Here is a 55,386-nt window from a genome sequence, read left to right as displayed (position 1 = left end):
ATTCACGACGCGATCGCGGACCGCCGCCACCACGGAGCGATCAAGCTGGGCCGCGCCCTCGTGGTCGCCGAGCGGAGCCTTTCCGAGGCCGCGTGATCGATAAGGGTGCCGAGCGGCAGGCTCCCTCACGCCGGCCGTCACGGCGCAACCTCTCGCTCGAAGCATGCGACGGCCCGACGCCGGAGATCCCGGAACGGTGCATCGACCCGACCGGGCTCCGCGACGTGTGGCGATACCCGGCGAGGCTACTTCATGGAGCCTCGTTAAATTGGCCTATGAGCGAGGTTGACGCTGTCCTCCACCGAAGCGCCGGCGCGGCGCAGGCCCGCACCGGGCCAGAGCCCTGCTGATATCGCCCCTTCGCTGATCCCCACCCATCGATGGGACGAGAGAGCCGGATCGCCGATTGGGAGCCATCTCCCGCCCCGCCCCGCCACCATCCGCCCCATGCCCGTTTTGACCGATTCGAGCGCTCTGGCACGCGCCGTGCTTTGTGGTTTTTGACCACTTTGACGGATACGTGGCTTTGGGAGTTTCAGGATGGCCGACGGGATGGATCGCAGGCGGTTTCTGCAAGGCAGTGCGGCACTGGCCGGTGTCAGCCAGATCAATCCGGACTTCCTGATCTCCTCCGCTTTCGCGCAAGGGGGAAAGCCGCTGGTGTTCCTGTCCGCCGAAAACATCACCGGCAACTGGGATCCGACCGCTCACACCACGCTCTCGCAGAAGAACATTGAGGGATTCGTGATGGGCTTCCTCACCCGCACGCCGATGACGCTCGATGACCCGAGCAAGGTGGTCTACGAGCTCGCCACCGATATCCAGCTGATCGAGCCCACCCGCCTGCAGATCAAGCTGCGCAAGGGCATCCACTTCCACGACGGCAAACCGTTCAAGGCCGAGGACGTCAAGGCCACCTTGGAATACGGCTCGGGCAAGGACCGGCCGGCGCAATGGTATCCCGGCCCGACCGACACGCTGACCATCACGACGCCCGACGACGAGACCGTCATCGTCGACACGTCGAAGGGCGGCTATCCCGCCCATCTCTTCATCTTCCTGGCGTCGTTCCTGCCGATCATGTCGGCCAAGGACATCGCGGAAGGGCCGGGCGGCGCCCTGACCCGCCGGCTCAACGGCACGGGTCCGTTCCGCTTCGTCGAACAGCGCGGCAACAGCACCGTCCTCGCCGCCTTCGACGGCTACTTCAAGGGCAAGCCGGCGATCCCGGGCATCGACTTCACCTTCACCGGCGACTCGACCACCCGGATGCTCTCGCTGATGAACGGGCAGGCCTCGATCGTCGAACGGCTCGAGCCCGAGCAGGTCGAGACCGTGAAGGCCAACCCGAAGATCGCGATCAATCAGGTCGTCTCCGTCGAGAACAAGTATCTCTGGTTCCGCTGCTCCAAACCGCCCTTCAACGACGTGCGCATCCGGATGGCGGCCTGCCACTCCATCGACCGGGCGATGATCGTCGAGCTTCTGGGGGCGGCCGGCCACGCATCCGCGAACTACGTCTCGCCCGTGAAATTCGGCTACGTCGATCTCGAGAACTATCCGGCCTACGACCCCGCCAAGGCGCAGGCGCTGCTGGCCGAGGCCGGCTTCCCGAAGGGGAAGGGGCTGCCGCCGCTCGAATACATCACGTCGGTGGGTTTCTACCCGAAGACCAAGGAATACGGCGAGGTCATCACCGCGATGCTCAACGAGCAGGGGTTCCCGGTGAGCCTCACCGTCCTGGAACCGGCGGCATGGAACGAGCGCCTCTACCATCGCCCCGGCGGCGGCCCGGGCCACATGGTCGATTGCGGCTGGTCCACGGGCTCGCCGGAGCCGGATCTGGTGCTGCGCACCCATTTCCACTCGTCCTCGCACCGGATCACCGGCATCGAGGACGCCGCGATCGACGCGAGCCTCGACAAGGAGCGGGCCGCGCCCACGCTGGAAGCACGCAAGGCGATCCTTCAAGACGAGACCATGCCGCTCCTCGCGGCGAAAGTGCCGGCTTTGTCGCTGTTCACCTCCGTGATGATCCACGCGATGCAGAAGGAGCTGCAGGGTCTCTATGTCTACCCCGACGGCTCCATCGACGCCTCCAAGACGGTCTGAGCAACCAGCCCGATCCCATGCGCGTCGGGCGCGCGACACGGTCCGCTCCGGCGGGAGACGTGTCGCGCCCTGCCGAACCCGTCACCGGACCTGCACCCGATGTTCGTTCTCAGTTTCCTCGCCCGGCGCCTCGCGCAGGGTGCGGTCATCATCTTCCTGGTCTCGCTGCTGATCTTCACGCTGCTTCGGGTCGTGCCGGGCGATCCCGTGCGGCTCATGGCCGGCGGCATGGCGCCCGAAGCCCTGATCGAGCAGATCGCCACCCAGATGGGTCTGCGCGATCCCATCCCGGTCCAGTTCGGACGCTACATCGTGCGCGTCGTCCAGGGCGATCTCGGCCAGAGCTTCGTGCGGCCGGCCAACGGCGCGTCGACCGGCGGCGCGACCTTCAACGACACCACCCGCGGCGAGCGTGCGAAGGTCCTGGACCTCATTTTCGATGCCCTGCCGATGACCCTGCAACTGGCGGCATTGGCCCTGCTCTTCGCCCTCGTTTTCTCCAGCCTTCTCGGGATCGCGGCGGGCCTGCACCCGGGCGGCATCGCCGATAAGCTGGCTTTCACCGTCTCGTCGGTCTTCGTCTCACTGCCGAATTTCTGGCTCGGTATCGTCCTGGCGCTGTTGTTGTCGGTGAAGCTCGGCTGGCTGCCGGCGATCGGCTATGGCGGCTTCTCCTACACCGTGCTGCCGGCCCTGGTGCTCGCGGTGGAACTGTCGCCGGTGCTGATCCGGACCCTGTCGGGGGCCGTCGCCGCGCAGATGAGCGAATCCTACGTCGCCGTCGGCCATGTCCGCGGATTGTCGCCGAGCCGGATCGTCGCCGCTCATGCCCTGCGCAACGCCTCCGTCCCGTTGCTCAACCTGCTCGGGGTGCAGTTCTCCAGCCTGCTCGGCGGCGTGATCATCGTCGAATACATCTTCGATTATCCCGGTCTGGGGCTGCTCACCATCAATGCGGTGCTGCAGCGCGACTTCCCGCTGATCCAGGGCATCGCGATCGTCACCAGCGCGATCTTCGTCCTCATCAACATCCTCGTAGATCTCGCCGCCACCTCCATCGATCCGAGGCTCGAATACTGATGAGCGCCCTCGACGCCACCCTGGTCGCCCAGCCATTGCGGGTCGACGTCGCCGCCTCCCGCTCGATCGGCCGGCGCATCCTCTCGCATGCCGGCCGCTCCACCGAGTTCCGCATCGGCTTCGCGCTGTTCACGCTCCTCGCCCTCGCCGCTGCCTTCTACCCCGAGCTCAGCGGCATCGATCCCTTGAAGATGAACGTGCGCGCGCGCCTGCTGCCGCCGCTGTTCGTCGGTGAGACCTGGAGCTGGGCCCACCCGCTCGGCACCGACCAGATCGGCCGCGACATGCTGGTGCGCAGCCTCGTCGGCCTGCGCTACTCCTTCCTGATCGGCGTTGCCGCGGTCGCCGTCACTCTCCTGATCGGTTGTGCCCTCGGCACGATCGCGGGTTATTTCGGCGGTCGCACGGATACGGTGGTGATGCGCATCACCGACGCGCAACTCTCGATCCCGATGATCATCTTGGCCATCGCGGTGCTCGGCGTCTCGCGTCCGACGATCCCGGCAATCATCCTGGTACTCGGCCTGTCGAACTGGCCAGTCTATGCCCGGGTGATGCGGTCGATGGTCATGGCCGAGCGGGGCCGTGAATACGTGCGGGCCGCGCAGGTCTCCGGGGCGACGCACCCGCGCATCATCCTCACCCTGCTGGTGCCCCTACTGGTGCCGCCGCTGCTCTTCACCTCGGTGCTCGACGTCGCCCGGATGATGATCTTCGAGTCGACGCTCGGATTCCTCGGTCTCGGCGTGCAACCGCCGACACCGACCTTCGGCAACATCATCGCCGATGGCCGCAAGTACCTCCTCAATGCCTGGTGGATCGCCACCATGCCGGGAGTCTTCCTGTGCCTGACGCTGACCAGCATCAACCTGATCGGCGCTGCCTTCGAGCGCGCGCGCAACACGATTCACGGAGGCGCCTGATGGGCCCCGTCCTCTCCGTCCGCGATCTGCGGATCGACCTGAACCTTCCGGGTCGCGAGCGCCGTATCCTCGACGGCATCTCGTTCGACGTCGCGCCGCGTGAGATCGTCGGCGTGGTCGGCGCTTCCGGCGCCGGCAAGACGGTGCTGTCCCGGGCGGTGGTCAACTGGATCGCCCCGCCCCTGGTCATCGGCGGCGGCGAGGTTCGGTTCCGCGACCGCAACCTTCTCACGCTGCCCGCGCGCGCGATGCGGCGGCTACGCCGCGACATCGCCTATGTCGGCGCCAATCCCATGGGTGCCCTCGATCCGACCCTCCCGGTCGGGCGCCAGATCGTGGAGAAGATCCGGGCGGTGGCGCCGGAGGTGAATGCGGCCGAAGCACAGGACCGCGTGATCGCGATGCTCGACGCGGTGCGCATTCCCTCGGCGAGCGCGCGCTTTCACGATTACCCGTCGCAATTCTCCGGCGGAATGATGCAGCGGGCCCTGATCGTCGACGCCATGATCTCGAACCCGGCGCTTCTGGTCGCCGACAACGTGACCCAGCCCCTCGACGTCACCGTCGCCGCCCAGGTGATCCGCCTGATGCGCGAGCTGACCGAGGGGTTCGACACCGCGATCCTGTTCGTCTCGTCCTCGCTCCCCGTCGCCCGCGAGGCGGCGAGCCGTATCCTCGTCATCGATGAGGGCAGGCTGGTGGAGGAGCAGCCGACCGAAGCGCTGATCGCCGCGCCCCGCCATCCCTATACCCGCGAACTCGTGGCGCAGATCCCCGCGATCTGGAGCGCGCGGCCGACGGTGCCGGCCGTCCCGCGGAAGGGCGCAATACCGGGCTCCGCCATCGTCAGCCTGCGGGACGTGTCGCAGACCTACCGGGTGAAGAAGCGCGGCAGCTTTGCCGGGACGAGCGCGCTGCGCGCGGTTCGCCATGTCACCTTCGACATCCACAAGGGCGACAGCTTCGCGGTGGTCGGCGAATCCGGCTGCGGCAAGTCCACCCTGATGCGCCTGCTCAGCCGCCTGGAACGGCCCAGCAGCGGCGAGGTTCTGTGTGAGGGGAGGGACATTGCAGGGCTTTCCGGGTCCGAGCTTCTCGCCTTCCGGCGCAAGCTTCAGCTCGTGCTCCAGGATCCGTTCGACTCGCTGCCTCCGCGCACGGGCATCGGTGCGATGCTCGAAGCGCCCCTGCGCACTCATGGCTGGCGCGACGCCCGGCGTATCCGCGACAAGGTACGGGACGTCATGAACGATGTGGGGTTGCCCGTCTCGCTCTACGACCAGTTGCCGCTCGGGCTTTCCGCCGGGCAGCGCCAGCGCATCAACGTCGCCCGCGCCATGGTGCTCGACCCGGAGATCCTGCTCATGGACGAGACCCTCTCGGCCCTCGACCAGACGGAACAGTTCAAATTGCTGGCCTTGTTCGACACGCTCCAGCGCGCGCACGGCCTCACCTACATCTACATCAGTCACGACCTCGCCATGGTGCGCAAAGCCTGCAACCGTATCGCCGTGATGTATCTCGGCGAGGTCGTGGAACTCGCCGATAACGAGCGCCTCTTCTTCGATCCCGGCCATCCCTATACGCGGACCCTGCTGTCGGCGATGCCGACCCTGGAGGAGCGGCGCTACCGGCCGGAGGATTGTCTCCTCGAGGGCGAGCCCCCGAGCCCGATCGACCTGCCGACCGGCTGCTCGTTCCGGTCACGCTGCCCGCAGGCATTCGAGACCTGTGTGACCCTGAGCCCGCACCTCGGCGTGCGCGGATCGCGCGATCTCGCCGCCTGCCATCTCGTGACGGATCCCGCCCCGAACCGTGTCGCCGGACTCGTCTGATGCACGGCTTGTTCCTTCGGCGGGCCCATCTCCCGGTCGGCGTCGGGACCGGGGCACATGGCCCCGGATCGGCGGCAAAGGAGGGAATGCCTGCGATGGGGATTACCGGGCGTCGCCTCGATCTCGTCCTCGATGCGCTCGAACGCGACGGGCGGGTAACCGTGAAGGACCTCGCGACCCGGCTCGCCATTAGCACCGAGACCGTGCGGCGCGACCTGCGCGACCTCGAACTGCGTGGCCATGCGCGGCGGGTCTATGGCGGGGCCGTCCTCGACCGGAGAGAGAGCGACAGGCCCTTCGACGAACGTGTCCGGGTCGGCGCCCGGGAGAAGGCGCGGATCGCAGAGGCCGCCCTGCCACTCGTCGAGGACGGCATGACGGTCTTCATCGATGCGGGCACCACGACACTGGCCTTCGCCCGCAAGTTGCTGGGCCGGCGCATCCGGGTTCACACCAACTCCATCGACATCGCAGCGCTTCTGGCGGGCGATCCCCAGGCGCAGGTCACCGTGCTGGGCGGAGACATGAAGCCGGACTACAGGGCCCTGTTCGGCCATCGCACGCACGCCGTCCTGCGCGAGCACATCTACGACGTGGCGATCATGGGCATCGTCACCGTGCATCACGCGCATGGGTTCATGGATCTGGGCGAGGACGAGGCGGTCCTGCGCCGTCTCGCCGTGGAGCGCACGCGCCACTCCGTCATCCTGGCCGATTCCTCCAAGTTCGGCCGGCTCGGCACGATCCGCACCTTCGGCCTCGACGCCGTCGACACCCTCGTTACCAACGCCCCTCTCACGCGCGATATCGCGCGGGCCTTTCAGCGCACACAAGTGGATGTGATCCATGCCTGAGACGACCTCACCCTCTTCTGTACGGATCGACCCCGCGCGCCTCCAGGCCATGATGGAGGCTGTCTCCGTTTTCGGCGGCGGAGCGGACGGCTCCATGACCCGCCTGACCCTCTCGCCCAAAGACGGACAGGCGCGCGACTGGCTCGCCACGTGGTTCCGCAAGAACGGCTTCACGAGGAAGGTCGATCCTATCGGCAATCAGTTCGGTCGCCTCGATCTGGCCGGCGCCAACGCCCCCGTGGTGATGGTCGGCTCCCATATCGACAGCCAGCCCAATGGCGGCCGTTTCGACGGCGCACTCGGTGTGATCTCCGCCTGCGAGGCCATCCTGGCGGTCCGCGAGAGCCTGGAAAAGAGCGGCGGCCGGTCCGCCTGCAACTTCGTGGTCGCCAACTGGACCAACGAGGAAGGGGCTCGCTTCCAGCCGAGTCTCCTCGGCAGCAGCGTCTTCACGGGAGCGGCGGACCTGGCCTGGGCCCTCGACCGGCGGGACGGGGCGGGGATCTCGGTCGGCGAAGCTTTGGAGAGCATCGGCTATGCCGGGACCGATACCGTCCCGATTCCAGACGCCTATCTCGAGTTGCACATCGAAGGCGAGTCGGTCCTCGAGCGGGAAGGGCTGCGGTTCGGTGCCTTCACGCGGTTCTGGGGAGCCGTGAAGTATCGCCTCGCCTTCCTTGGGCGGCAGGCCCATACCGGGCCGACCCCGATGGCAGCGCGCCACGACGCCCTCCTGGCCGGGGCCTATGTCATCACCGACCTCAAGGCGCTGGCCGGGGAATTCGGGCTCGACCTGCACACCTCCGTCGGCCGGATGGAGGTGTATCCGAACTCGCCCAACACCGTTCCGAGCGAGGCCGTGCTGTTCATCGAGCTCCGTTCCGCATCGCAGGCGATCCTGGCCGAGGCGGAGACGCGGCTGCTGGCGAGCATCGAGGCGGCCGCCGCACGGGCCGAAGTCGGGCATGAGATCCGCTCCATCGACCGCCGCGCGGCCGGACGGATGTCGCCCGGTCTCGTCCACCTCGCCGAGCGCGCGAGCGACGCCAACGGCGCCCCGGCCCGATCCCTCGACACGATCGGCGGCCATGATGCGATCAGCCTCGCGGCGGTGTGCCCCTCCATCGTGCTGGCCGTCCCCAGTGTCGGCGGCGTGATCCACCACCCGACCGAGTTCACCACGCCGGAGGATCATGCCTTCGGCACGCAAGTCCTGGCGGATATGCTCCTTATCCTCGCCAACGAGGGCCTGTCGGTCCTCGAAGTGGAGAAGGAGCGTCGGTGAAAGCGCTCGGCATGCCGGCGGATACGCAGGAACGCCTCGCCGAAGCGGCCCTTGCCGCCGCGCCCATGCTGGCGGGGAGGGCGCTCCATTATCGGGAGGCCGTGCCGGGGGTCGCCTCACCGTCCTATCACGGCGTCGAATCGACCTCGTACCACGTCGGCGAGGCCGCGGATGCGGCACCTCGCTACTTCCTGAAGGTGGGGGAGCGCGCGGCCGCGGCCTTGCTCGATCCCTCCGCTGCCTTCCGGGCAGCGCAACGGATCGCCTCCCTGGGTCTTGCGCCTCGCCCCCTCCACTTGGCCGAGGCGGAGGGCGCGATCCTGTTCGAGTCTCTGGGCCCCGAATGGCGTCCCGCCACCCTCGACGCGTTGCGCCGGCCCGAGCGCATGGTCACGGTCTTCGAGGCCTTCCGGCGCATCGGTGCCGGCGAACCGTTCGAACGTCGCTGGAGCGTCTTCGAGGCGATCCGCGGGCTTCGCGCATTCCTCGGCGAGGAAGCCGACACCCTGCCGCAGGATTCCTGGTTCCTGTTCGATTGGGTCGACGCCATCGAGGCGGCGCTGACAGCCGCCGGAACCGAGATCCGTCCGGCCCATGCCGACCCCCATGCCTCGAACCTGCTGTTCTCCCCGGACGGCGCGCTCCAGCTCGTGGATTTCGACATGGCCTGTGACACCGACCCCCATTACCAGCTCGGCGCCTTTCTCAACGAGGCCTGCCAGTTCGACGCCCAGATGAAGCCTGCGATCGAGATGGCGGAAGGGGCTTACCGCGACGCCATCTTCCACCGTTGCCGGGCCTATGCCGCCGCCGACGATCTCCATTGGGGCCTCCGGGCCCTGGCGATGGACCGCCTGTCACCCCGCCGCGCCCTGGAATTCCGCAAATATGCGGCCTGGCGCTTCCTGCGGTGCCGGATGCGGGTCGGTGGACCGGGTTTCGAGGAAAGCCTGAGATCCCTGTGACGAGGCGAGCATGATATCCCTGGGCGGCGGCACCACCGATACCGAACGCGCCTTCGAGGCCATTCTCCGCTCGGTCGCGCCATGGCAGGGACGCCCCATGCGCTATCGCCCGGTCCTGGGCGGCATCAGCAACATGAATTGGCGCGTCGAGATCGATGGCGAACCGCATGCCTATTTCGTGAAGATGCCCGGTCGCGGAACGGAAATGTTCATCGATCGCGCCGCCGCCCGCGCCGCCAGCCGGCAGGCCGAAGCGATCGGACTCGGGCCCCGTACCTTCGATCATCTCGACGCACGGGACATCGAGATCGCCGAGTTCGTCGATGGCCGACGTCCCTCGACCCACCGCGACTTCGCCGACCCCGCCCTGCGGGCCGAGGCGATGGGCGTCTATCGCCGATTCCACGCGGCGCCGCTGCTGCCCCTCACCAAGACCGTGTTCGACATGATCGCCGAACATGACCGGCAGGTGGCCGAACTCCGGGCACCGATGCCGCCCGACCATGTGTGGCTGACGCGCCAGACGCGCTTGGCGCAGTCGGCGCTCGAAGCCTCCGGTCTCGATCTCGTACCCTGTTTCAACGATCCGATGCCGGGCAACTTCCTCATTGGCGAGGATGGCTCCATCCTGCTGATCGACTTCGAATACGCCTCCAACAACGATCGCCTCTACGACCTCGCGATCTGGAGCGGAGAGATGTTCTTCCCCGAGAGCGTCGATCGCGAGCTGATCGAGGCGTATTTCGGGCGCTACGACAAGGCATCGTTCGCCCGCCTAATGGTGCACAAAGCACTCGCCGACGTGAAATGGTCGACCTGGGCGATGGTGCAGAACACCATCTCCACCCTCGATTTCGACTTCTACAAATACGGAATCTGGAAACACATGCGGGCGCGCTCGATCATGAACGATCCGCGCTGGCCGATCTTTCTGAAGGCGCTCTGATCACTGGGCTTCATCGCCGCGGCGCCGAGACGATCGTCTCGGCGAGCGAGCCCGGCGATGCCATGCTCCCTCTCGCGGATCCCGGTCACGATGGCCGGCCCGCGACCTCATCCGTCGGATTCGATCCGTACCTGGATATCGCCCCCGTTCCTGCGGGTCGGGTAGGTGCGGAGGTCGCGAAAGAACCATCCCGGCGAGACGGCACCGTCCGTCAGCGCGAACCATGCCGCGTGCCTTGGGCAGAACAGGCGTCCCCCGGAGCAATGGCCGAGGGCGAGATCCGCCCCTTCATGCGGGCAGGCCCGTTCCGCCGCGAAGATGCCGTCACCGTCCCGCACGAGCACGAGATGGCGCCCGGCGACGAAGACGGGGAGAATGGCCCGGCCGTCCAGGGCCCCGATCCGGCAGGCATGGATCCAGGCCCCGCCTTCAACCGCCGAGATAGGCTTGGCGCACATGCGGGTCCGCGATCAGCGTAGAGCCCGGCCCCGCCAGTACGATGCGGCCAGTCTCCAGCAGGTAGGCGTAGTCGCAGAGTTCGAGGGCCGCGAAGGCGTTCTGCTCCACGAGGAGGACCGTGGTGCCGGCGTCGCAGATCGCCCGGATGACGGCGAACATGCGCTCGACGATATTAGGGGCGAGCCCCAGCGAAGGCTCGTCGAACAGGACGAGCCGGGGGCGGGACATCAGCGCACGGCCGATGGCCAGCATCTGCTGCTCGCCCCCCGAAAGGGTGCCGGCAGCCTGGTGCTTGCGCTCGGCGAGGCGCGGGAACTCGCCATAGATGCGCGCGAGATCGGCGGACACCCCGGGCGGATCGCGCCGCAGGTAGGCGCCCATGGCGAGGTTCTCCGCGACGCTCATCTGCGGGAACACCCGCCGCCCCTCCGGGCAATGGGCGATGCCCTGGGCCAGCACCTTGCGCGGGTCGGTGCCGGTGATGTCCCGGCCGGCGAAGTGAATGCTACCCGAGCGCGCCGGGATGAGTCCCGAGACGGCCCGAAGCGTCGTCGACTTGCCGGCGCCGTTGGCGCCGACCAACGCCACGAGCTGTCCCTCCTCGACCTTGAGCGAGAGCCCCTTCAGGGCCGTCACCGTGCCATAGCCGCAGACGAGATCGCGGATCTCAAGCATCGATCGTCTCCCTGGCGGCCTGTGCGGCTTCGCGCGCGGCACTTCCCTGGCCGAGATAGGCTTCGATCACGGCCGGATCGGCACGGATCGCCGCCGGCGGCCCCTCGGCGATGAGGCGGCCGTAATTCAGGACCACGATCCGGTCGGACACTTCCATGACCATCGGCATGTCGTGCTCGACGAGGAGGATGGTGACGCCGCGCTCGCGGATCGAGCGGATCAGACGCACGAAGACCTGGGTCTCGGAGGCGTTCATGCCGGAGACCGGCTCGTCGAGCAGCAGCATGGCAGGCTCGGTGGCCAGGGCCAGCGCGACCCCGACGAGGCGCTGTTCGCCATAGGCCAGGGACCCGGCTTTCTCCTGGGCCCGGCCGGAGAGCCCGACCCAGTCGAGGAGTTCACGGGCCCGGTCTCGCAGAGCCGCCTCGCCGGTGCGGTCCCGCCCGAGCAGCGTGTCGACCAGCCGCGCGCGGCCCCGCCGATGCAGGCCGATCATCACATTGTCGAACACGGTGTCGTCGGGGAACACGCTGGTGCGCTGGAACGTCCGACTCAGGCCTAGACGGACGATCTCATGTGGCTGCAACCCCTGGAGGCTGGTGCCGCGGAACCGGACCTGACCCTGGCTGGGCTTCAGGAAGCCCGTCACCACGTTGAAGGCCGTCGTCTTGCCGGCCCCGTTCGGGCCGATCAGGCTGACGATCTCGCCGGGATGGACGTCGAAATGCAGGTCGGCGATGGCGACGAGGCCGCCGAAGCGCACGCCGACATGGTCCACCGACAGGATGGGAGCGCGGATCTCGCTCATGGCCTGGCCTCCACGGGCATCCGGGCGGGTGCACCACCGGGCGCGTGACGGCGCGTGGCGAGACGGGCGAGGCCCGGCACGATGCCCCGGGGCATGACGAACTGGATCACGATCAGCACGAGGCCGAACACCATCCATTGCGCCTCCGGCACCATGACCGGCCGCAGGGCGACGGGAAGCAGGCCGAAGATCAGGCCGCCGACGACGGGGCCGAGCAGCGTGCCCTTGCCGCCGCCCACCACCATGATGACCATGGTCACCGTGGTGGAGAACAGGAACACGTCGGGATCGATGATGCGCAGGTAATGGGCGTAGAGGCTGCCGGCCGCCCCCGCCATCGCCGCCGAGATCACCGCCGCGAGGGTCAGGGTCCGGGTGGCGTTGATGCCGACCGAGAGGGCCAGGGACTCGTTCTCCTTCAGGCCCCGCATGGCCCGTCCGAAGCGCGAACGCACGAGGCGGGCGATGAGGGCGTAGCAGAGCGTGCCGACCACGAGGACGAGGTAGTAGTTCTGCAGCTTCGTCCGCAGAGTGACGGAGCCGAGGCCGGGCAGGCCGAGGCTGAAGGGTGGGATGCCCGTCAGCGCCAGGGGGCCCTGCGTCAGCTCCACCCAGTTGAGGGCGACGAGCCGCACCACCTCGGCGAAGGAGATCGTCACGATGACGAAATAGGCACCCCGCACCCGGAAGGAGAGGCGGCCGACGAGGTAGCCGCAGGCGGCCGTCGCCAGCACGGCGAGGCCGAAGCCCACCATAGGCGGCCACGGCTCGTGTACGATGCGAAGGCCCCAGAGCAGCTCCACGTCGAAGCCGAGGCTCGTAAGGGCGCTGACATAGGCGCCGATGCCGAAGAAGGCGATGTGCCCGAGGCTGAGCTGCCCGGTGAAGCCGAGCAGCAGGTTCAGGCTCATGGCCGCGATGGTGACGATGCCCGTCGTGATCAGCGCGTTCAGCAGGTAGGGGTTGTGGCCCAGCGCGAAGGGCAGGGCGGCCAGCGCCGCCAGGAGGGCGAGAGCGGGGAGGTGCCGGGTCATCCGATACGCTCCGCCTTGGCGAAGAGGCCGGTCGGCTTGAAGATCAGCACCGCGATGATGATCAGGAAGCCCATGGCGTCCCGGTAGCCCGACGAGATGTAGCCGGCGCCCAGCTCCTCGGCCAGCGCCAGGATGAAGCCGCCGATGGCCGCCCCGGTGATGTTGCCGAGCCCGCCGAGAATCACGATGGCGAAGGCCTTCAGCTCGGCCATGCCGCCCATCTGCGGGAAGACCACGTAGACCGGCCCGAGGAGCGCGCCGGCCGCTGCCGCGAGGCTGGAGCCGACGGCGAAGGTCGCCGTGTAGATGAGCCGCACGTTGACCCCCATCAGCGAGGCCGTGTCATGGTCCTGGAAGGTGGCCCGCATGGCGAGGCCGAGGCGGGTCCGGTTGATGAGCCAGTAGGTCAGGCCGATCAGCGCGAGGGCCGCGCCCAGCACGAACAGCCGCAGCCACGACACCGAAACGGGTCCGAGCTGGAGCGGCGCATCCGGGAAAGGGGTCGGAATCAATTTCGCGACGCCGCCGAACAGCCAGAGGGTGCCCGATTGCAGGACGATGCCGGCCCCGATCATCACCAGCATGGTCGTGTCCATGTCCGCGCCGCGCAACGGACGCAGCAGCACGAGGTCGAGGATTGCGCCGAGCAGGAGGCCGCCGAGGATCGCGGTCGGCAGAGCGGCGAAGAAGCCGAGCCCGAGGGCGGTGACGGCGAGGTACATGATGTAGGCGCCCACCGTGTAGAGGGCGCCGTGGGTGAAGTTCACCACGTTCATGATCCCGAAGATCAGGGTCAGCCCGATGCCCAGCAGGGCATAGGTTCCCCCCAGGACCAGGGTGTTGAGAAGGTGCTGCAGGAATTCGGTCATCGAGGCCTCGCCTGTAAGCAGGTGATACGGTCGTCGGCTGGGCGTCAGTGCAGAGTCAGCGAGCTTGGCGCGGGTCCCTGTCCGTCAGCGTGACGGCAATTGCGCGGGATGGGCGGCCCTCCTCCCCCTTGTGGGGAGGAGTTGGAGGTGGGGGTGGTTGAGCGACCCTCAGCTTGCGGGGGCAAGCGGAGCCACCCCCACTCCTAACCTCTCCCCACAAGGGGGAGAGGGACGCACTCTGCCTGCAAAAACAGATGGGGGAATCCAGTAGCCCTAAGGAAAAGAGCCTGTTCCGCATGTGATACCCGAGGGGTGCGAGCCGGGAGGCATGCGCCCGGCTAAAGCGTCGGCACCACGACCTTCCCGCCGTCGATCTTGACGAGATAGACGTCCGGCTTGCTCTGGCCGCTCTCGGACCCGGCGGGGCCGGCCTTGGCGAAGCGGATCTGTCCGTTGAGGCCGGTGAAATCGACCGACCAGAACCCCTTCTTGATCGAGGCCGCATCGGCGGCGCCGCCCTTTTCGATGGCCGCCGCGATGGCGCGGATGCCGTCGTAGCCCCGGAAGCTCTCGGTGACGCCGGCGAACTCGAAGCCGCGCTTCTTCCACTCGCCGATGAAATAGGCGGTAGCCGCCGGGTTCGGGGTCTTCTCCGGGTACCAGGGCAGGAAGGTGGTGAGATGCATCGTTCCCTCGGCGGCGTTGCCCGCCTGGGCGATGATCTGGTCGGGGTTCTGGGAGCCGCCGGTGGTGATGATCCGCTTCTTGAGGCCGAGCGCCGCCCTCTGCTTGAACAGGAGCGTCAGCTGATCGACGGCAGCCGTGATCATGATCGTGTCGGCATCCGAGCCCTTCAACTTGGAGAGCTGAGCGCTCATGTCCTGCGCGCCCTGGTCCATGGTCTCCACGAGGCCGACCGTGACGCCCTTGCCCTTGAGCATCTTGCCGAAATCGGCCGCCGCCCCCCGGCCCCAGTCGTTGTTGATGGCGAGGAAATCGACCTTCTTCAGCCCGAGCTTCTCCACCATCGGCGCGAAAGCCTCAGCTTCCAGGGCCGAGGGCGGCGAGATGCGGAAGACGTAGGGGTTGCCCGAAGTGGTGATCTTGCCCGACGACGAGGTCTCCACCAGCATCGCGGTCTCGTAATCGGCGAGCTTGGGCATCACCGCGAGCGTCAGGCTGGAACCCCAGGCGCCCATGAGCACCGGGGTCTTGTCGCTGGTGATCAATTTCTCGGCCACCGCCGCCGCCTCGGTGGGGTTGCTCTTGTTGTCCTCGACGACGAGTTCGAGCTTCTTTCCCAAGACACCGCCCTTGGCGTTGATCTCGTCGGCGGCGATCCGGGCGCCGTTGACCACGTAGGTGCCCGATGCCGCGAACGGACCGGTGAGGGGCTCGTTGACGCCGATCCGGATCGCCTGCGCGTGGGCCACCCCCGCCGACAGGACGAAGGCGAGGGTCAAGGCGGGAATCGTGTGGCTGCGCGTCATGGTGGTCTCCGGTCTTGAGCAGGATCGCGGGCAGAATCGCGGGGAGGAGGCGATGGTCAGGGACGGCGGCCCCATGCGGCGAGGCGCCGGCGCAGGGAAGTCCTCAGCATCGTGAGGAGCAGGCGCAGGGGGTTGAGGCCCGTGGCAGCCGGGGCCGGCGCACCGGAGAGGCGGGCTTCGAGGTTCGCGGCGAAGTCGGCCCCGAGGCGTCCGGCGAGGTCGCGCACGAGCCCCGGCCGCCCGAACTGCGCCAGCGGCCCCTTGAGGGTGTAGCCGACGGTAAGATCAATCCGGGCGGTTCCGGGGGGCTCGCCCGGCCCGACGCGGTAGCGGATCTCGCCCTGCGTGGCGGAGCGTCCGCCCGCGTCGCTGCCGGCACCGAGGATGCGTCCCGTGCGGGCCGCCTCATCGCGAAAGATCCGGGCGCGGCCGCGAAAGCGCGCGGCGATCGGCCCGATCCGCACCTGAAGCGCGCCCTCGACCGCGTCCGAGTTCGGCTGGCCCGTCAGCATGGCGCCGGGCAGGCAGGCAGCCACGGCCTCGACGTCGCCGAACAGAGCGAAGACGGTGTCGGGCGGGTGCGCCACGGTGAAGGACTGGTCGAACCGGTGGGCCGGCACGAAATCGCCGTCGAGATCGGCGATCGACGGCGCGGCCTCGGCCTGTGCAACGGGGCGCAGGGGCGTGCGGGCCGCATCCGATGCAGTGCCGGACGACGTGCCGAGGCGCGCGCCGACGGGGCCGAGGCCGCGCTGTCCGCCGGTCGTCGGCGCGATGCCGCGGGCGCGACGCTCGGCGATGACGCTGCGCACCGCTCGGACGATGCCGACATAACCGGTGCAGCGGCACAGGTTGCCCGAGAGGCCGGCGCGGATGCGGCGCTCGTCGGCGTCGGGCAGGCGCAGGACGAGGTCGCGGGCGGCGATGAGCATGCCGGGCGTGCAGTAGCCGCACTGGAGGGCATGCTCGCGGTTGAACGCCGCCCGCAACTCACCGGCGACCGGGTCGTCGTCGAGCCCTTCGATAGTGGTCACCTCGGCGCCAGCGCAGGCGCCGGAGAAGGTCAGGCAGGCGCGGGCCGGCTCGCCGTCGAGCAGCACCGTGCAGGCCCCGCAGATTCCGTGCTCGCAGCCGAGATGGGTCCCGGTCAGGTCGAGGGTGTCGCGCAGGACGTCGCCGAGATGCGTGCGCGGCTCGGCCCGCAGGCTGCGCGCACGACCGTTCACGGTGAAGTTTAGCGGCAGGCGGTCGTCGCGAAGGGCGGACGCGGCGGTGCTCATGCGGCCTCGCTGACAGTAGGTGTGAGGGAGGGCGGCGCGGCGGCCGCCTGCGCGATGGCGCGGCCCAGCACGGTGACGTGGACGTGACGGTCGACGGCGTCGGTCATCCCGGCCCCACGCAGGCGCGCATCGGCGGCCCGGGCATCGAAGCGTTCGGCGAAGTCAGGCCCGATCCGGCCGCCGAACAGGTCGGATGCGTCCGGGATCACGAGGGGCGCACGCTCGATGGCGCCGATCACCACACGGCCGCGCCCGGCATGGGGCTCGATCCGCACGGCCCCGATGGCGTGGGCGAACTCGCCGATCTTGGAGCAATGCTTGACGTAGCCCCAGGCAGTGCCGGGAGGGAGGGCGGGAATCCGCACGGCGACCAGCATTTCACCGGGCGCCAGGGCCACGTCGAGGGCGCCGGTGACGAAGTCCTCCAGGGCCAGCCGGCGGCGACCGGATGTCGAGGCCAGTTCGACTTCGGCGCCGAGCGCGATCAGCGACGTGACCCAGTCGGCGGCCGGATCGGCATGGACGAGGGAGCCGCCGATCGTGCCGCGATTGCGCACCGGCCGGTAGGCGATAGCCATCGCTACCCGCGCCATGGCGCCGCCCGTGAGGTCGGGCACGCGCCCGTCCTCGATATCCGCGTGGGTGACGCAGGCACCAAGCACCAGGGTCTCGCCTTCGACGGACGCCCGGCGCAGTTCGGGGATGCCCGTGATGTCGAGGACGAGCTCGGGTTCGACGAGGCGCAGGTTCAGCATCGGTCCGAGGGATTGCCCCCCGGCCATCAGCTTCACGCTGCCCTCGGCGGTGGCGAGCCGGGCGAGCAGGGCGGACAGATCGCCGGGGCGCTCATAGGCGAAGCGGGCGGGTTTCATGCGGCCTCCCGGCTGCGGGCAGAGGCCGCGTCACGGGCCTCCAGCACGGCCTCGACGATGCGGTGCTGGCTCACCGGCGCATGCAGCATCGCCACACCGAGGGGACGCAGGGCGTCGTTGATGGCGTTGGCGAGCGCAGCCGGGGGCGCGATGGCCCCGCCCTCGCCGATCCCCTTCACGCCGAACTGCGTGTAGGGGGAGGGGGTCTCCATGTGGTCGATGCGGGGTTCGGGCACCTCCGCCGGCCCCGGCAGGAGGTAGTCGGCGAAGGTGGAGGCCAGCGGCTGGCCCCGGGAATCGAAGCGCATCTCCTCGTAGAGGGCCGTACCGATCCCCTGCGCGAGGCCGCCATAGATCTGGCCGTCCACCACCAGCGGGTTCACCAGGGTGCCGCCATCCTCGACGATGACGTAGTCGAGGATTTCCACCGCCCCGAGATCGGGGTCCACGGCGACGAGGGCCGCATGGGCCGCGTACGAGAAGGTGCCGGAATCGCGTTGCGGCTTGTAACCGGCGGTGACTTCGAGGCCGCCCGGATTCACGTCCAGGCTCAAATCCTGCGGGCGCCGGTACCAGGTGTGGGCGATCTGCGCAAGGCCGACATCGCCCAAGGGACCGATGACGCGGCCCGCCTCGAAACGGCAGTCCGCCGGGTCGGCCTGGAGCAGGTGCGCCCCGATGCGGAGCGCCCGCAAGCTGAGTTCGCGGCAGGCCGCCGCCACGGCGCCACCGGCCATCACCATGACGCGCGAGCCCCAGGAGCCCGTGGAATACGGCGTCATCGCGGTGTCGCCATGGACAAGGCGCGTCCGCGCCACCGGCACACCGAGGATCTCGTGCGCCACTTGGGCCAGGGTCGTCTCCAATCCCTGCCCGTGGGAATGGGCACCGATCCGGAGTTCGAGCCCGCCATCGGGGGTGAGGCGCGCACCCGCCTGCTCGTGGCCCGGCACCATGGGGATGCCCCAGCCGGAATAGACCGAGGTGCCGTGCGCCGCCTGCTCGCAGTAGATCGAAAGCCCGAGGCCGATGCGGCGCCCGTCGGGCTCGGGAATCCGCTGGCGCGCCCGTACGGCGTCGACGTCGATGGCTTTCAGGGCGCGTCTCAGCGCCTGCGGATAGTCGCCGCTGTCGAAATGCTTGGCGGTGATGTTGTCGAAGGGCATCTGCTCGGCCCGCACGAGGTTCTTCTCGCGCACCGTCCAGGGCTCGAGGCCGGCCTCGGCCGCCACCGCATCAAGGATCAGTTCCATGGCAAAGCAGACGCCGGTCCGGGCGACCCCGCGATAGGGCAGGATCGGGCACTTGTTGGTGGCGACCGACCAGGTCCGGCAGCGATAGGCCGGGAAGTCGTAAGGGCCGGGCAGGATGCTCGCCACCTGCGCGGCCTCGAGGCAGGCGGAGAACGGGTAGGCCGAATAGGCCCCGGAATCGACGGTGGCCTCGCAATCGATGCCCCGGAGGGTGCCGTCCCGCTCCGCATAGGCGGTGATGCGGTAATGGTGCTCGCGGCAATTGGCGTTTGCGGTGAGGTGTTCGCGCCGGTCTTCCAGCCAGCGCACGGGGTGGCCGACGCGGAGCGCCAGCCAGGCGAGGCAGACATCCTCGGCGAGCAGGATCGCCTTGTAGCCGAAGCCGCCGCCGACATCGGGCGAGACGATGCGCAGGCGCCCCTGCTCGATCCCGAGACATTCGGAGAGGCCGTTGCGCACGATATGCGGCATCTGGCTCGCCGTGTGGACCACGAGCTGATCCATGCGGTGGTCGAGATGCACCACCGTGCCCCGCCCCTCGATGGGCGCCATGCACTGGCGTCCGGTGGAGATGGTCCGCGAGACCTTGATCGGGGCATCGAGCGCCGAAGCGAAGTTCACGTCGACCAGGGTCTCCAGGAAGACGTTGTCGCCCCAATGCTCGTTGACCAGGGCGGAGCCGGGCTCGCGGGCGGCGAGCATGTCGTGCACGGCCGGAAGCTCTTCGAGATCGAGGACGATGGCGGCGGCGATGTCCTCGGCTTGCGCTCGCGTCGGCGCGAGGCAGATCGCCAGCAATTCGCCGACCTGCCGGACCTTGTCCTTGGCGAGGACCGGCTGCTCGGAGACCTTGAAGCCGGCGAGCCCCGAGACGGCCCGGATCGGCTGCACGTCCGCGAGGTCGGCCGCCGTGAACACTTGGTGGCGAAACGCCTCCGGTACGTGGATCGACCGGATGCGGGCATGCGCCAGGGGGCTGCGGACGAAGGCGACGTCCTGCAGGCCGGGTAGGCGCAGGTCGCCGACATAGTGTCCGCGCCCGCGCATCAGGCGGTCGTCTTCCTTGCGGGGCAGGCGGGCGCCGACGCCCTCGGTGAGCAGGATCGCGTCGCTCATGCGTGTCTCCCCTCGATGAGATCGATCGCGGCGCGCACCAGCACGCCGCCGGGACGACGCAGTTCGCTCAAGATCGAGAAGTGTTCGGCCCCCGCGACGGGAAGGAGCGGCCCCGGCGCGTGGTGGGCGCTGCGCAGGGCGTGGAAGTCGCGGGCGTCGTGCACGAGGGCCGGGCGCTCGGCTGTGCCGTAGGCGATGGCCAGGGGTTTCCCCACCACCGGCAGGCGCAGGGGCGACAAGGCCGCAACCTCCGCGTCGGTGAGGAAGAGGGCCTGGTTCAGCCCGGTGTCGCGGATCGGTCCGAGTTCGTAGACGCCCGAGATCGCGAGCCCCGCCACCACGGCTGGGTGATGCAGCTGCATCGCCGCGAGATGCGCCCCCGCCGACCAGCCGGCGAGGACCAGTGGGCCACCGAGGCCGTGCGCCGGCCCGTGCTCGGCCAGCCAATCGAGGGCCAGGCCGATCTCCTCGACGATTTGCGTCAGGCTCGCCTCGGGGGCGAGGGTGTGGCCGGGCATCGCCACGGACCAGCCAGCAGCGGCGGGGCCTTCGGCGAAGCAGGCGAACAGGTCACGAGAATTGCGCTGCCAATAGCCGCCATGGATGAAGACGAGGCAGGGCGCCGCCGGGTTTGCCGCCGGATAGAGGTCGAGGGCCGTGCGGGGCGCCGACGCATAGGGGATGTCGAGGGCGCCCGGATGCGCAGCGCGGTAGGCGGCGGAGGCCGCGTTGCGCGCCGCGGCCTGGGCGGCGGCATCGGGCACCGCCGCGTTGTTGTCGTAGGCGGCATCGCGCGCTGCCCGGTCGAGGCAGGACCAATCGTGCCGGGGGTCGGGCGGCAGCGGGGACGGATCGGCCCTCATGCGGTCGTCTCCTTGGGTGCCAGGGTCAGGCCGCGATGGCGCTGGGCAGGATCGGCGAGTCGGCGTCGAAGCGACGGCCGGCGCGCAGGCAGAAGGCCGGCTGCAGCAGGCGCTGGGCGATGACCTGGGTGTCCTCGTTGTCGCGCAGGAGGAAGCGGCCGCGATGGTCGTGCAGCACCGAGACGTCGGCGGCGAAGCCCGGCGTCAGGGCACCGATCCGGTCGGACAGGCCCAGCATCTCCGCCGGATGCTTCGTTACCATGGGGACGACCTGTTCGAGGCTGAGGCCCAAAGCCATCATCGAACTCATGGCCTGGGTCAGGCTGAAGCGGGCTTGGCCCAGGAAGGGATGGTTCTCGTCGTCGTGGTGCTCGTCGGGCGTGCCCGCCGGCCGAGGCACCTCGGTGTTGTAGCCGTGCATGTCGGCGCCCAGCGTGTAGGGCACGACGCCCGCCGGCAGGGAGGCGCGGGCGACCCGATAGGAGAAGTGGCTGCCATGCCCGACATCGACCCGGAGGCCCGCATCCATCGCCGCCCGGATGATCGGGTGGACGACGCCCTCCTCATTGATGAAGCCGCCGGGATGCCGGGTGAACGGGTGGGCGAGGAAATCCCCGGGACGCAGCAGCGGGATCACCCGCTCCATGATGGTGTTGGCGTCCTCGCCATTGGCGCCGTTCTCGGGCAGGCCCCAGAGCTGGCCGAAATGCACGTAGAGCGGCAGGTCGGCCCGGCGGCTGATCTCGGCCGCCATCTCCATCACCTTGATGCCCCAGCGGGCGAAGCCCCCGATCTCCGCATGACCCTTGATGCCGCGCACGAGGTCGCGGTTCTCCACGGCCGACTTCACCGTGGCGTCGATGTCGACCCCGTCCGGGCTGTAGAGGTTCGGGTAGAAGTGACCTTCGAGGCCCCCGACCAGATAGGCGGAAAGGAACGCGTAGATCCGGGTTTCGGCCTTCTCCGCGATGAAGTGGCGGAAGCCCGGCAGGGTCATGCAGGACGCGCCGCCCTGGTCGATCACCGTGGTCACGCCCGAGCGCACGCCGACCATGTCCGGCGGCAGTCCGAACCGTCCGGTGACGTATTGGTAGACGTGCCCGTGGGTGTCGATCATCCCCGGCAGGACGAGCTTGCCGGAGACGTTCACCACCTCGGTGGCGGCGGACGGTATGATGCTGTCCTCGACGGCGGCGATCCGCCCGTCGCGGATGGCGACGTCCTTGATGCCATCGATGCCCGAGGCCGGACAGATGACCCGTCCGCCGCGCAGCAGCATGTCGTAGCGACCAGCGTCCATTCCGTCTCCTCCATCGTCGCGCGTCGGCCTTCGCCTTGCCTCGCACGGACGTGACCAGGGAAATGCGAAGCATGCTTCGTATATCTGCCAAGGCATGTTACGTGCCAGGAACCGTCCGGGCTTCGGATCGGGAGCGGGAGACGGGACGCAGATGAACGAAAGCGGGCTGGCTGAAGCGGATGCGGCGCCATCACCGGAGGCTCTTCAGCCCCTCGGAACGCCTTGGCTCCTGCCGGAACGGCCGGGTTTTCTGATGCGGCGGCTACATCAGATCCATGTCAGCCTATTTTCAGAGCGTTGTGGCGCTTTCCGCGTCACTCCCCTGCAGTACAGCCTGCTCTCTCTACTGGCAGAACGTGAGGAAGCCGACCAGACAACCTTGGCCAATGCGGTCGCCTTGGACAGGACGACGACGACCGGCGCCCTCAAACGCCTGGAGCTACGCGGATACGTCGAACGCTCTGCTTCGCCAACCGATCGGCGTTCTCAACGCTGTCGCCTGACCCAGGCAGGCCGTGCGCTGCTGGGGCAGATGGAGACGGCCGCGCGTCAGGCCCATGACGCGACGCTCGAACCCCTTTCGGAAGAGGAGCAGGCGACACTAATCCGGCTCATGAAGAAGATCACCGCCGCCCATCAGCAACGTCGGGACGCGGACGGGCTCGTGAATTGAGCGGCCCCGCAGAGAAGCGCCCGCAGGCCTCCAGCGCGCAGGCGGGTGACCGCCCGACGATCATGCAGAATGCACTGTCTCGCATCGCGGTTGAACACTTGGAACGCGCTTCCGCGGCGGTTCCCCGACATGGCGAACCGCCGGTGGAGCGGCATCGTCCGCCGACACCCGAAACTGTGCATCCGCTGTAATCGTGCCCTTCAGGAAGGCCATGACGGCCCGGATGCGGGGCACGAATTGAAGATCCGCGTGAACGTTGAGCCAGAGTTCCCGGGTCGTGAAGGCGCTCTCGTGCAGAACCGGAACGAGGTCGTCACGGGCCGTCACCGCAAAGCTCGGCAGCAGAACGAGGCCGAGCCCTCCGAGTGCCGCGCTCTTCTGCGCGATCATGCTGGTGGAGCGGAACACCGTCCGGGGCTCGTCGAGCACGTCGTCCAGCCAGCGGACGCAATCGACCTGTATGAGATCCTCGACGTAAGAGACGAAGCGGTGCTCCTTAAGCGCCCATAGATCGACGGGGCATCCATGCCGCGCGAGGTAGCTCGGCGCCGCATACAGGCCAAGCCGGAACGCTCCGATCTGCTCCGAGACCAACCCTCTCCCCGGTGGCTTGAAGAAGCTGAGGAAGAGGTCGGCCTCGCGACGGTTGACGTAGACGGTCTGAGCCGAGGTCACGAGGTCGATCATCAAGTCGGGGTGACGGACTCTCAAGCTCGAGAGGCGCTCGGCGAGGTACAGGGAGGCAATGCCCTCCATCGTGGCGAGCCGTACGCGCCCCCCGATACGGCCATCGCCAGAATGATCCTCGTGCCGGAGGGAGATGACCGCGCTCTCGACCTGCTCGGCATGCTGGAGCATGCGCTGCCCCATATCGCTGAGACGGAGCCCCGACGGCACGCGCTCGAAGAGTGCGAGGCCGAGGACGCTCTCCAGGTTCGCCAGCCTCCGGCTCACAGTGGATTGGTCGACCTTCAGGCGCTTGGCCGCGGCGGCGAGACTCCCGCCACGGGCGGCTCCCAGGAAGACCTTGATGTCGTTCCAGTCCAGGAGATCGAAGGTCTGCATGGTCGAAGCGGGCGCAAGATGTGCGCCAGTCGCCCCTGTGCGCCGGCCCGGACATCATCCCGGAGACATCCTGCAAGGCGCCTTGCAGAATTGCCCGCTTCGCAAGCCGATTCCACCACGTAACTTCGGCGTGGAAAGGGAAACCCCGATGCTCCCACGGTTCAAGGCCGCAGCAATTCACGCAGCACCCGTCTTCCTCGATGCCGCCGCGACCACCGCCAAGGCGGTCGCCCTGATCGAAGAAGCGGCCCGGGCCGGCGCCGCGCTGGTCGCCTTTCCCGAGACCTTCATCCCGGCCTTTCCGGTCTGGGCGGCCCTCTCGGCTCCCATCGACAACCACGATCTGTTCGCCCGCATGGCGGAGCAGTCGATCCTCGTCGACGGACCGGAGATCGCGCGGATCCGGCAGGCGGCGCGGGCAGCGGGCATCTTCGTATCGATCGGCATCAGCGAGCGATCGCCCGCCAGCGTGGGATGCCTTTGGAACGCAAACCTTTTCATCGGGGAGGATGGCACGATCCTCAACCACCACCGCAAGCTGATGCCGACCTATTACGAGAAGCTCATCTGGGCCTCGGGCGACGGGGCCGGGCTGAAGGTGGTGGAGACGGGGATCGGCCGCATCGGCCAGCTCATCTGCGGTGAGAACACCAACCCGCTCGCGCGCTATGCCCTGATGGCGCAGGGCGAGCAGTTCCACATCTCGTCCTGGCCTCCGGTCTGGCCGACACGTCGGCCGCAGGGCGGCGGCAATTACGACAACCTCGCCGCCAACCGCCTGCGCGCCAGTGCCCATTGCTTCGAGGCCAAGGCCTTCGGACTGGTCACGGCCGGCGTGCTGGACCGGGACGCCTACGACTTCCTGGCGGCGCGCGATCCGGGCGCCGCCGAGGTGCTCGACGGAACGCCGCGCGCCGCCTCGTTCTTCGTCGATCCGACCGGCACGCAGATCGGCGAGGCGCTGCAGGAGGAGGGGATTCTCTACGCGGAGATCGACCTCAACGCCTGCGTCGAGCCCAAGCAGTTCCACGACGTGGTGGGCTACTACAACCGCTTCGACGTCTTCGACCTCGCCGTGAACCGCCAGCGGCTCGCGCCCGCACAGTTCCGGGACGGTCCGGCGCTTGCGCCCGAGCCGCTGCCGCCTGTGGCGACCGGCGCGTGACTTGCTGACGCCAAGCCGAACCGCCCCTGCATTCCTGATCCCGACCGAGTCCCAAGCACAGAAGCCTTAGAGCACCCGAACAGACCCCTCGAAGCCAGACCGGAGAGACCCCTGATGCTCGATCGCCGCACGCTCCTCCTCGCCGGTGCCGCCGGCCTGATGCTGCCGGACCTGCGCGGTGCCCGCGCCCAGAGTCCCGCACAGATCGGCACCTTTCCGGAGGGGGTGGGCACGGATTCGGTGTTCGTGGGCCTCAACATGCCGTTGACCGGGGTGTTCTCCGGTGACGGCAGCGACCTCAAGCTCGGCTATGAGCTGGCCATCGCGCAGATCAACGCGGGCGGCGAGATCCCCGCTGCCTGGGGCCTCAAGGGAAAGGGCGTGCTCGGGCGCCAGATCCGCCACAAGATCGCCGACACCGAGGGCAAGCCCAACGTCGCGGTCCAGGCCGCGACCCAGTTCATCCAGCGCGACAAGGCAATCCTGTTCCAGGGCTCCGTCAGCAGCGCCGAAGCCATCGCCCTCGAGGAGCTCGCGAGCCGCGACAAGGTCCTCTACATGGTCGGCATCGCCGGCTCGAACGACGTCACCGGCAAGAACTGCCAACGCTACGGCTTCCGCTCGCAGCAGAACGCCTACATGGCGGCCAAAGCCCTCGCGCCCGTCGTCGCCAAGGCATTGGGCAAGAACCTCAAGGCCGCCTTCCTCGTCCCCGACTATACCTATGGCCAGACGGTCTACGATTCCTTCTCAAAATTCTCGAAGGAGCAGGGCTGGACACAGGTTCTGAAGGAGACGGTGCCCCTGGGCACGGCCGATTACAGCTCGGCGCTTCTCAACATCGCCAACAGCGGCGCCGATGTCTTCGTCAATATCTGCTTCGGGTCCGACGCGGTGGCCTCCACGAAGCAAGCCGAACAGTTCGGCGTCCTCTCCAGCATGAAGCTCGTGGTGCCCAACCTCTCCTCCTTCCAGGACAAGGAGGTGGGGCCCGAGCTGATGCAGGGCGTCTACGGCTCCTGCGATTTCTGGTGGACGCTGGAGGACCGCTATCCCCTGGCCAAGACCTTCGTCGAGGCGTTCTTTGCCCGAAACAAGTACCGTCCGCGCTGGGGCGCCCACATCGCCTACATGCAGACCTACCTCTGGGCACTCTCGGTGGAGCGGGCAGGGGGGTTCAACCCTGTCGACATCATCAAGGTGATGGAGGGCTCGAAGTCCCAGCCCTACGAGACCACGATCGGCCGCGTCTATTACAGGGCAGAGGACCACCAGATGGTCCGGCCGATCCCGATCCTGCGCGGCAAGGCGCCTTCGGCCATGAAGGGCCCGGAGGATTTCTACGAAGTCGTCGATCTCGTCGACGGCGAGACGGTGATGAACCCGCCCGACCTGTTCGGGTGCAAGCTCGGCCCCTACACCTGAGGCACACGACCATGCCGAGCACCGCCGTCCTCCTTTCCCAGGCCTTCAACGGCCTCGCCCTCGGCAGCCTGCTGGCGCTGGTCTCCAGCGGGCTCACCATCATCCTGGGCACGCTGGGCGTGCTCAACTTCGCCCATGGCGCATTGTTCGCGGTGGGCGCCTACACCGCCTTCGTGATGATGCAGGCGACGCACTCCTTCGTGCTCGCCCTGCTCGGCGGCTGCGCCGTGATGCTCATCATCGGCTTTGCCATGGAGCGGCTCATCATCCGCCATTTCTACGCCCGGCCGGACGAGGACCAGATCCTCGTCACCTACGGGATCGGCATGGTGCTGGTGGAAGCCTTGCGGACCTGGTTCGGCGGCAACAGCCAGCGGGTGCCCGTCCCCTCCTGGGGTACCGGCGCGACGAAGCTCGGCTTTCTGGTCTACCCGACCTACCGTCTCCAGCTGATCGGCATCATCGCGGCGCTGCTGGTGGGCCTCTACCTTGTCCTGTACCGGACCTCGGTGGGACTGGTCGTGCGGGCCGGCATCGAGAATGCCGGCATGGTCGGCATCCTCGGCATCGACGTGCGACGCACCTTCCTATTCGTCTTCGCGGTGGGCATCGTCGCCGTCGGCCTCGCCGGCATGCTCTACGCCCCCGTCGTCGCGGTCACGCCCGACATGGGCGCGAGCTTCATGGTTCAGTCCTTCGTGGTGATCGTGCTGGGGGGCCTCGGCTCCTTCCCCGGCGCCATCGTCGGCGGCCTGATCGCGGGCGAAATCATCAGCCTGACCAGTGCCTTCAACTCCGCCTATTCGGAGGTGATGCTCTACGGCCTGATGGCCCTCGTCCTGGTGGCGCGGCCGCAAGGGCTGTTCGGCACGGAGGGCCGGGTCTGATGGGCGCCCGTCCGCTGCGCAGAGCCTGGCCCGAACTCGCCCTCCTCGTCGTCCTCCTCACCGCGCCGATCCTCCTGCCGCCGCTCGGCTTCTCGCACGACCTGCTGTCGCGGGCGCTCAACTGGGCGCTGTTCGGCCTCGGCCTCGACATCCTGTTCGGGCTCGCCGGCCTGCTCTCCTTCGGCCAGGCGGCCTTCTACGGGGCAGGCGGGTTCGTCGCCGCCTATTTGCTGGTCTCGGGTCTGATCCAGAGTGTCTGGCTCGCCTTCCTGATCGGCACCCTGGCGGCCGGCCTGTTCGGCCTCGCGGTCGGCTGGCTCGCCGTGCGACGCATCGGCATCTACTTCGCCATGATCACCCTGGCCTTCGGGCAGATGGCCTATTTCATCCAGAACTCGCCGCTTTCCGACTATACCGGCGGTGAGAACGGCATCGCGGGGGTTCCGGTGCCGGTGATCGGCTTCGGGACGTGGGCCGTGCGGATCACCGCCGGCCTCCCCATGTACGCGCTCCTCGCGGCGACCTTCTTCCTCGGCTTCGTGCTGGCCCGGCGCATCGTGCACTCGCCGGTCGGGCTCATCCTGAAAGCGATCAAGGAGAACACCCCGCGCGTGGCCATGCTCGGCCACGACGTGCCGGCCTACAAGCTCGCGGCCTTCACCATCGCGGCCCTCTATGCGGGCCTCGCCGGCGCGATGCTGGGTTCCTTCCAGAGCTACATGCCGCCGGACGCCTTCGCGCTGGAGACCTCGGGCCAGCTGGTGGTGCAGACCATCGTGGGCGGGGTCGGAACGCTCGTGGGGCCCCTCGTGGGCGCCGTGCTCTGGCTGTGGCTGCGCGACAACCTCCAGCTCATTCCGGGCTTCGGCTCCCTCTGGAAGCTGATCCTGGGCGTAGCCTTCATCGGCTTGGTGATGGGCCTGCGGCGCGGCATCTGCGGAGAGATCCTGCATCGCTGGCAACAGCGCGGCGAGGCGATCCGTCTCCGCGCCGCGAAGGCACGCACGGAGGCGATCGAGGACGCCATCGCTTCGGGAGGTATCGTCGCGCCGGAAATCCCGGCCGAGGTCGCGCTGCCCATGCCACGACCGGCGGTGGACGGTCGCACCGCCCATGCGGAGATCGCATTGGAAGCTCGAGGGCTCGCCCGACATTACGGGGGCCTCAAGGCCGTGGACGGCGTGAGTTTCCAGGTCCGGCGCGGCTCGATCCATGCGGTGATCGGCCCGAACGGCGCCGGCAAGAGCACGCTCTTCAAGATGCTCTCCGACGAGGTGACCCCAAGCGCGGGATCGGTCCTGCTATTCGGCGAGCGGCTCACGGGGGCGGGCGTGACGGAGGCGACGCAGCGCGGCGTCGCCAAGAGCAACCAGCTCAACCAGCTCTTTCTCAACCTCTCCGTACGGGAGAACCTGCGGGTGGCGGCCCTCGCCAGGGCTCGCGGGCGATTCCGTCTCGACCTTCTCGCCCCAGCCACGGGCCGGGCGGAGGTGGAGGCGCAGGTCGAGACCATGCTGGGCATCCTCGATCTCGGGATGCGGGCCGAGACGCGCGTCGGCATCCTCGCCTATGGCGAGAAGCGCCGGCTCGAGATCGGCATGGCCTTGGCCACCAGCCCCAACGTTCTCCTCCTCGACGAGCCACTGGCCGGCATGAGCCCCTCGGAACGCGTCGCGACCTGCGCACTCATCAGGCGGATCGGTCGTTCCTGCACGATCCTCCTCGTCGAACACGACCTCGATGCCGTCTTCGATCTCGCCGAGCGAATCACCGTCCTGAGCGAAGGGCGCCTTCTCGCGGACGGGCCCGCCGAGACCGTGCGCCGCGACCCGGCGGTGCAGAAGGCCTATCTGGGTGCTGCCCCGGATGAAGCCTCCGGCGAGGGGACCACGATCCTGGGAGCCACGCATGAGCCTGCTTGAGGTCGAGGGCATCAACACCCTCTATGGGGATTCGCACGTCCTCTTCGACGTCTCGCTCCGGGTCGAGGAGAACGAGGTCGTGGCCCTGCTCGGCCGCAACGGGGCCGGCAAGACCACGACGCTCCGGACCCTGATGGGCGCCCTCTCCCCACGTAGCGGCACGATCCGCCTCGACGGCAAACAGATCCAGGGATTACCACCCGAGAAGATCGCGCGGGTCGGCATGCAGCTCGTGCCCGAAGAACGCGCCATCTTCGGCACCCTCACGGTGGAGGAGAACCTGCGCGTCGCCCGCCTCACCGCACCGAAGGGCTGGTCCCTCGACCGGGTCTGGGAAGTCTTCCCGCGCCTGAAGGAGCGCCGGACGTCGCGGGGCCGGACCTTGTCGGGCGGCGAGCAGCAGATGCTGTCGATCGCCCGAGCACTCATCCGCGACCCCAGGATCATCCTCCTCGACGAACCGTTCGAGGGCCTGGCGCCGCTGATCGTGCAGGACCTGATCGCCCTCACGCGCCGCCTCGCCCAGGAGGGCCGGACGATCGTCGTGGTGGAGCAGAACGTGGCCGCGGTGCTCAGCTTCGCCCAGCGGGTCTACGGCTTCAACAACGGCCACGTCGTCTATGAAGGATCGGCGGCCGACCTTCGCCGCGACCCCTCGCCGATGCGCGCCTTCATGGGGCTGGCCGCATGAGGTCCACCGTCTTCCTAGGCAATGGCCCGGCCCCCCTCTCGACCCAGGCGGTTTCCATGCGATCCTGAGCGTCCGAACCCCGTTCCGAGAAGGCGGTCGCTCGCGGCCGAATCGTTCATGCGCCGCTTCCGTCACGCCAAGATCGTCGCCACCGTCGGCCCCGCCAGCGCGTCGCCCGAGATGCTGCGCCGGCTGTTCCTGGCGGGCGTCGACACCTTCCGCCTCAATTTCAGCCACGGCACGCAGGCCGACCACGCGGTGGTCCATGCCGCGATCCGCGCGCTCGAGCACGAGGTGGGCCGGCCCATCGGCATTCTGCAGGATCTCCAGGGCCCCAAGATCCGCCTGGGAACACTCGCCGGCGGCCGCCTCGACGTGGTCCCGGGTGAGAGCCTCCGCTTCGTCCTCGATGGCGCCGAAGGCGGGCGCGACGCCATCCCCCTTCCGCACCCGGAGATCTTCGCCGCCGTCGCGCCGGGGCAGGACCTGCTCATCGACGACGGTCGCGTGCGGGTGCGTGTCACCGGCCTCACCCGCGACAGCATCATCGCCGAGGTGGTGATCGGCGGCACCCTCTCGAACCGCAAGGGCGTCAACCTCCCCGGCACGTTGCTGGACGTCTCGCCGCTCACCGCCAAGGACCGGGCCGACCTCGCCTTCGGGCTGGAGCTCGGCGTCGACTGGGTCGCGCTCTCCTTCGTGCAGAAGCCCTCCGACGTGATCGAAGCGCGCGGGCTGATCGGCGACCGGGCCGGCATCATGACCAAGGTGGAGAAGCCCCAGGCCCTGGAGCGCATCGACGACATCATCCGCCTCTCGGACGCCGTGATGGTGGCGCGCGGCGACCTCGGCGTGGAGATCCCGCAGGAGGACGTTCCGGGGCGCCAGAAGGAGCTGATCCGCGCCTGCCGCCTCGCGGTGAAGCCCGTGGTGGTGGCGACCCAGATGCTCGATTCGATGGTCTCGGCCCCGACACCGACCCGGGCCGAAGCTTCGGACGTCGCCACCGCGATCTATGACGGGGCGGATGCGGTGATGCTCTCGGCGGAATCCGCCACGGGAAAATTTCCCGTGGAGACCGTGGAAATGATGGCCCGGATCATCCATCGCACCGAGACGCACAAGCTCTACCGCTCGCTCATCACCGCCTCGGACCCCGACGAGGAGGAAACGCCACCGCACGCCATCGCCTCCGCGACGGCCAGCCTCGCCGATGCGGTGAACGCCGCCGCCATCGTGGCCTACACGCTCAGCGGAACCACCGCCGCACGCATCGCACGCCGGCGCCCGGAGGTGCCGATCCTGGCGCTCACGCCGGACCTCGCGACCTCGCGCCGGCTCTGCCTGCTCTGGGGCGCGCACAGCGTCCAGGCCGCGGAGGTCACCACCTACGAGGAGATGGTGGCGGGCGCCATCGACCAAGCCGTGAAAGAGGGCTTCGCCAAGCCCACGGATCTCGTCGTCATCACCGCCGGCATCCCTTTCGCCGTGGCGGGTACGACGAACAACGTCCGCATCGCTCACGTGCCGCCGGCATAGGCCGTATCAGCCGGAGCGCGCGACCACGGTCCGATCAAGGGGCACGCCTTGGCGACCCGGCCCAAACCCGGCCGGTTAGCCCGCAAGCCGCGCGATCCTTGCGTCGGACCGGTCTCTACGGTTCTGTGACGATCGATGCGAGAAACTCCGGGACGGGCAGCCTACGAGCCGGATAGATCGTGGCTCGCTGCGTCGGCCTACGACGAGAAGGATTTCCATGCGTACGACCGCGTCTCTGGCCCTCGCCGTCCTCATGGCGCTGGCGCCGCTCGCCGCCCGGTCCGCTCCGGACGACACCGTGCTCGCAGCGGTGAAGGCGCAGGACGGCCCGTATCTCGAGACGCTGAAGGGGTTGGTCGATCTCGATAGCGGCACCGGCGACGTGTCCGGCCTGTCCAAGGTCGAGGCGCTCCTAAAGGCTCGCCTCGAAGCCTCGGGACTCGCAGTCAGCACCCGCAACGCCCCCGTCTTCGGCGGAAACACGGTGATCGGTACGCGATCGGGCAGCGGCACGCGCAAGATCATGCTGCTGGTGCATTACGACACCGTGTTCGGCACGGGCGACGCTGCCAAGCGCCCCTATACCGAGCGCGACGGCCGCGCCTATGGACCGGGTGTCGCCGATGCGAAGGGCGGCATCGCGATGATCCTGCACCTCCTTTCCATCCTGGAGACCTTGCGGTTCGACGGTTACGGTACCCTCACGGTGGTCTTCAATCCCGATGAGGAGCGCGGCTCGCGTGGGTCGCGCGACGAGATCGTCAGGATCGCCCGCGATCAGGACGTGGTCCTGTCGTTCGAACCCTCCTTCGCCGAAGCCGGCGTCGATGCCGTCACCGTGGCGACGAAGGGCATCAACTACGCGAGCCTCACCGTGAAAGGCCGTGCCTCCCATGCCGGCGGCGCGCCGGAAGCCGGACGCAACGCGGTGGTCGAACTCTCCCACCAGATCCTCCAGCTTCAGGATCTCGGAGACCCAGCCAAGGGGACGAGCCTGCACTGGACCATGGTCCATGGCGGCACCAAGCCGAACATCATTCCCGATGACGCCAAGGCGGAGGGCGACATGCGCTACTTCGTGCCGAGCGAGTACGACCGCGTCCTGTCCGAGGGACGGAAGATCGCCGAATCGCATCGCGTTCCCGATACGCAGGTGACCTTCGATCTCGCCAAAGGCCGCCCGCCGCTGCCGAGCAATCCGGGGACGAAGGCCCTCGGGGAACGCGCACGCGCCATCTATGCCGAAATGGGTGCCGAGCTCATGCTGGCGGAGATCGGCGGGGGGACGGATGCGGGCTACGCCTTCCAGCCGGACAGCCCGGCGAAACCTGCTATCCTCGAATCCCTCGGCATCGTCGGGGGCCGCTATCACAGCACGGACGAGTTCGCGGTCCTCGCCAGCATCACGCCGCGGCTCTACCTCGCGACCCGCCTGTTCATGGAGGTGTCGAAGGAGGCAGGCCGCTGATCGTGACAGGTCAGCGTGTCGTGCCCGGATCTTCGCCCAGTGAGATCGTGCGCTCGACCACGTGCTCCAGCGGCGCGTTCTCGGCCGTGAGAGTCATGCGAAGCTTCAAAGACCCGCCCGGCACCTGACCCTCACGGGCCACACGCTCGATCTCACGCTGCGACGTCACTCCGACTTCCTTCAGGAACTTGCGCAGTTCGATGTTGAAGCGATCCTCGTCCATGACGTGTTCCTCCGTTTTGCCCCGATAGAGGCGATGGGACCGGTTATGACCCGGCGGGTCCGGATAGGCTCATCCCTCGAAACGGGATGTGGGCCGGGCCGGGATGCTGGCCCGGCGAACCGAGGATGGTTCAGTTCCAGATGTCGCTCAGTTCCAGGTGTCACTCAGTTCCAAGTGTGGAGCAGAGCGCGCCAACCATCGCCATGAGGCTCCAGAACGTTCACCCAATTGCCCCCATAGCTCTGGGACTGACCTCCCTCTCCCGGTCCGGTCAGCTGCCAGAGCCCGGTGAGAATGACGGTCTCGCCCCTCTGCGTGGTGTCCTGGACCGTGATCTTATGGTCCTTGAATCCCTTCGCCTGCAGGTCGGCGAAGAAAGCGGAAATCTTGTCCGCTCCCTGGACGGGCGAGCCCCCCGCCGGGATCACCTTTCCCTCGTCGCTGTAGAGCTTTCCCAATGCGGCGGTGTCGCCCTTGTTGAAGGTCTGATCCCAGAGATCAGCGATCGCTTGGCCTTGTAAACTCATCTCTTCTCCATCCGTTTCTTCGACGGTTCTGCGAGCACATATCGAAGCCGTGGTGCCCAGGGCCAAATGCCCGGAGTCCCGCCCTTGCCTTCCCGCGCGTTCCGAGCCGGCGATGCGGAATGTAGAGCGCCGTTCAGCGAAGGGGATGGCCTCCGCCGGTTCGGAGGTCGGATGGAGGTTGGTTCCGGTTCCGCATCATCCCCATCCGTCGATCGAACCTCGCCTAAACCTCAACTGCGGGCGACGCCGTGGATCGCCCGACATGGCCTGTCGGGGCTGAGGGCCCGGTTCGGCGAGACCGACCGACGTCGCGAATTCCCTCGACCGCTCCCATTGCCGTGCCACGACACCGACGATGAGTGGCGGCACCGATGACACAGGCTCTGCCATGCGGTGACGTCACCGCCTGCCGGCCTAAGAAAGCTCGTGCGTTCGGCGTGCGAACTTTGCATACGATTCCGAATGGCAGGTTCGAGCGTTGCCCGTTCGCGGCCCTCGGCCGGACCGCCCCAAGGAGTCCCTGATGGGCATTTTTCAGAACCTGCTCGAACGCGTCACCGCCTATGTCGGTGACAAGACGCTGATGTATGCGGCCGTATCCGCAGCCTCGAACGTCATCGTGGCCGACAGTGAGGTGGACGAGGCGGAGGTCGAGGTCGCACTCGCGGCCATGCGGGCGAATCCCATCATCGAGAAGGGATACGATACGCTGATGCTGGAGGCGGAACTGTTCGACGGGATCGCGCGGGCCCGGACCCGCGTCGGGCGGGCGGACAATCTGAGCCGCGTGGCCGCCATCGCCGACAGGTCCATCGATCAACGAAACGGGGTGTTCCTGATCGCGGCCGATGCCGCCGATCACGAGGGGATCAGCGACGTCGAGCACATCGCTCTCGATGAAATCGCCGCCGCCCTTCTGGTCGACAAGGAGGCTCTGCTCCGGCTGGCTCCGGTGAAGCCGTCGATCCCGTCGTAACCGGGGCGATGCGTCCTGCATGGCCGATCTAAGTCATCGATGCGAACCGGCACATCGAAGGGTGTGTCCGGCGGGCGACACCGAATGGTTAAAATCATATTAACCATTCATGACGACCACACGTTAGAAATCCTTCGACTATAGAGCCGGCATCCAACCCTTGCCGGTCATTGCCATGATCCTCGCTTCCCGCAACATCGTCAACGAACACCGCGAGATCGCCGCCATCGCGATCACCTACGGAATCTTTCTCAGTGGGATCATGCTCCTCACTTGGACTATGGCCTGACGCCGTCCACAGCGAGCCGGGCCCCTGTGTCCGGCTTCGCCCACGGCCTCGGAATCTGTGCCGGCACGACGGACGCAGCCTGAACTTGCCCTCGGGTCAAGCAGTGCACTGACGTCGTACGCCGGGAGCGCAAACCGAATGCGGTCTTCGTCAAGGAACCGATGAGCCTTCAAAGATGTTCGTCCATCCAAATTGGAGGAAATGAATGTCTGACAGCGCTTTAGCTTCGGTTATCGTCCCGTCTCTCCGGGCGGCTCGCTCGGCGAGGGAGCGGTTGGCACGTGCCGGGTTCGCCCGCAACAGCGTGGATATCGAACGCCACGGCGACGAATTCGAAGTGTCCATCAGCACGAGGACTGAGAATCTGGAGCGCGCTCAGAGCATCCTTCAGGGCAACCCCGTGGTCGGCGATCTTCGCGATGCGGGCTCACGTGCGCTCGGCGCCTTCCACGACAACCGGCCGCTCGCGCTGGGCCTCGCGGCACTGGCGGGCTTTGCCATCTTCCACGTCTCGAAGAGGCGGTGAAGCCGAGGCCGAACGCGCCGACGAAAGGGTGAGCCCGGTAGTCGCGAAGCGGACAGATGGGCGCCGTTTTGCTCCGGGCCGAAGTGGCGGTTAGACTGACCACCATGAAACATGAACCGATCCGCCGGTTTGTCATCGCGTGCCGTTTCGGGGCGGCGATGCTCGGCGGATTGTCCATGCTGATGACGACCACCGTCTTCGCTCAGTCTCCGTCACCGGCAGTTGCGGTAAACAACTGGGCGGACCTTCGCGCCACGTTGGCGTCCTGCTGGTCGGTCCCGCCGGATACCAGGGGATCGCTGATCGCGTTCCTGTTCGGCATCAGCAAGACGGGTGAGCTGCGTGGTGCACCTCTCGTCACGGCGCGCCGCCTCCAGGGCGATCAGGACGCCAGAAAACGGTTCGAGGAGGCAGCGAGGGATGCCGTGAACCGTTGCTTTCCCATGACGGTGACCCCGTCCTTCGGAGCCATCCTGGGCGAAAGCCCCATCCGCCTGCGCTTCGTCAATACGCCGCCGACGGCGGCCTACCAGATCAACAGCAACATCACGATCTTCGCACCACCCTAATCGCGCCGCATCGGGGCGGAGACGGGGTGCTTCCGATCCGTCGCTTTTCATGAGCCGGAATGGCTCGGAACAGGCGACAGCGATAAGCGCATGCAAAAAGGGCCGCCTCGCGGCGACCCCTTCGTTTCCTCATACCGTTTCGGCTCAGTAGCCGTAGTAACCACCGTATCCGTAGCCATAGGCCGGCGCGGGAGCGTAACCGCCGTAATAGCCGACGGGGCGGCCATAACCGTAACCGTCGTAGCCGTAACCACCGTTATAGGCTCCGGCCGCGATGGCTCCGGCAGCCAAGCCAGCGACGCCGAGGCCGATGGCGGCACCAGGACCGATGCCGCGACGGCCATATCCGTAACCACGACCGTAGCCGCCGCCGTAGCGACCGTAACCACCGCTGTAACGGCCATAACCGCCGCGATGACCGTATCCACCGTGGCCGCCGAAGCCACCATGACCGTATCCGCCGCCATGGCCCCAACCACGGGCTTCCGCAGGTGCCGCCGCGAGGAGGGCACCGAGGCTGACGGCCGCGGCCGAGAGGAGTGCGAGCTTGCGCATTCGAAACATCCTGTTGTGAGGTATGCCCATCAACGGACCGGGCGCCCGGCCGTTCCCATCGGCCCCTGGGCGCTGGCGACGCAGGCCGTCGAGACGCCTCTAGGACCATCGGGATCGGCCATCCCGTTTGCCCGCATTGCCAAGGAGAACCGTCATGAAAGTCGTCGCGGATCTGTGCATCGTCCCCATGGGGGTCGGACCCTCGGTCTCCTCCTACGTGAAGGAGATCAAGACCATCCTGGAGACCAGCCACCTCAACGCCGAGATGCATGCCAACGGCACGAATATCGAGGGCGAGCTCGCCGACATCTGCCGGCTCATCGAACTCTGCGAAGAGAAGCTGAGCCAGCTCGGCGTTCAGCGGGTCTTCTTCACCATGGCCTTCTCGTCGCGGCGGGACAAAGAACAGTCCATGGCCGACAAGCTGACGGCTGTTTCCTGATCCGTTGGCACCTTGGCGGCGCAGCGGAGTTGACCCTCCCCGTTCCCCGGATGAGGACCGAGCCCGCATGCATCCATCCCGACGTGCGTTCCTGGCCGGTGCCGGCCTGGCTCCCCTGATCGTGCCGCTGCTACAGCGCGCCACGTCCCCGGCCCATGCGGAGGAGGGCGGTCTGATCCGCCGCGCCATCCCGTCCTCCGGCGAGATGCTCCCCGCCATGGGGATCGGTACGTCACGCCGCTACGAGGTCGAGCCGATTCCCGAAAAGATCGCGCCCCTGCGCGAGGCGGTGCAGCGGTTCGTGGCGCTCGGCGGGTCGGTCATCGACACGGCGCCGAGCTACGGCACGGCCGAGGACGTCCTCGGCCAGATCCTGTCCCAGGACGGTCTGCGCGAGAAGGTGTTCCTCTGCAGCAAGGTCGGGACACCGGGCCGCGAGGCCGGCGCGGCCGAGATCGCACGCTCCTTCCGCCGCATGGCGACCGACAGGATCGACCTCGTGGCGGTCCACAACCTCAGCGATACGGCAATGAACCTCGCCACGTTGCGTGAGCTCAAGGCCGAAAAGAAGATCCGCTACATCGGCGTCACGGTCTGGCAAGACAGCCAGTTCGCGGATCTCGAGGCGGTGATGCGGCGCGAGACGATGGATTTCATCCAGGTCAATTACGCCCTCGACGACCGCCGCGCCGCCGAACGCATCCTGCCGCTGGCGAAAGAGCGCGGCATGGCGGTGATGGTGAACGTGCCCTTCGGGCGCGACCGCCTGTTCAAGGCCGTGCAGGGACGCGACCTGCCGCCCTGGACGGCGGAGTTCGACTGCGCGAGCTGGCCGCAATTCTTCCTGAAATACGTCCTCGCCCACGAGGCCGTCACCTGCCCGATCCCCGGCATGGCCAAGGCGGCTTATGTCGAGGACAATCTCGGCGCGGCACGCGGCCGGTTGCCCGATGCCGCCCAGCGAACCCGAATGGAGGCCTATGTCGACGCGCTCTGATGTCCTCAACCGCCGTGCCGTCATCGCTCTTGTAGGCGGCTTTCTCGCCGCTTCGAGCCTGCTGGCATCACCCTGTCCCGCCTCGGCCCAGGCTGCACCGCAGCCGGTCCGCATCGGCATCGTCGGGGCCGGCAATATCGGCGGCACGATCGGTGGCCTCTGGGCGAAGGCCGGCCACGAGGTGATGCTGTCGTCGCGCCACCCGGAGGAGCTGAAGGGCCTCGTCGAGGAACTCGGGCCGAAGGCGAGGGCGGGCAGCCCGGCCGAGGCCATCGCGTTCGGCGACGTCATCCTCATCGCGGTGCCCTACAAGGCTTATCCGCAGCTGGCGCAGGACCATGCCGCCGCGCTCAAGGGCAAGGTGGTGATCGATGCCGGCAACGCGACCCAGGCCCGTGACGGCGAGGTCTATGGCGAGGTCCAGGCCAACGGCATCGCGGCGGTCTCGGCCAAATATCTGAACGGGGCGAAGATCGTCCGGGCCTTCAACGCGGCCAATTACAAGGTCTTCGCCAAGAACGCCCATCGCCAAGGCGGACTCATGGCGATCCCCATCGCCGGCGACGATCCCGCGGCGCTCGCGATCGCTTCCCAACTCGTCAAGGATGCGGGCTTCGATCCGGTGGAGGTCGGGCCGCTGGCCAAGGCGGACAGCTTCGCCATGGGCTCCCCCGGCTTCGGCCTCGACCTGAATGCGGAGGAATCGCGGGCGCGCTTCGGGGTCACCCGTTGAGCGACGGGCCAGGGCTGGCAAAGCCGCTGCCCGCCGAAAGTGGCGGCTACGTCCCGCCCTGGCTGCGGCGGCTCATCGACGTACTGGCGGAGGAGGTGCCGGCCCTTGCATGGTCCTGGGCCTACATCTTCTCGATCCTGGCCGCCTACTACGTCCTCCGGCCGATCCGCGACCAGATGGGTGTCGCCGGCGGGCTGGAGAACCTGCCCTGGCTGTTCACCGGCACCCTCGTGGGCATGCTGGCGCTGAACGTCCCCTTCGCCTGGCTCGTGAAGACATTGCCACGCGCCCGGTTCGTGCCGCTGACCTATCGGTTCTTCGCCGCCAACATCGTGCTGTTCGCCGGGGCGCTCTATTTCGCCGGGCCGGAGGGCGACGTCTGGATCGGCCGGGCCTTCTTCGTCTGGCTCTCGATCTTCAACCTGTTCGTGGTCTCGGTGTTCTGGGCCACCATCGTCGATGTGTTCTCCACCGAGCAGGGCAAGCGCCTGTTCGGCTTCATCGCCGCCGGCGCGACTCTCGGGGCGATCGCTGGATCGGCGACGACGGCGATCCTTGCCCGCGACGTGCCGACCTGGGCGCTCCTCATCGGCGCGGCCCTGCTCCTCGAGGTGGCGGTGTTCAGCATGCGCGGCCTCGCGCGCCTGTCCGACCGCCTGAACCGGGCTCCCGTCACGGGCGACGCCGCCCCGAGCGAGGCCATCGGCGGCAGCGCCTTCGCGGGCATCACCCGCACGTTCCAATCGCCCTACCTGCTTAATATCGGGCTGTTCCTGCTGCTGTTCTCGGTGACCTCGACCTTCCTGTATTTCGAGCAGGCCGGCATCGCCAAGCGCAGCTTCCCCGATCGTGGGTCGCAGACGGCCTTCTTCGCCAGCGTCGACCTGCTGGTGAACCTGCTCACCCTCGGCGTGCAATTCTTCCTTACCGGCCGGATCGTGCGGCGCATCGGGGTCGGCCCCGCCCTCGCGCTCCTGCCGGCGGCCAGCATCCTCGGATTTGCAGCGCTCGCCGTCTCGCCCACGATCACGGCAATCGTGGCGTTCCAGGTCTTCCGGCGGGCCGGCAACTTCGCCATCGCCCGGCCGATCCGCGAGGTGCTGTTCACGGTGGTCCCGCGTGAGGACCGCTACAAGGCGAAGAACTTCATCGACACCGTGGTCTACCGCACCGGCGACCAGATCGGCGCATGGTCCTTCGCGGGGATCGCGGCCCTCGGTCTCGGTTCGACGGCCGTGGCGGTCACGGCTGTGCCGCTCTCGGCCGCTTGGCTCCTGAACAGCCTCTGGCTCGGCCGTCGGCAGGAGGCGAGGCGGGTCGCGATGGAAGAAGCGGAAGGCTCCGACAAGGATCGGGCGACCGGGCCGTCGCGCGACAACTGACATCGACATTCGAGGAGCCGTTATGTCCGCAGGCAAGCCAGCCGTCCTGTTCGTGTGCCTGGGCAACATCTGTCGTTCGCCCCTGGCGGAGGCGGCGTTCCGCGTCGAGGCCGAGCGGGCGGGTCTCGACGCGGAGGTCGATTCGGCCGGCACCGGCGGCTGGCATGCGGGCGAACCGCCCGACCCGCGTGCCCTGGCCGTCGCCCGGCGCAACGGCGTCGATATGTCCGGCTACCGCGCCCGTCAGGTCGAGCCTGCGGATTTTGCCCGCTTCAGCCACATCGTCGCCCTCAATGGCGACAATCTCGCCGTGCTGCGCAGGCTTCGACCGAAAGAGGGCGCCGCGTTGTCGCTTCTCCTCGACCATGTGCCCGGGCGCAGGGGAGAGGCGGTCGCCGACCCCTATTACGGCGCCGATGCGGGGTTCGACGCCACCTGGGCCGACGTGACCCTGGGCGCCCGTCACCTCGTGCGCGCGCTCAAGGCATGACGCCTCTGGCCGAGCCATGATGCCACTGGCAGAGCGTGGAGCGGCGCTGCTCGGGCGCCGTCTCGTGCGGGTCGAGCCCATGAGCGGCGGCAACCTCTCCGGCCTCGTGCGGATCCTGCTCGACGACGGCAGCGCGGCGATCGTCAAGGATGGACCCGATCCACTGGCGGAAGCCGGGATGCTCCGCGCGATCCGCGCCGCCGGAATTCCCGCGCCGGAGGTGTTCGCGGCCGATGCCCGGACCCTCGTGATCGAGCCCCTGCCGGCCCGCGGCGGCAACGCGGATGCGGATCTCGGCCACGTGGTGGCGCGCCTCCATGCCCTGACCGGCGACAATTACGGCTGGACCCGCGATTACGCCTTCGGGACGGCGCGGATCGACAATCGCCGGAGCGAGAATTGGCCCGACTTCTGGAGCGAGCACCGGCTGCTCTGCCACGCTCCTCATCTCGACCCCACGCTCAGGCGAAGGATCGAGGCCCTGGCGAGGGCGCTCCCCGAGCGTCTTCCGGCCCGTCCGCGTCCGTCCCTGCTGCATGGCGACCTGTGGAGGGGCAACGTCCTGATCGACGGCGACCGCGTCTCCGGGCTCATCGACCCCGCCTGCTACCACGGCCATGCCGAAGTGGACCTCGCGATGCTGTCGCTGTTCGGTGCGCCCGGCCCGGCCTTCCGAGAGGCGTATGGTGCGGCCGAATCGGGCATGCCCGAGCGTCGGGCGATCTATCAGTTGTGGCCGGCGCTGGTGCATCTGCGCCTGTTCGGATCGGGTTACCGCTCCATGGTCGAGACGCTGCTCGACGCCACCGGCTGCTGAAACCTCCGCCCATTCCATCAGGCCGGAAGCGGAGCCGTCTTCCGTCGACCCGACCACGCCTCGAACCTTGCGTTTTGAGGGCCGATCCACGACAACCCGGCAAGCTTCGGCGCTGGCGTCCGGCCCCTTCCGAATATCCGGATGAGGCGGAGGGGCGCCTACGGTCGATGCGGCGAGGGAAGACGAAACCCATGCTCGATTACGCGCAGGCGCGACGCCTCATGGTGGATTGTCAGTTGCGGACTTTCGATGTCAACGACATCCCCGTCCTCGACGCTTTCGAAGCCGTGCCGCGCGAGCGCTTCGTGCCGCAGGGCCGTGAGGACTTCGCCTATATCGACCAATCCCTCCGCATCACCGGACAGGATCCGGCGACATCGGATCGCGCCGTCCCGGCCCCGATGATCCTGGCCCGCATGATCCAGGCGCTGCAGCTCGCGCCGGGCCAGGTCGCCCTCGATGTCGCCACCGGCTACGGTTACGCCGCCGCCATCATGCGGCAGCTCGGCGTGCGGGTCGTCGCCCTCGAATCCGACGAGACCCTCGCCGCCGAGGCCGAGAGCCGCCTGTCGGGCACGGACGGTATCGAGATCGTTCACGGTCCTTTGCAGGAGGGGGCGGCGAAGTCGGGGCCGTTCGACGCGATCCTCGTCAACGGCCGCGTCGAGACGAGGCCTCAATCCCTCCTCGATCAGTTGAAGGATGGCGGACGCCTCGTCTGCGTGATGGGTCGCGACAGGGCCGCGAAGGCCACCCTGTTCATCAGGACCGGGGATGCTTTCGGAGCGCGGCCGCTCTTCGACGCCTCGCTTCCGGCCCTCTCGGCGTTCAGCGCGGATTCCCATTTTTCGTTCTAGCCGCGGGAGCAGGTGTCGCTTTTATGCGGCACTGCGCCATCAATCTCGCGCCTAATCCCTCTCCGCCGATGCCCTGAAGCACAACCTCCGCTAAGCTGACCTGTGAGGCGGGCAATCCGGATGGCACCCTAGGCGCTATGGCTGTGACGAACAGCCGACCGGTTCATCGAGAAACCGCAAGGGCAGATGGACGTGAGACAACGCAAACTTGCGAAAAGCTTCCGGCTACGGCTGGGTGGCTTCGCCGCGCTGACGCTCGCCGCCGCCTCTCCGGCCGTGGCCGAGACGCTGGATAGCGCGCTGGCCCGTGCCTATGGCGCCAACCCAGCGCTGAACGCCTCGCGTGCGGGATTGCGCGCTACCGATGAGAACGTCGCGCAGGCCAAGTCCGGCTACCGCCCCACCGTGAGTCTCGACGCCGATATCGGCCTCACCCAGAGTCAGGGCCGTGTGAGCGGCATCTCTCTCAATCAGGTGACGAAGCCCGGCGGCGCCGGGCTGACGATCAACCAGACCCTGTTCAACGGCTTTCAGACCGACAACCAGACCCGTCGGGCCCAGTCGGACGTGCTCGGCACGCGCGAATCGCTGCGCGCCACCGAGATGACGACCCTGTTCAACGCCGCCCAGATCTACATGTCGGTCCTCAGCGACACGGCGACCCTGGAACTGCGCCGCAACAACGTCGAGGTGCTCGAGGAGCAGCTGCGCCAGACCCGCGACCGCTTCAATGTCGGCGAGGTCACCCGGACCGACGTCGCCCAGGCCGAAGCCCGTCTCGCCGGTGCGCGATCCGACGTCAGCGGCGCGGAGGCGAACCTGCGCGCCAGCATCGGCACGTACCGGCGCATCATCGGCGTCGAGCCGCGGCAGCTGGCGCCGGGACGTCCCCTCGACCGGTTCGTGCCGCCGAACCTCGACAACGCCATCTCCATCGGCCTGAAGGAGCATCCGCAGATCATGTCCTCGCTTCATGCGGTGGATGTGGCCGAAGCGCAGGTGAAGATTTTCGAAGGCGCGCTCTATCCGACCGCCGCCCTGCAAGGCAGCGTCCAGCAGCGCTACGATACGCAGTTCCCGGGCGATAACGGCGTGACCGCCTCCATCGTCGGCCGCATCTCGGTCCCTCTCTACGAGGGCGGCCAGACCTATTCGCAGATCCGCCAGGCCAAGGAACTGGTGGGTCAGGCGCGGATCAACGTCGAGGATATCCGCGACCAGGTCCGGTCGGCCATCGTCACGGCCTGGGGTCGTCTCGAGGCAGCTAAGGCCCAGGTCATCGCATCGCAGGCCCAGGTGCAGGCCAACGAAGTGGCGCTGAACGGCGTGCGCGAGGAGGCCCGTGTCGGCCAGCGCACCACGCTCGACGTGCTGAACGCTCAGCAGGAACTGCTGAACTCGCGCGTGAACCTCATTCTCGCCCAGCGCGACCGCGTGGTGAATTCCTACGGCGTGGTCCAGGCGGTAGGCCGCCTCACCGTGCGCTTCACGTCGATCCCGGTGGTGGCTTACAGCCCGAAGGAGCATTTCGACCAGATCAAGGATCTCTGGTACGGCGTGCGTACGCCTGACGGACGCTGAGGGTCGCGAGGAACTCGCAGGGCGTCGGTGTTATCCTGTGCCTTGCGCCCTGCCGGTCCTTGTTTCCGGCGCCCGTGGTGAAATACTCAGAGTGATCGAAATACTTCTTTAACCATGTGACCCGAGCGTCGTCCGGATGAGTGCAGCGAGCCCCAAGACGCCGGAAAAGGGCCAGGAACCCTCCATGGAGGAGATCCTGGCATCCATTCGCCGGATCATCGCCGACGACCAGAACGCCAAGGCGGAGGTGGTCTCGCCGGTTCGCTCCACTCCGCCGCTGCCGGAGAACGACGACGTGCTCGACCTCGCCGAGGTCGCGCAGCCCCGCAAGCCCCAGCCCGCCCCCATGGAGGAGCCGGAGATCGACTTCGCCGAGAGCGGGCAGATCGACTTCGACTCGATTTCCTTCGACGACGACGAGCCCGAACCGGAGCCCCTGCCGCCACCGGTGGTGCGTCAGCCCGAGCCGCCCCGCGCCGCCCCCCGCCAGGAACCGGTGGAGGCCCCGCGCGAGAGCCTGAAGCAGCGCCTCGTTTCCGACCTGACCGATGCCAGCGTCGGCCATGCGTTCCAGCTTCTTGCCGGCACGAGGGTGAGCCAGAATGCCCGGACCATCGAGGACATGGTGCAGGACATGCTCCGGCCGATGCTGCAATCCTGGCTCGACGACAACCTGCCGGGCATGGTCGAACGCCTCGTCCGCGCCGAGATCGAGCGCGTGGCGCGGGGCCGCTGACCGCCCTCCGATGTTGACGCGGAGGACGTGACGGGGTGAAAGCGGGCCAATACGCGGTCTGACGGCCGCCTCGCACGAACTGGCCCGACGCAAGCCCATGATGGACAAGACCTTCGATCCCGCCGCCGTCGAGGCGCGCATCGCGTCCGCCTGGGAGGCGGGTGACGCATTCAAGGCCGGACGGCCGGAGCGCGCGGGCGCCAAGCCCTTCACCATGGTGATCCCGCCGCCGAACGTCACCGGCAGCCTGCATATGGGTCACGCCCTCAACAACACTCTGCAGGACATCCTCTGCCGCTTCGAACGCATGCGCGGGCGCGACGTGCTGTGGCAGCCGGGCACGGACCATGCCGGCATCGCGACCCAGATGGTGGTGGAGCGCCGCCTCGCCGAGGCGAAGCAGCCGGGCCGGCGGGAGCTCGGCCGCGAGGCCTTCGTCGAGAAGGTCTGGGCCTGGAAGGCCGAGTCCGGCGGGGCCATCGTCAACCAGCTGAAGCGGCTGGGCGCCTCCTGCGACTGGTCGCGCGAGCGCTTCACCATGGGCCTGTCCGGCCAGCCCGACGACCAGATGGTCCGCGCCGTCACCAAGACCTTCGTCGATCTCCACGCTCAGGGGCTGATCTACCGCGACAAGCGCCTCGTGAACTGGGATCCGAAGTTCCAGACCGCGATCTCAGATCTCGAAGTCCTGCAGGTCGAGGTGAAGGGCCATCTCTGGCACTTCGATTATCCGATCGTCGACGAGGCGGGCTCCGAGACCGGCGAGGTCATCACCGTGGCCACCACCCGCCCCGAGACCATGCTCGGCGACACGGCGGTCGCGGTCCATCCCGACGACGAGCGCTATACGCATCTCGTCGGCAAGCATGTGCGCCTGCCGCTGGTCGGCCGTCTGATCCCCATCGTCGCCGATACCTATTCGGACCCGGAGAAGGGCACCGGCGCCGTCAAGATTACCCCGGCGCACGACTTCAACGATTTCGAGGTGGGCAAGCGAGCCGGCTGCACGCCGATTAACATCCTGGATCCGGAAGCGCGCATAACCCTCGACGGAAACGCGGCTTTCCTGAAGGACTCGAACCCTGAGCCCGAGGCTCTGGCTCTGCACGGCCTCGACCGGTTCGAGGCGCGGAAGCGCGTCGTCGCCCTGATGGAGGCGCGCGAGCGCCTGCGGCTCACCGAGCCCAACACCCATGCGGTCCCGCATGGCGACCGTTCGAACGTGGTCATCGAGCCCTACCTCACCGACCAGTGGTACGTGAACGTGAAGCCTCTGGCCGAGCGTGCGCTACAGGCCGTGCGCGATGGGAAAACCCGTTTCGTTCCGGAGAATTACGAGCGGACCTTCTTCCAGTGGCTTGAGAATATCGAGCCCTGGTGCATCTCGCGCCAGCTCTGGTGGGGCCACCAGATCCCGGTCTGGTACGATGACGAGGGCGGCATCTTCGTGGCCTCCAGCGAGACGGAAGCCCTGGAGCAGGCGACGGCCAAGCACGGCCGCGCCGTGGCCCTGCGTCGCGACGAGGATGTCCTCGACACGTGGTTCTCCTCAGCCCTGTGGCCGTTCTCGACGCTCGGCTGGCCCGACGCGACGCCGGAGCTCGACCGCTACTATCCGACCAACACCTTGGTCACTGGCAAGGACATCATCTTCTTCTGGGTCGCCCGGATGATGATGCTCGGCCTCCACGTCACCGACAGGGTGCCGTTCGATACGGTCTATCTCCACACCCTGGTGCGCGACGCCTCGGGCGCCAAGATGTCGAAGTCGAAGGGCAATGTCGTCGATCCGCTCGGCCTCATCGACCAGTACGGCGCCGATGCCCTCCGCTTCACCCTGGCCGCCATGGCCGCGCAGGGCAGGGACATCAAGCTCGCGGTGAACCGTGTCGAAGGCTACCGCAACTTCGCGACCAAGCTCTGGAACGCCTCGCGCTTCGCCGAGATGAACGGCTGCGTGCTCCGCGCCGATTACCGCCCGGAAGCCGCCACCGAGACCCTGAACCGCTGGGCGCTGGGCGAGGCCGCGCGCGCCGTGGCCGAGGTGTCGACGGCGCTCGACGCCTACCGCTTCAACGACGCGGCGGCGGCCGCCTACCGCTTCGTCTGGAATATTTTTTGTGATTGGTATCTCGAACTCGCCAAGCCGGTGCTTCAAGGCGAGAGCGTCGATGCCGGCCTCAAGGCCGAGACGCAGGCCACGGTGGCGTTCCTGATCGACCAGATCGCCAAGCTGCTGCATCCGTTCATGCCGTTCCTCACCGAGGAACTCTGGGCGATCAAGGGCGAGGGCATCGCCGAGCGTGGGCTCCTGGCGCTGGCGCCGTGGCCCGACCTGTCGGGGCTGGCGGATGCTCGGGCCGAAGCCGAGATCGGCTGGGTGGTGGACCTCGTCTCCGAGATCCGCTCCGCCCGTTCGGAGACCAACGTGCCGGCCGGTGCCCAGATTCCCCTGGTCATCGTCGGCGCCGACGAGGCCCTGCTGGCGCGGGCAGCGCAGTGGCAGGACACGCTCCTGCGCCTCGCCCGCTTATCGGAGATTTCCTTCGCCGAGACCCCGCCGAAGAACGCGGTCCAGCTGCTGGTGCGCGGCTCGGTGGCGGCGCTGCCCCTGGAGGGCATCGTCGACCTCAAGGCCGAGGTCGCCCGCCTGAACAAGGAGGCGGTGAAGGCGGCCTCCGAGATCGGAAAGATCGAGGCCAAGCTCGGCAATGCCGACTTCCTCGCCCGCGCGCCCGACGAGGTGGTGGACGAGCAGCGCGAGCGCCGCGACGCGGAAGCCGCACGGCTGGAGAAGATCCGCGAGGCCCTGGCGCGGTTGTCCGACGCGTGATCCTGCGCCGGCTGGGCCAGGGCCTCGCCGGCCTGTTGTTTCTCCTCGTCCTCGCCGCGATCGTCACAGCGAGTTCCAGAGACCCGGCGCTCTATCCCGCTCCCGACGACGACTCACAAAACATCGAACTCGTCAGCCACGGCTGGCATTCGGGGCTCGTGATCCCACGCGAGGCCCTCACCGGGGAGGGCGCCGGCACGGCTTTGCGGAGCATCGCCACGCGCTTCCGGGCCTATCCGGGGATCGAGTTCGGCTGGGGCGAGGCCCGCTTCTACCGGGCGACGCCGACACTGGCTCAGTTCGACCTGCGCCTCGCCCTCGAAGCCCTGTTCACCCCCGGCGGCCGCGAGGGCGTCGTCCAGGTGGTGGGCCTCGAAGACGATACCCGGACGAGCTTCCCGCATTCGGACATCGTCCCCATCCGGGTCTCGAAGGCCGGCCTCGCCCGTCTGCTCGCCCGCCTCGACGCGAGCTTCCGCCTCGCCGACAACGTCCCCATCGAGGGCGGTCCCGGCCTCTACGGGCCGAGCCTGTTCTACGAAGGGCAGGGCCGCTTCAGCGCCGCCAACGTCTGCAACCACTGGGCCGCCCGCCTCCTCCACGCCGCCGGCCTGCCGATCACGCCCGTCCTCGACACGCACCCGGCGGGATTGCTGCTGGATCTGAGATGGCGGGCGGGGGTGAGGGCGCTCCCGGCTCCCAACCTGTCCAAACCGTAATCTCGGCGACACGGCCGGGTCAGGCTGAGGTCTCTACATGGAGGGTCATGGCCCCGCTCAGCGGGGACACGACCTTTCCGGAGAGACCTGTCCATGACGTCGTCCACCTCTCGCCTGCGCCGCAACGCCCTCGCCTCCGTCGCCGCCATCGCCATCGCTGCGACGGGAGCCGCGGGCATCAGCCTGACTCAGCCCTCCACCCCGGCCTATGCCCAGGCCCTGTCCAAGAACCCCATCGACGTGCCGGACCATCCGCCCGGCTCCTTCGCCAGCGTGGTAGACAAGGTGAAGCCCGGCGTGGTCGCCGTGAAGGTGAAGCTCGACGACAGCGCCGGCATGGACGACGATGACGGCCCCGGGCAGGGCCAGGGCCAGCAGGTTCCGCCGCAGCTGCGCGAGTTCTTCAAGCGCTTCGGCCAGGGCGGACCCGGCCAGGGCCAGGGCTTCGGCGGTCCCTCGCCCAAGCGCCAGGGCCAGCGCGGCGCCATGGGTTCGGGCTTCATCATCTCGGCCGATGGCTACGTCGTCACCAACAATCACGTGGTCGACAAGGCCAAGACCGTGCAGGTCACGCTCGACGACAACCGCACCCTCGACGCCAAGGTCATCGGCAAGGACCCCAAGACCGATCTGGCGCTGCTCAAGATCACCGAAGGCGGCACTTTCCCCTACGTCTCGCTGGGCAAGACCGCGCCCCGCGTCGGCGATTGGGTGGTGGCCATCGGCAACCCGTTCGGCCTCGGCGGTACGGTCACCGCCGGCATCGTCTCGGCCCGTGGCCGCGATATCGGCGCCGGCCCCTATGACGACTTCCTGCAGATCGATGCGCCCATCAACAAGGGTAATTCCGGCGGCCCGACCTTCAATGTCGGCGGCGAAGTGGTGGGCGTGAACACCGCCATCGCCTCCCCCTCGGGCGGCAGCGTGGGTCTCGCTTTCGCCATCCCGGCGGAGACCGTGCAGGCGGTGGTCGACCAGCTCCGGGCGGACGGCAAGGTGGCCCGCGGCTATCTCGGCGTGCAGGTCCAGCCGGTGACGAAGGACATCGCCGACGGCCTCGGCCTCGACAAGGCCAAGGGCGCCCTCGTCGATCACGCCGAACCCGGCACCCCGGCGGCTAAGGCCGGCCTCAAATCCGGCGACGTGATCGAATCGGTCAATGGCGCACCGGTGAACGATGCCCGCGAATTGTCCCGCCGCATCGCCGGCCTGAAGCCCGGCGCCAAGGTGGAGCTCGCCTATCTGCGCGGCGGCAAGTCCGACACCGCCACGGTGGAGCTCGGCGCCCTGCCGAACGACCCGAAGGCAGGCAACGACAACCGCAGCAGCTCGTCGAGCGACGGCCAGCCGCGCCTCGGCCTCAGCCTCGCCCCGGCCTCGCAGGTCGGCGCCGGCGACGAGGGCGTCGCGGTGATGGATGTCGATCCCGACGGTCCGGCCGCGGCCAAGGGCATCGAGCAGGGCGATATCATCCTCGATGTGGCCGGCTCCAGCGTCTCGAAGCCCTCGGAGATCGCCGAGCGCATCAAGGCGGCCGAGGCCAGCGGCCGCAAGGCGGTGCTGATGCGGGTCAAGAGCACCAAGGGCGTGACCCGCTTCGTCGCCGTGGCCCTCAACAAGGCCGGCTGAACACTCAGCCGGGGGCGCGATGAGCCCCCGGCCTCTTCGCAGACGAGGTCTCGACCAGAGCCGGCCCGTTCCTTCGGGCCGGCTCTTCGCATGACTGTCCCCTCAGCCAACAGGACCGAATCTTGCCTCGGTCACGAAGGTGCCTTCGCGCACGCCGATGCCGGATCCTGTCGCAATCCAGAGATATGACGAAGCGAAGCTACGGGTCTGCTGTTGCGAACATGGAAGGGGGAGAATCCGATGCCTGTTCTTAAGCGGATCCTGGTGGCTGGCCTGCCCCTCGTCGCTCTCTCCTCGACGATCGCTCCGACAGGGCCTGCCCATGCCAAGTCGGTGGCGGCGAAGCCGGTCTGGGCCACGGGCACCTTCGTTTTTGCGGATCTCTGCACGACGCCCGAAAGTGGCGAGCGGGCAGGGCGGCGGATCACGCTCAAGCGTTCTCCCACCGGCAACGTGCTGGTTTACGAAACCCCATTCCAATCGGCGCAGGCCGAAAGCCTCACCCTCGATGACGACACCAAGGGCTTGTCGTTCCTGGTCGGCGGCGAACGAGGCCATGTCGCCTTCCACGGAACCCTGACGACGGATGCGCTGGTGGGCACGGTGGAAGACGAGACCGGCGCCTATCCGTTGCGAGTGCGCCGGGTCCTTCGCTCGCACGCCCACGAGCCCTGTCCCGCCGATGTCACGGGATCGATCGGAACGCCACGCTGAGATCGTTGGGCTCGAGCGGCGGCCTGCTTTAGGATCGGGCCCATGAAAGCCCGATCCTTCTCATTCATCGCCTGCCTCCTGACCGCCGTCGCCTTGTCCTCGACACCGGATCCGGCGAAAGCAGGCGATTCCTGCGATCGACTCGCCGCGCGGATGATCCGGGCCACCGGCGCGTCTCTGGCCGGGCGCGAGGCGTCTCTCGCTGTGTTCCGCGCCGGGGATGCCGATCGCATGAGCCTCGATTGCCGGGCGCCGACGCGGATGGCGTTCGGGTCGCGCGACCATGAGCCGGCCGGAGCCTTTTTCGTCCTGATCGGCCTGGCGGCGGAAGGGCTGGTGGGTGCGAAGGCCGGAAAGGTTGAGGCCCTGGCCCACACCCTCCATCGAGAGTCTCGCCTCACGGGGGTGCCGCAGGCGGGACAGGCGGGGAATGCGGCCCTGCGATGCGAGACGAGCGGGCAGGGGCTCGCCGATACCCTCGGCCTGGGCGGCCCGGCGCCCGATCTCACGCGCTGCATGCTCACACGGCATCGTCGGACGATCCTTCGCCGTCGCGCCGGCCTTTTCGACGGGGCTCAGGCGGGCTAGACCGGGCGCCATGTCCGAACCCGCTCGCTCACCCGCCGGTCCCGTCGTGATGGCGGGGTCCACCGCCTTCGCCAACCACCTGCCCTTCGCGCTCATTGCCGGCCCATGCCAGCTCGAGAGCCGCGACCACGCCATCGAAATTGCCGACGCGCTCAAGGGCATGACCGACCGTCTCGGGATCGGCCTCGTCTTCAAGGGCTCGTTCGACAAGGCCAACCGGACCTCCGGCTCCACCGCGCGCGGCCTTGGCCTTGCCGGGGCATTGCCGATCTTCGCCGACATCAAGGAAAGGTTCGGTCTCCCAGTCCTCACCGACGTCCACGAAGCGTCGCAATGCGCACCGGCTGCGGAGATCATCGACGTCCTCCAGATCCCAGCCTTCCTGTGCCGGCAGACCGACCTGCTCCTGGCGGCCGCCGCCACGGGCCGCGCGGTGAACGTGAAGAAGGGCCAGTTCCTCGCCCCCTGGGACATGGCTCATGTCGCCGCCAAGGTCACGAATGCCGGTAATCCCAACGTGCTGGTCACCGAACGGGGAGCCTCGTTCGGCTACAACACCCTCGTCTCCGACATGCGCAGCCTGCCGATCATGGCCCAGGTGACGCACGGTGCCCCCGTCGTGTTCGACGCGACCCATTCGGTGCAGCAGCCGGGCGGGCAGGGTGCCACCTCCGGCGGGCAACGCGAGTTCGTGGCGGTACTGGCCCGTGCCGCTGTGGCGGTGGGGGTCGCTGGCCTGTTCATCGAGACCCATCCCGATCCGGACCATGCCCCGTCGGACGGCCCCAACATGGTTCCTCTCCGGGCGATGCCGGCGTTACTGGAGACCCTGCAGGCTTTCGATCGCTTGGCAAAGTCGAGCGGCTGACCGAGTCACGCCCCTCGGAATCGTTCGACCAGACGTGACAATGGAACCGACCCGCCCACACTTCGTTGTTTTGGCTTAGGCACAGCGTCGATTTGAGGAGCTCCATGCGCAAGTTCGCACTGATCACAGCCGTCACCCTTTCCCTCGGCGCCATGGCTGCCGGGACGGCAGCGGAAGCCCGTCCCGGACATGGTCACGGCTACGGTCGCGGCGGCCATGGCGGTTATGCCCACGGCGGCTACGGTCATCGTGGCTACGGAAACCGTGGATACGGCAATCGCGGCTACGCCTACGGTGGCGGGCATCGCCGTGGCATCGGGACCGGCGCTGCCGTCGGCCTTGGCATCGCTGGCTTGGCGGCTGGCGCCATCGCAGCCGGCGCCGCCCGCGATTCCTACAACAACAATGGCTATGGCCGTCCGGCCTATGGGCGCCCCGCCTACGGCTACGGCTACTGAACCGAGCTAAGTCACGCGTTCTCGAAGGGCGGCCGGTTTTGACCGGCCGCCTTTTTTCTTGGCCGCTACGATGCCACGCCAGCGTGAGAAGCTGCTACGATGTTCACGCTACAGCCGGAAGATCGTCGAAACGGGCTACGAGCTGATCAGCCGCGCCCGCGATAGGGCGCGATCCCCTGGTCCGGAAGCCAGAGCGTTTTCGGCGGCTCGCCGGTCTGCCAGAACACGTCGATGGGGATACCGCCCCGAGCATTCCAATAGCCACCGATGCGGAAATACCGGGGCTTGAGGAGATCGACGAGCGTCATGCCGATCCCGACCGTGCAATCCTCATGGAATGCGCCGTGATTGCGAAACGAGCCGAGATAGAGCTTCAGAGATTTGGATTCCACGAGCCAAAGGTCCGGCACGTAGTCGATCATCAGGATGCCGAAATCGGGCTGGCCGGTCACGGGACAGATCGAGGTGAATTCGGGGGCGGTGAACCGCGCCAGATAATCCGTTCCCGGATGGGGGTTCGGCACCCGGTCCAGGCGCGCCGTCTCGGGGGAGGCGGGCAGGGGGGTCGGCTGGCCGAGCTGAAGGGATTCGTCGGAGGAGGGTGGGTTGGTCATGTCCGCCGCTATAGCGCAGGCTGCGTGTCAGGGAAACCTCAACCCCGGAATGCTTCATGAAATCAACGGCCTAGTCTCCTAGCTGCAGGGTCTGCCCCAATCTCGGCGGGAGGAGCGGAGTGGGGGACACAACTTGCGAAGCGGAACGTCTCGTAACCTAAGCAAAGATTTCTGACCGACCGGCGAGCTTCATCGGCGAGGGGCGCTTGCCGGATGCGGCACGTTGACGGATAAGCCTGCCCTGTATCAGACCGGTCCATAGGGCGCGCTCGCCGACGGCGCACGCCCGCGGGACGATGACGACATGGCCGGATACCGGCCGCAACATCTTGAGAGCAGGGGCACGCATGACCGCGATCACCAACATCGCCGCCCGCGAGATCCTCGATAGCCGGGGCAACCCGACCGTCGAAGTGGACGTCCTCCTCGAAGACGGCTCCTTCGGCCGAGCCGCCGTGCCGTCCGGCGCCTCCACCGGTGCCCACGAGGCGGTGGAGCTGCGTGACGGTGACAAGGGTCGCTACAGCGGCAAGGGCGTGCGCAAGGCGGTGGCCGCGGTCCGTGGCGATATCCTCGACGCCATCGGCGGCATGGATGCCGAGGATCAGATCGCCGTCGACGAGGCGATGATCGAGCTCGACGGTACCCCCAACAAGGCTCGGCTGGGTGCCAACGCCATCCTCGGCGTATCCCTGGCGGTCGCCAAGGCAGCGGCCGAGACCGCCGGCCTGCCGCTCTACCGCTATGTCGGCGGAACCCAGGGGCGGGTGCTGCCGGTGCCGATGATGAACATCATCAACGGCGGCGCGCATGCCGACAACCCGATCGACTTCCAGGAATTCATGATCATGCCGGTGGGTGCGTCCTCGCTGGCCGAGGCCGTCCGCATGGGCGCCGAAGTGTTCCACACCCTCAAGAGCGCCCTCAAGAAGGCCGGTCACAATACCAATGTCGGCGACGAGGGCGGTTTTGCTCCCAACCTCCCCTCGGCCGAGGCCGGGCTCGACTTCGTGATGGAATCGATCGCCGCGGCCGGCTTCAAGCCCGGCACCGACATCGTGCTGGCGCTGGACTGCGCCGCCACGGAGTTCTTCAAGGACGGTGCCTACCATTACGAAGGCGAGGGCCAGACCCGCTCGATCGAGGCCCAGGTCGATTACCTCGCCAAGCTCGTGGATTCCTACCCGATCCTCTCCATCGAGGACGGGATGTCGGAAGACGACTGGGCCGGCTGGAAGCTTCTGACCGAGAAGGTCGGCAACCGCTGCCAGCTCGTCGGCGACGATCTCTTCGTCACCAACGTCACCCGCCTGTCGCGCGGCATCGCCGAGAACACTGCCAACTCGATCCTCGTGAAGGTCAACCAGATCGGCACCCTCACCGAGACGCTGGCCGCCGTCGATATGGCGCAGCGCGCCGGCTACACCGCCGTGATGTCCCACCGTTCGGGCGAGACGGAGGATTCCACCATCGCCGATCTCGCCGTCGCCACCAATTGCGGGCAGATCAAGACCGGCTCGCTCGCCCGCTCGGACAGATTGGCCAAGTACAACCAGCTCATCCGCATCGAGGAAGGCCTCGGCGCGCAGGGCCGTTACGCCGGCAAGGCCGCGCTCAAGGCCTTCGCCGCCCGCTGAAGCGCGGGGGGCGTCCCGGAACACGGGTGCCCCTCCGTCATCACATCGAAAGACGGCCACACCTCCGCTTCCATCGAGGGTGTGGCCGTTTCGCTCGTATCGGCGTTGCCCCCGGACACGGCCTCCCTCTCCGGAGCCGATGAAGAGAGACGGTACCGCCCACCATGACCCCACCCGCCGCACTGACCGTCTATTACGACGGGGCCTGTCCGCTCTGTTCCGCCGAGATCCGGACCTACCGGCGTAGTCGCGGGGCCGAACGCCTCGCCTTCGTCGACGTCAGCGGCGACGACGCCCCCGCCACGCTCGGCCCCGATCTCAGCCGCGAAGCCGCGCAAGCACGTTTCCACGTCCGGGACGATCAGGGCCGTCTCGCCTCCGGGGCGTCGGGCTTCATCCGGCTCTGGCGCGAGTTGCCCGGCTGGGGCTGGCTCGCAGCCTTCGCGAGTCTGCCCGGCATGCCGATCCTGGCCGAGGCCGCCTATCGCGGGTTCCTGCCCCTGCGCCCTCATCTCGCCAAACTGTTCTCCCGGTTCTCGGGGACCTCCTGCGACACCGCCTGCCGCCCACCCAAGGCGTGATACCAGGCCGTCCGCCGGGCCTCGGTGAGCGCAACTCTCTTCACGGGGATGCGATGACCGCTTGGCGCGATCCGGCGTTATAGCCGGGTGCCGGAGCGCGAGTCCCATCGATGCAGAACCTCATCCAGGCCTTCCTGCTGCGCCCACGGCTTCTCGGGGCGATCGTGTTCGCAGTGGTGCTGTCGGTGGCC

55 protein-coding genes (2 of these 55 only partly in view) are annotated in these 55,386 nt (G+C 67.8%); 39 read left to right on the top strand and 16 right to left on the bottom strand.

Annotated features, from left to right (window positions below; translation table 11 throughout):
• The 9 genes from ACYQOP_RS20685 to ACYQOP_RS20645 form a co-directional block, all read left to right on the top strand.
• Positions 1-96, top strand: the final stretch of a protein-coding gene (locus ACYQOP_RS20685) for a flagellar biosynthesis repressor FlbT (protein WP_461223728.1). The gene continues 276 nt to the left of window position 1, outside the view; 96 of the gene's 372 nt are visible here — the last part of the coding sequence; its start codon lies off the left edge, out of view; the stop codon is at positions 94-96.
• Positions 97-540: 444 nt separating this feature from the next.
• Positions 541-2,112 carry an ABC transporter substrate-binding protein gene (locus ACYQOP_RS20680; RefSeq protein WP_207412483.1) on the top strand — a complete coding sequence of 524 codons (1,572 nt, stop codon included), beginning with the start codon at positions 541-543 and terminating at the stop codon, positions 2,110-2,112.
• Between the two features lie 99 nt (positions 2,113-2,211).
• Complete coding sequence (locus ACYQOP_RS20675; RefSeq protein ID WP_461223726.1) at positions 2,212-3,192, top strand: ABC transporter permease; 981 nt, start codon at positions 2,212-2,214, stop codon at positions 3,190-3,192.
• The gene (locus ACYQOP_RS20670) at positions 3,192-4,115 is read left to right on the top strand and encodes an ABC transporter permease (protein ID WP_461223724.1); all 924 of its coding nucleotides are present in this window, start codon (positions 3,192-3,194) and stop codon (positions 4,113-4,115) included. Before ACYQOP_RS20675 ends, ACYQOP_RS20670 begins: the two co-directional genes overlap by 1 nt.
• Positions 4,115-5,950 (top strand): ABC transporter ATP-binding protein, encoded by a 1,836-nt coding sequence (locus ACYQOP_RS20665; protein ID WP_461223722.1) that lies wholly within the window; start codon positions 4,115-4,117, stop codon positions 5,948-5,950. Before ACYQOP_RS20670 ends, ACYQOP_RS20665 begins: the two co-directional genes overlap by 1 nt.
• Positions 5,950-6,804 carry a DeoR/GlpR family DNA-binding transcription regulator gene (locus ACYQOP_RS20660; protein ID WP_461223720.1) on the top strand — a complete coding sequence of 285 codons (855 nt, stop codon included), beginning with the start codon at positions 5,950-5,952 and terminating at the stop codon, positions 6,802-6,804. Before ACYQOP_RS20665 ends, ACYQOP_RS20660 begins: the two co-directional genes overlap by 1 nt.
• A complete protein-coding gene (locus ACYQOP_RS20655; RefSeq protein ID WP_461223718.1) occupies positions 6,797-8,089 on the top strand; it encodes an allantoate amidohydrolase in 1,293 nt (430 codons plus the stop codon). Before ACYQOP_RS20660 ends, ACYQOP_RS20655 begins: the two co-directional genes overlap by 8 nt.
• Positions 8,086-9,054, top strand: coding sequence for a phosphotransferase (locus ACYQOP_RS20650; protein ID WP_461223716.1), 969 nt, complete (start codon positions 8,086-8,088; stop codon positions 9,052-9,054). The genes ACYQOP_RS20655 and ACYQOP_RS20650 overlap by 4 nt, the downstream gene beginning before the upstream one ends.
• Positions 9,055-9,064: 10 nt before the next feature.
• Positions 9,065-10,000 (top strand): phosphotransferase, encoded by a 936-nt coding sequence (locus tag ACYQOP_RS20645; protein ID WP_461223714.1) that lies wholly within the window; start codon positions 9,065-9,067, stop codon positions 9,998-10,000.
• 107 nt (positions 10,001-10,107) lie between these two features.
• Here the strand turns inward: ACYQOP_RS20645 and ACYQOP_RS20640 are convergent, their stop codons facing one another.
• The 11 genes from ACYQOP_RS20640 to ACYQOP_RS20590 form a co-directional block, all read right to left on the bottom strand.
• A complete protein-coding gene (locus tag ACYQOP_RS20640; RefSeq protein ID WP_424753578.1) occupies positions 10,108-10,458 on the bottom strand; it encodes a Rieske (2Fe-2S) protein in 351 nt (116 codons plus the stop codon).
• Positions 10,430-11,134 (bottom strand): ABC transporter ATP-binding protein, encoded by a 705-nt coding sequence (locus ACYQOP_RS20635; protein ID WP_461223712.1) that lies wholly within the window; start codon positions 11,132-11,134, stop codon positions 10,430-10,432. The genes ACYQOP_RS20640 and ACYQOP_RS20635 overlap by 29 nt, the downstream gene beginning before the upstream one ends.
• Positions 11,127-11,942 carry an ABC transporter ATP-binding protein gene (locus ACYQOP_RS20630; RefSeq protein ID WP_461223710.1) on the bottom strand — a complete coding sequence of 272 codons (816 nt, stop codon included), beginning with the start codon at positions 11,940-11,942 and terminating at the stop codon, positions 11,127-11,129. Before ACYQOP_RS20630 ends, ACYQOP_RS20635 begins: the two co-directional genes overlap by 8 nt.
• Positions 11,939-12,976 (bottom strand): branched-chain amino acid ABC transporter permease, encoded by a 1,038-nt coding sequence (locus ACYQOP_RS20625; RefSeq protein ID WP_461223708.1) that lies wholly within the window; start codon positions 12,974-12,976, stop codon positions 11,939-11,941. The genes ACYQOP_RS20630 and ACYQOP_RS20625 overlap by 4 nt, the downstream gene beginning before the upstream one ends.
• Positions 12,973-13,845 carry a branched-chain amino acid ABC transporter permease gene (locus tag ACYQOP_RS20620; protein ID WP_461223706.1) on the bottom strand — a complete coding sequence of 291 codons (873 nt, stop codon included), beginning with the start codon at positions 13,843-13,845 and terminating at the stop codon, positions 12,973-12,975. The genes ACYQOP_RS20625 and ACYQOP_RS20620 overlap by 4 nt, the downstream gene beginning before the upstream one ends.
• 338 nt (positions 13,846-14,183) lie before the next feature.
• Positions 14,184-15,335 (bottom strand): ABC transporter substrate-binding protein, encoded by a 1,152-nt coding sequence (locus ACYQOP_RS20615; protein ID WP_461223704.1) that lies wholly within the window; start codon positions 15,333-15,335, stop codon positions 14,184-14,186.
• Positions 15,336-15,391: 56 nt separating this feature from the next.
• Positions 15,392-16,615 carry a xanthine dehydrogenase family Fe-S subunit gene (locus ACYQOP_RS20610; protein WP_461223702.1) on the bottom strand — a complete coding sequence of 408 codons (1,224 nt, stop codon included), beginning with the start codon at positions 16,613-16,615 and terminating at the stop codon, positions 15,392-15,394.
• Positions 16,612-17,487: an FAD binding domain-containing protein gene (locus ACYQOP_RS20605; RefSeq protein WP_461223701.1), complete on the bottom strand. Its 876-nt coding sequence runs from the start codon at positions 17,485-17,487 to the stop codon at positions 16,612-16,614. Before ACYQOP_RS20605 ends, ACYQOP_RS20610 begins: the two co-directional genes overlap by 4 nt.
• Positions 17,484-19,856, bottom strand: coding sequence for a xanthine dehydrogenase family protein molybdopterin-binding subunit (locus tag ACYQOP_RS20600; protein ID WP_461223699.1), 2,373 nt, complete (start codon positions 19,854-19,856; stop codon positions 17,484-17,486). Before ACYQOP_RS20600 ends, ACYQOP_RS20605 begins: the two co-directional genes overlap by 4 nt.
• Positions 19,853-20,719: an alpha/beta hydrolase gene (locus tag ACYQOP_RS20595; protein WP_461223697.1), complete on the bottom strand. Its 867-nt coding sequence runs from the start codon at positions 20,717-20,719 to the stop codon at positions 19,853-19,855. Before ACYQOP_RS20595 ends, ACYQOP_RS20600 begins: the two co-directional genes overlap by 4 nt.
• A gap of 25 nt (positions 20,720-20,744) precedes the next feature.
• Positions 20,745-22,019: an amidohydrolase/deacetylase family metallohydrolase gene (locus ACYQOP_RS20590; protein WP_056433999.1), complete on the bottom strand. Its 1,275-nt coding sequence runs from the start codon at positions 22,017-22,019 to the stop codon at positions 20,745-20,747.
• A gap of 151 nt (positions 22,020-22,170) precedes the next feature.
• Between ACYQOP_RS20590 and ACYQOP_RS20585 the strand changes: the two genes are divergently transcribed.
• The gene (locus tag ACYQOP_RS20585; protein WP_419951184.1) at positions 22,171-22,692 is read left to right on the top strand and encodes a MarR family winged helix-turn-helix transcriptional regulator; all 522 of its coding nucleotides are present in this window, start codon (positions 22,171-22,173) and stop codon (positions 22,690-22,692) included.
• Positions 22,693-22,752: 60 nt separating this feature from the next.
• On the opposite strand, the gene ACYQOP_RS20580 is transcribed toward ACYQOP_RS20585, so the two are convergent.
• Positions 22,753-23,757: a LysR family transcriptional regulator gene (locus ACYQOP_RS20580; protein WP_461223695.1), complete on the bottom strand. Its 1,005-nt coding sequence runs from the start codon at positions 23,755-23,757 to the stop codon at positions 22,753-22,755.
• Between the two features lie 148 nt (positions 23,758-23,905).
• Between ACYQOP_RS20580 and ACYQOP_RS20575 the strand changes: the two genes are divergently transcribed.
• From ACYQOP_RS20575 to ACYQOP_RS20545, 7 genes are all read left to right on the top strand, one after another.
• Positions 23,906-24,922: a carbon-nitrogen hydrolase family protein gene (locus ACYQOP_RS20575; protein WP_461223693.1), complete on the top strand. Its 1,017-nt coding sequence runs from the start codon at positions 23,906-23,908 to the stop codon at positions 24,920-24,922.
• A 111-nt stretch (positions 24,923-25,033) separates the two neighbouring features.
• Positions 25,034-26,347 carry a substrate-binding protein gene (locus ACYQOP_RS20570; RefSeq protein ID WP_461225406.1) on the top strand — a complete coding sequence of 438 codons (1,314 nt, stop codon included), beginning with the start codon at positions 25,034-25,036 and terminating at the stop codon, positions 26,345-26,347.
• 11 nt (positions 26,348-26,358) lie between these two features.
• Positions 26,359-27,234 carry a branched-chain amino acid ABC transporter permease gene (locus ACYQOP_RS20565; RefSeq protein WP_056434011.1) on the top strand — a complete coding sequence of 292 codons (876 nt, stop codon included), beginning with the start codon at positions 26,359-26,361 and terminating at the stop codon, positions 27,232-27,234.
• A complete protein-coding gene (locus ACYQOP_RS20560) occupies positions 27,234-29,156 on the top strand; it encodes a branched-chain amino acid ABC transporter ATP-binding protein/permease (protein WP_461223691.1) in 1,923 nt (640 codons plus the stop codon). The genes ACYQOP_RS20565 and ACYQOP_RS20560 overlap by 1 nt, the downstream gene beginning before the upstream one ends.
• On the top strand, positions 29,143-29,847 hold the full coding sequence (locus ACYQOP_RS20555; protein ID WP_056434019.1) for an ABC transporter ATP-binding protein: 705 nt from the start codon (positions 29,143-29,145) through the stop codon (positions 29,845-29,847). Before ACYQOP_RS20560 ends, ACYQOP_RS20555 begins: the two co-directional genes overlap by 14 nt.
• Before the next feature lie 117 nt (positions 29,848-29,964).
• Complete coding sequence (pyk, locus tag ACYQOP_RS20550; protein WP_461223689.1) at positions 29,965-31,386, top strand: pyruvate kinase; 1,422 nt, start codon at positions 29,965-29,967, stop codon at positions 31,384-31,386.
• Between the two features lie 217 nt (positions 31,387-31,603).
• Positions 31,604-32,854, top strand: a complete 1,251-nt coding sequence (locus tag ACYQOP_RS20545) for a glutamate carboxypeptidase (protein ID WP_461223687.1) — start codon at positions 31,604-31,606, stop codon at positions 32,852-32,854.
• Positions 32,855-32,864: 10 nt separating this feature from the next.
• Here the strand turns inward: ACYQOP_RS20545 and ACYQOP_RS20540 are convergent, their stop codons facing one another.
• The gene (locus ACYQOP_RS20540; RefSeq protein WP_056434031.1) at positions 32,865-33,077 is read right to left on the bottom strand and encodes a DUF6494 family protein; all 213 of its coding nucleotides are present in this window, start codon (positions 33,075-33,077) and stop codon (positions 32,865-32,867) included.
• A 164-nt stretch (positions 33,078-33,241) separates the two neighbouring features.
• The gene (locus ACYQOP_RS20535) at positions 33,242-33,604 is read right to left on the bottom strand and encodes a YybH family protein (protein WP_056434034.1); all 363 of its coding nucleotides are present in this window, start codon (positions 33,602-33,604) and stop codon (positions 33,242-33,244) included.
• A 523-nt stretch (positions 33,605-34,127) separates the two neighbouring features.
• Here ACYQOP_RS20535 and ACYQOP_RS20530 point away from each other — a divergent pair.
• The 3 genes from ACYQOP_RS20530 (at position 34,128) to ACYQOP_RS20520 (ending at position 35,964) form a co-directional block, all read left to right on the top strand.
• A complete protein-coding gene (locus tag ACYQOP_RS20530; RefSeq protein ID WP_056434039.1) occupies positions 34,128-34,580 on the top strand; it encodes a tellurite resistance TerB family protein in 453 nt (150 codons plus the stop codon).
• Positions 34,581-35,143: 563 nt separating this feature from the next.
• A complete protein-coding gene (locus tag ACYQOP_RS20525; RefSeq protein WP_461223684.1) occupies positions 35,144-35,395 on the top strand; it encodes a hypothetical protein in 252 nt (83 codons plus the stop codon).
• Positions 35,396-35,499: 104 nt separating this feature from the next.
• Entirely contained in the window at positions 35,500-35,964 is a 465-nt protein-coding gene (locus ACYQOP_RS20520; RefSeq protein ID WP_461223683.1) for a hypothetical protein, read from the top strand.
• A gap of 144 nt (positions 35,965-36,108) precedes the next feature.
• On the opposite strand, the gene ACYQOP_RS20515 is transcribed toward ACYQOP_RS20520, so the two are convergent.
• Positions 36,109-36,519 carry a hypothetical protein gene (locus ACYQOP_RS20515; protein ID WP_056434050.1) on the bottom strand — a complete coding sequence of 137 codons (411 nt, stop codon included), beginning with the start codon at positions 36,517-36,519 and terminating at the stop codon, positions 36,109-36,111.
• A gap of 154 nt (positions 36,520-36,673) precedes the next feature.
• On the opposite strand from ACYQOP_RS20515, the gene ACYQOP_RS20510 reads away from it, so the two are divergent.
• From ACYQOP_RS20510 to ACYQOP_RS20435, 16 genes are all read left to right on the top strand, one after another.
• Positions 36,674-36,961 carry an MTH1187 family thiamine-binding protein gene (locus ACYQOP_RS20510; protein WP_056434053.1) on the top strand — a complete coding sequence of 96 codons (288 nt, stop codon included), beginning with the start codon at positions 36,674-36,676 and terminating at the stop codon, positions 36,959-36,961.
• Positions 36,962-37,028: 67 nt separating this feature from the next.
• Positions 37,029-37,958, top strand: a complete 930-nt coding sequence (locus ACYQOP_RS20505; protein ID WP_461223682.1) for an aldo/keto reductase — start codon at positions 37,029-37,031, stop codon at positions 37,956-37,958.
• On the top strand, positions 37,942-38,691 hold the full coding sequence (locus ACYQOP_RS20500) for an NADPH-dependent F420 reductase (RefSeq protein ID WP_461223681.1): 750 nt from the start codon (positions 37,942-37,944) through the stop codon (positions 38,689-38,691). Before ACYQOP_RS20505 ends, ACYQOP_RS20500 begins: the two co-directional genes overlap by 17 nt.
• Entirely contained in the window at positions 38,688-40,073 is a 1,386-nt protein-coding gene (locus ACYQOP_RS20495) for an NTP/NDP exchange transporter (RefSeq protein ID WP_461223680.1), read from the top strand. Before ACYQOP_RS20500 ends, ACYQOP_RS20495 begins: the two co-directional genes overlap by 4 nt.
• Before the next feature lie 22 nt (positions 40,074-40,095).
• Positions 40,096-40,563 (top strand): low molecular weight protein-tyrosine-phosphatase, encoded by a 468-nt coding sequence (locus ACYQOP_RS20490; RefSeq protein WP_461223679.1) that lies wholly within the window; start codon positions 40,096-40,098, stop codon positions 40,561-40,563.
• Positions 40,564-40,579: 16 nt separating this feature from the next.
• Entirely contained in the window at positions 40,580-41,380 is an 801-nt protein-coding gene (locus tag ACYQOP_RS20485) for a fructosamine kinase family protein (protein WP_461223678.1), read from the top strand.
• 191 nt (positions 41,381-41,571) lie between these two features.
• The gene (locus ACYQOP_RS20480) at positions 41,572-42,237 is read left to right on the top strand and encodes a protein-L-isoaspartate O-methyltransferase family protein (RefSeq protein ID WP_461223677.1); all 666 of its coding nucleotides are present in this window, start codon (positions 41,572-41,574) and stop codon (positions 42,235-42,237) included.
• A gap of 186 nt (positions 42,238-42,423) precedes the next feature.
• On the top strand, positions 42,424-43,818 hold the full coding sequence (locus ACYQOP_RS20475; protein WP_056434067.1) for a TolC family outer membrane protein: 1,395 nt from the start codon (positions 42,424-42,426) through the stop codon (positions 43,816-43,818).
• A gap of 136 nt (positions 43,819-43,954) precedes the next feature.
• A complete protein-coding gene (locus ACYQOP_RS20470) occupies positions 43,955-44,554 on the top strand; it encodes a DUF2497 domain-containing protein (protein WP_200919235.1) in 600 nt (199 codons plus the stop codon).
• A 97-nt stretch (positions 44,555-44,651) separates the two neighbouring features.
• The gene (locus ACYQOP_RS20465) at positions 44,652-47,387 is read left to right on the top strand and encodes a valine--tRNA ligase (protein WP_461223676.1); all 2,736 of its coding nucleotides are present in this window, start codon (positions 44,652-44,654) and stop codon (positions 47,385-47,387) included.
• Complete coding sequence (locus ACYQOP_RS20460; protein ID WP_461223675.1) at positions 47,384-48,106, top strand: DUF2459 domain-containing protein; 723 nt, start codon at positions 47,384-47,386, stop codon at positions 48,104-48,106. Before ACYQOP_RS20465 ends, ACYQOP_RS20460 begins: the two co-directional genes overlap by 4 nt.
• Before the next feature lie 93 nt (positions 48,107-48,199).
• Positions 48,200-49,735, top strand: coding sequence for a Do family serine endopeptidase (locus ACYQOP_RS20455; protein ID WP_056434075.1), 1,536 nt, complete (start codon positions 48,200-48,202; stop codon positions 49,733-49,735).
• Positions 49,736-49,975: 240 nt separating this feature from the next.
• Positions 49,976-50,449 carry a hypothetical protein gene (locus ACYQOP_RS20450; protein ID WP_461223674.1) on the top strand — a complete coding sequence of 158 codons (474 nt, stop codon included), beginning with the start codon at positions 49,976-49,978 and terminating at the stop codon, positions 50,447-50,449.
• 42 nt (positions 50,450-50,491) lie between these two features.
• The gene (locus tag ACYQOP_RS20445; protein WP_461223673.1) at positions 50,492-51,037 is read left to right on the top strand and encodes a hypothetical protein; all 546 of its coding nucleotides are present in this window, start codon (positions 50,492-50,494) and stop codon (positions 51,035-51,037) included.
• Positions 51,038-51,047: 10 nt separating this feature from the next.
• Entirely contained in the window at positions 51,048-51,905 is an 858-nt protein-coding gene (kdsA, locus tag ACYQOP_RS20440) for a 3-deoxy-8-phosphooctulonate synthase (RefSeq protein WP_461223672.1), read from the top strand.
• A 104-nt stretch (positions 51,906-52,009) separates the two neighbouring features.
• Positions 52,010-52,363: a hypothetical protein gene (locus ACYQOP_RS20435; protein ID WP_461223671.1), complete on the top strand. Its 354-nt coding sequence runs from the start codon at positions 52,010-52,012 to the stop codon at positions 52,361-52,363.
• A gap of 146 nt (positions 52,364-52,509) precedes the next feature.
• Here the strand turns inward: ACYQOP_RS20435 and queF are convergent, their stop codons facing one another.
• Complete coding sequence (gene queF / locus ACYQOP_RS20430) at positions 52,510-52,977, bottom strand: preQ(1) synthase (protein ID WP_056434087.1); 468 nt, start codon at positions 52,975-52,977, stop codon at positions 52,510-52,512.
• Positions 52,978-53,324: 347 nt separating this feature from the next.
• Here queF and eno point away from each other — a divergent pair, with 347 nt between their 5' ends.
• From eno to ACYQOP_RS20415, 3 genes are all read left to right on the top strand, one after another.
• Positions 53,325-54,614, top strand: coding sequence for a phosphopyruvate hydratase (gene eno / locus ACYQOP_RS20425; protein ID WP_311274460.1), 1,290 nt, complete (start codon positions 53,325-53,327; stop codon positions 54,612-54,614).
• Positions 54,615-54,778: 164 nt separating this feature from the next.
• The gene (locus ACYQOP_RS20420) at positions 54,779-55,195 is read left to right on the top strand and encodes a thiol-disulfide oxidoreductase DCC family protein (RefSeq protein ID WP_056434091.1); all 417 of its coding nucleotides are present in this window, start codon (positions 54,779-54,781) and stop codon (positions 55,193-55,195) included.
• Positions 55,196-55,305: 110 nt separating this feature from the next.
• Positions 55,306-55,386 carry the start of a DUF1345 domain-containing protein gene (locus ACYQOP_RS20415; protein ID WP_461223670.1) on the top strand. The gene runs 576 nt beyond the window's last position, so only the first 81 of its 657 coding nucleotides appear in the window; the start codon lies at positions 55,306-55,308; the stop codon falls past the right edge of the window.

The sequence above is a fragment of the Methylobacterium sp. CM6247 genome, from assembly GCF_054817925.1.
Note: the sequence above shows the minus strand (reverse complement) of the source record. Positions and strands in the feature narration are given on the sequence as shown.

What these genes read in the sequence shown, in the direction of transcription:
- ACYQOP_RS20670 (WP_461223724.1), top strand. Translation starts at nt 3,192, where the DNA reads ATGAGCGCCCTCGACGCCACCCTGGTCGCCCAGCCATTGCGGGTCGAC.
- ACYQOP_RS20630 (WP_461223710.1), bottom strand. Translation starts at nt 11,942, where the DNA reads ATGAGCGAGATCCGCGCTCCCATCCTGTCGGTGGACCATGTCGGCGTG.
- ACYQOP_RS20505 (WP_461223682.1), top strand. Translation starts at nt 37,029, where the DNA reads ATGCATCCATCCCGACGTGCGTTCCTGGCCGGTGCCGGCCTGGCTCCC.
- ACYQOP_RS20530 (WP_056434039.1), top strand. Translation starts at nt 34,128, where the DNA reads ATGGGCATTTTTCAGAACCTGCTCGAACGCGTCACCGCCTATGTCGGT.
- ACYQOP_RS20675 (WP_461223726.1), top strand. Translation starts at nt 2,212, where the DNA reads ATGTTCGTTCTCAGTTTCCTCGCCCGGCGCCTCGCGCAGGGTGCGGTC.
- ACYQOP_RS20625 (WP_461223708.1), bottom strand. Translation starts at nt 12,976, where the DNA reads ATGACCCGGCACCTCCCCGCTCTCGCCCTCCTGGCGGCGCTGGCCGCC.
- kdsA (WP_461223672.1), top strand. Translation starts at nt 51,048, where the DNA reads ATGTCCGAACCCGCTCGCTCACCCGCCGGTCCCGTCGTGATGGCGGGG.
- ACYQOP_RS20590 (WP_056433999.1), bottom strand. Translation starts at nt 22,019, where the DNA reads ATGGACGCTGGTCGCTACGACATGCTGCTGCGCGGCGGACGGGTCATC.
- ACYQOP_RS20520 (WP_461223683.1), top strand. Translation starts at nt 35,500, where the DNA reads ATGAAACATGAACCGATCCGCCGGTTTGTCATCGCGTGCCGTTTCGGG.
- ACYQOP_RS20610 (WP_461223702.1), bottom strand. Translation starts at nt 16,615, where the DNA reads ATGAGCACCGCCGCGTCCGCCCTTCGCGACGACCGCCTGCCGCTAAAC.
- ACYQOP_RS20485 (WP_461223678.1), top strand. Translation starts at nt 40,580, where the DNA reads ATGATGCCACTGGCAGAGCGTGGAGCGGCGCTGCTCGGGCGCCGTCTC.
- ACYQOP_RS20545 (WP_461223687.1), top strand. Translation starts at nt 31,604, where the DNA reads ATGCGTACGACCGCGTCTCTGGCCCTCGCCGTCCTCATGGCGCTGGCG.
- ACYQOP_RS20455 (WP_056434075.1), top strand. Translation starts at nt 48,200, where the DNA reads ATGACGTCGTCCACCTCTCGCCTGCGCCGCAACGCCCTCGCCTCCGTC.
- ACYQOP_RS20470 (WP_200919235.1), top strand. Translation starts at nt 43,955, where the DNA reads ATGAGTGCAGCGAGCCCCAAGACGCCGGAAAAGGGCCAGGAACCCTCC.
- ACYQOP_RS20640 (WP_424753578.1), bottom strand. Translation starts at nt 10,458, where the DNA reads ATGTGCGCCAAGCCTATCTCGGCGGTTGAAGGCGGGGCCTGGATCCAT.
- ACYQOP_RS20515 (WP_056434050.1), bottom strand. Translation starts at nt 36,519, where the DNA reads ATGCGCAAGCTCGCACTCCTCTCGGCCGCGGCCGTCAGCCTCGGTGCC.
- eno (WP_311274460.1), top strand. Translation starts at nt 53,325, where the DNA reads ATGACCGCGATCACCAACATCGCCGCCCGCGAGATCCTCGATAGCCGG.
- ACYQOP_RS20535 (WP_056434034.1), bottom strand. Translation starts at nt 33,604, where the DNA reads ATGAGTTTACAAGGCCAAGCGATCGCTGATCTCTGGGATCAGACCTTC.
- ACYQOP_RS20560 (WP_461223691.1), top strand. Translation starts at nt 27,234, where the DNA reads ATGGGCGCCCGTCCGCTGCGCAGAGCCTGGCCCGAACTCGCCCTCCTC.
- ACYQOP_RS20645 (WP_461223714.1), top strand. Translation starts at nt 9,065, where the DNA reads ATGATATCCCTGGGCGGCGGCACCACCGATACCGAACGCGCCTTCGAG.
- ACYQOP_RS20500 (WP_461223681.1), top strand. Translation starts at nt 37,942, where the DNA reads ATGTCGACGCGCTCTGATGTCCTCAACCGCCGTGCCGTCATCGCTCTT.
- ACYQOP_RS20480 (WP_461223677.1), top strand. Translation starts at nt 41,572, where the DNA reads ATGCTCGATTACGCGCAGGCGCGACGCCTCATGGTGGATTGTCAGTTG.
- pyk (WP_461223689.1), top strand. Translation starts at nt 29,965, where the DNA reads ATGCGCCGCTTCCGTCACGCCAAGATCGTCGCCACCGTCGGCCCCGCC.
- ACYQOP_RS20420 (WP_056434091.1), top strand. Translation starts at nt 54,779, where the DNA reads ATGACCCCACCCGCCGCACTGACCGTCTATTACGACGGGGCCTGTCCG.
- ACYQOP_RS20540 (WP_056434031.1), bottom strand. Translation starts at nt 33,077, where the DNA reads ATGGACGAGGATCGCTTCAACATCGAACTGCGCAAGTTCCTGAAGGAA.
- ACYQOP_RS20635 (WP_461223712.1), bottom strand. Translation starts at nt 11,134, where the DNA reads ATGCTTGAGATCCGCGATCTCGTCTGCGGCTATGGCACGGTGACGGCC.
- ACYQOP_RS20435 (WP_461223671.1), top strand. Translation starts at nt 52,010, where the DNA reads ATGCGCAAGTTCGCACTGATCACAGCCGTCACCCTTTCCCTCGGCGCC.
- ACYQOP_RS20445 (WP_461223673.1), top strand. Translation starts at nt 50,492, where the DNA reads ATGAAAGCCCGATCCTTCTCATTCATCGCCTGCCTCCTGACCGCCGTC.
- ACYQOP_RS20580 (WP_461223695.1), bottom strand. Translation starts at nt 23,757, where the DNA reads ATGCAGACCTTCGATCTCCTGGACTGGAACGACATCAAGGTCTTCCTG.
- ACYQOP_RS20585 (WP_419951184.1), top strand. Translation starts at nt 22,171, where the DNA reads ATGAACGAAAGCGGGCTGGCTGAAGCGGATGCGGCGCCATCACCGGAG.
- ACYQOP_RS20615 (WP_461223704.1), bottom strand. Translation starts at nt 15,335, where the DNA reads ATGACGCGCAGCCACACGATTCCCGCCTTGACCCTCGCCTTCGTCCTG.
- ACYQOP_RS20565 (WP_056434011.1), top strand. Translation starts at nt 26,359, where the DNA reads ATGCCGAGCACCGCCGTCCTCCTTTCCCAGGCCTTCAACGGCCTCGCC.
- ACYQOP_RS20465 (WP_461223676.1), top strand. Translation starts at nt 44,652, where the DNA reads ATGATGGACAAGACCTTCGATCCCGCCGCCGTCGAGGCGCGCATCGCG.
- ACYQOP_RS20490 (WP_461223679.1), top strand. Translation starts at nt 40,096, where the DNA reads ATGTCCGCAGGCAAGCCAGCCGTCCTGTTCGTGTGCCTGGGCAACATC.
- ACYQOP_RS20680 (WP_207412483.1), top strand. Translation starts at nt 541, where the DNA reads ATGGCCGACGGGATGGATCGCAGGCGGTTTCTGCAAGGCAGTGCGGCA.
- ACYQOP_RS20660 (WP_461223720.1), top strand. Translation starts at nt 5,950, where the DNA reads ATGCACGGCTTGTTCCTTCGGCGGGCCCATCTCCCGGTCGGCGTCGGG.
- ACYQOP_RS20655 (WP_461223718.1), top strand. Translation starts at nt 6,797, where the DNA reads ATGCCTGAGACGACCTCACCCTCTTCTGTACGGATCGACCCCGCGCGC.
- ACYQOP_RS20555 (WP_056434019.1), top strand. Translation starts at nt 29,143, where the DNA reads ATGAGCCTGCTTGAGGTCGAGGGCATCAACACCCTCTATGGGGATTCG.
- queF (WP_056434087.1), bottom strand. Translation starts at nt 52,977, where the DNA reads ATGACCAACCCACCCTCCTCCGACGAATCCCTTCAGCTCGGCCAGCCG.
- ACYQOP_RS20475 (WP_056434067.1), top strand. Translation starts at nt 42,424, where the DNA reads ATGGACGTGAGACAACGCAAACTTGCGAAAAGCTTCCGGCTACGGCTG.
- ACYQOP_RS20600 (WP_461223699.1), bottom strand. Translation starts at nt 19,856, where the DNA reads ATGAGCGACGCGATCCTGCTCACCGAGGGCGTCGGCGCCCGCCTGCCC.
- ACYQOP_RS20595 (WP_461223697.1), bottom strand. Translation starts at nt 20,719, where the DNA reads ATGAGGGCCGATCCGTCCCCGCTGCCGCCCGACCCCCGGCACGATTGG.
- ACYQOP_RS20665 (WP_461223722.1), top strand. Translation starts at nt 4,115, where the DNA reads ATGGGCCCCGTCCTCTCCGTCCGCGATCTGCGGATCGACCTGAACCTT.
- ACYQOP_RS20450 (WP_461223674.1), top strand. Translation starts at nt 49,976, where the DNA reads ATGCCTGTTCTTAAGCGGATCCTGGTGGCTGGCCTGCCCCTCGTCGCT.
- ACYQOP_RS20620 (WP_461223706.1), bottom strand. Translation starts at nt 13,845, where the DNA reads ATGACCGAATTCCTGCAGCACCTTCTCAACACCCTGGTCCTGGGGGGA.
- ACYQOP_RS20575 (WP_461223693.1), top strand. Translation starts at nt 23,906, where the DNA reads ATGCTCCCACGGTTCAAGGCCGCAGCAATTCACGCAGCACCCGTCTTC.
- ACYQOP_RS20510 (WP_056434053.1), top strand. Translation starts at nt 36,674, where the DNA reads ATGAAAGTCGTCGCGGATCTGTGCATCGTCCCCATGGGGGTCGGACCC.
- ACYQOP_RS20605 (WP_461223701.1), bottom strand. Translation starts at nt 17,487, where the DNA reads ATGAAACCCGCCCGCTTCGCCTATGAGCGCCCCGGCGATCTGTCCGCC.